Source organism: Niallia laureatilytica, assembly GCF_046613985.1.
Classification (GTDB): Bacteria; Bacillota; Bacilli; order Bacillales; family Cytobacillaceae; genus Niallia.
The window spans coordinates 1-57,671 of sequence record NZ_JBKKHP010000013.1 but is presented as its reverse complement, the minus strand read 5'-3'; the positions used below and the strand labels follow the sequence as shown (position 1 = coordinate 57,671).

The 57,671-nt window shown below is 39.5% G+C and carries 57 protein-coding genes, 7 tRNA genes, 1 riboswitch and 1 other annotated feature (1 of these 66 running past the window's edge); of the genes, 10 read left to right on the top strand and 54 right to left on the bottom strand.

Annotated elements, in window-relative coordinates:
• The 13 genes from tuaE to ACLIJJ_RS23030 all read right to left on the bottom strand — a co-directional run.
• On the bottom strand, positions 1–1,206 hold the 5' portion of the coding sequence (gene tuaE, locus ACLIJJ_RS23090) for a teichuronic acid biosynthesis protein TuaE (RefSeq protein WP_233316861.1). It extends 261 nt beyond the left edge of the window; 1,206 of the gene's 1,467 nt are visible here — the first part of the coding sequence; its start codon is at positions 1,204–1,206; its stop codon lies beyond the left edge, outside the window.
• A gap of 29 nt (positions 1,207–1,235) precedes the next feature.
• Positions 1,236–2,171: an NAD-dependent epimerase/dehydratase family protein gene (locus ACLIJJ_RS23085; RefSeq protein ID WP_237940560.1), complete on the bottom strand. Its 936-nt coding sequence runs from the start codon at positions 2,169–2,171 to the stop codon at positions 1,236–1,238.
• Positions 2,172–2,173: 2 nt separating this feature from the next.
• Positions 2,174–3,382: a teichuronic acid biosynthesis protein TuaC gene (gene tuaC, locus ACLIJJ_RS23080; protein ID WP_237940559.1), complete on the bottom strand. Its 1,209-nt coding sequence runs from the start codon at positions 3,380–3,382 to the stop codon at positions 2,174–2,176.
• A 256-nt stretch (positions 3,383–3,638) separates the two neighbouring features.
• Positions 3,639–4,295, bottom strand: a complete 657-nt coding sequence (locus ACLIJJ_RS23075; RefSeq protein WP_233316858.1) for a sugar transferase — start codon at positions 4,293–4,295, stop codon at positions 3,639–3,641.
• 292 nt (positions 4,296–4,587) lie between these two features.
• Positions 4,588–6,015, bottom strand: a complete 1,428-nt coding sequence (gene lmr(B), locus ACLIJJ_RS23070) for a lincomycin efflux MFS transporter Lmr(B) (protein ID WP_233316935.1) — start codon at positions 6,013–6,015, stop codon at positions 4,588–4,590.
• 58 nt (positions 6,016–6,073) lie between these two features.
• Positions 6,074–6,649 (bottom strand): TetR/AcrR family transcriptional regulator, encoded by a 576-nt coding sequence (locus ACLIJJ_RS23065; RefSeq protein WP_233316857.1) that lies wholly within the window; start codon positions 6,647–6,649, stop codon positions 6,074–6,076.
• 141 nt (positions 6,650–6,790) lie between these two features.
• Positions 6,791–7,591 carry a DUF4097 family beta strand repeat-containing protein gene (locus ACLIJJ_RS23060; RefSeq protein WP_411411761.1) on the bottom strand — a complete coding sequence of 267 codons (801 nt, stop codon included), beginning with the start codon at positions 7,589–7,591 and terminating at the stop codon, positions 6,791–6,793.
• Entirely contained in the window at positions 7,591–8,142 is a 552-nt protein-coding gene (locus ACLIJJ_RS23055; RefSeq protein WP_233316855.1) for an HAAS signaling domain-containing protein, read from the bottom strand. The genes ACLIJJ_RS23060 and ACLIJJ_RS23055 overlap by 1 nt, the downstream gene beginning before the upstream one ends.
• Entirely contained in the window at positions 8,135–8,458 is a 324-nt protein-coding gene (locus ACLIJJ_RS23050) for a PadR family transcriptional regulator (RefSeq protein WP_233316854.1), read from the bottom strand. The genes ACLIJJ_RS23055 and ACLIJJ_RS23050 overlap by 8 nt, the downstream gene beginning before the upstream one ends.
• A 155-nt stretch (positions 8,459–8,613) precedes the next feature.
• Positions 8,614–8,853: a helix-turn-helix domain-containing protein gene (locus tag ACLIJJ_RS23045; protein ID WP_233316853.1), complete on the bottom strand. Its 240-nt coding sequence runs from the start codon at positions 8,851–8,853 to the stop codon at positions 8,614–8,616.
• A complete protein-coding gene (locus ACLIJJ_RS23040) occupies positions 8,850–9,008 on the bottom strand; it encodes a YvrJ family protein (protein ID WP_233316852.1) in 159 nt (52 codons plus the stop codon). The genes ACLIJJ_RS23045 and ACLIJJ_RS23040 overlap by 4 nt, the downstream gene beginning before the upstream one ends.
• Complete coding sequence (locus ACLIJJ_RS23035; protein WP_411411760.1) at positions 9,005–9,613, bottom strand: sigma factor-like helix-turn-helix DNA-binding protein; 609 nt, start codon at positions 9,611–9,613, stop codon at positions 9,005–9,007. Before ACLIJJ_RS23035 ends, ACLIJJ_RS23040 begins: the two co-directional genes overlap by 4 nt.
• Positions 9,614–9,794: 181 nt before the next feature.
• Entirely contained in the window at positions 9,795–10,241 is a 447-nt protein-coding gene (locus ACLIJJ_RS23030) for a hypothetical protein (protein ID WP_237940557.1), read from the bottom strand.
• A gap of 409 nt (positions 10,242–10,650) precedes the next feature.
• Here ACLIJJ_RS23030 and ACLIJJ_RS23025 point away from each other — a divergent pair, with 409 nt between their 5' ends.
• Positions 10,651–11,343 (top strand): metal-dependent hydrolase, encoded by a 693-nt coding sequence (locus ACLIJJ_RS23025; protein WP_233316849.1) that lies wholly within the window; start codon positions 10,651–10,653, stop codon positions 11,341–11,343.
• 39 nt (positions 11,344–11,382) lie between these two features.
• Here ACLIJJ_RS23025 and trhO read toward each other — a convergent pair whose 3' ends face one another.
• Positions 11,383–12,363, bottom strand: a complete 981-nt coding sequence (trhO, locus tag ACLIJJ_RS23020; RefSeq protein WP_233316848.1) for an oxygen-dependent tRNA uridine(34) hydroxylase TrhO — start codon at positions 12,361–12,363, stop codon at positions 11,383–11,385.
• A 202-nt stretch (positions 12,364–12,565) separates the two neighbouring features.
• The gene (locus ACLIJJ_RS23015) at positions 12,566–13,504 is read right to left on the bottom strand and encodes a DMT family transporter (RefSeq protein WP_411411759.1); all 939 of its coding nucleotides are present in this window, start codon (positions 13,502–13,504) and stop codon (positions 12,566–12,568) included.
• Positions 13,505–13,702: 198 nt separating this feature from the next.
• Here ACLIJJ_RS23015 and ACLIJJ_RS23010 point away from each other — a divergent pair, with 198 nt between their 5' ends.
• Complete coding sequence (locus ACLIJJ_RS23010; protein ID WP_233316846.1) at positions 13,703–14,173, top strand: Lrp/AsnC family transcriptional regulator; 471 nt, start codon at positions 13,703–13,705, stop codon at positions 14,171–14,173.
• Between the two features lie 102 nt (positions 14,174–14,275).
• On the opposite strand, the gene ACLIJJ_RS23005 is transcribed toward ACLIJJ_RS23010, so the two are convergent.
• From ACLIJJ_RS23005 to ACLIJJ_RS22995, 3 genes are all read right to left on the bottom strand, one after another.
• Positions 14,276–14,557, bottom strand: coding sequence for a hypothetical protein (locus ACLIJJ_RS23005; protein ID WP_341074579.1), 282 nt, complete (start codon positions 14,555–14,557; stop codon positions 14,276–14,278).
• On the bottom strand, positions 14,526–15,866 hold the full coding sequence (locus ACLIJJ_RS23000) for a PTS sugar transporter subunit IIC (protein ID WP_233316844.1): 1,341 nt from the start codon (positions 15,864–15,866) through the stop codon (positions 14,526–14,528). Before ACLIJJ_RS23000 ends, ACLIJJ_RS23005 begins: the two co-directional genes overlap by 32 nt.
• Positions 15,867–15,996: 130 nt before the next feature.
• Positions 15,997–16,296, bottom strand: coding sequence for a PTS sugar transporter subunit IIB (locus ACLIJJ_RS22995; RefSeq protein WP_233316843.1), 300 nt, complete (start codon positions 16,294–16,296; stop codon positions 15,997–15,999).
• A 227-nt stretch (positions 16,297–16,523) separates the two neighbouring features.
• On the opposite strand from ACLIJJ_RS22995, the gene ACLIJJ_RS22990 reads away from it, so the two are divergent.
• Positions 16,524–17,261, top strand: coding sequence for a MurR/RpiR family transcriptional regulator (locus ACLIJJ_RS22990; RefSeq protein WP_237942198.1), 738 nt, complete (start codon positions 16,524–16,526; stop codon positions 17,259–17,261).
• Between the two features lie 45 nt (positions 17,262–17,306).
• On the opposite strand, the gene ACLIJJ_RS22985 is transcribed toward ACLIJJ_RS22990, so the two are convergent.
• The 3 genes from ACLIJJ_RS22985 to ACLIJJ_RS22975 form a co-directional block, all read right to left on the bottom strand.
• On the bottom strand, positions 17,307–18,332 hold the full coding sequence (locus tag ACLIJJ_RS22985) for a DUF3231 family protein (protein ID WP_233316842.1): 1,026 nt from the start codon (positions 18,330–18,332) through the stop codon (positions 17,307–17,309).
• Between the two features lie 111 nt (positions 18,333–18,443).
• On the bottom strand, positions 18,444–18,980 hold the full coding sequence (locus tag ACLIJJ_RS22980) for a GrpB family protein (protein WP_233316841.1): 537 nt from the start codon (positions 18,978–18,980) through the stop codon (positions 18,444–18,446).
• A gap of 22 nt (positions 18,981–19,002) precedes the next feature.
• Positions 19,003–19,542 carry a recombinase family protein gene (locus tag ACLIJJ_RS22975; RefSeq protein ID WP_411229954.1) on the bottom strand — a complete coding sequence of 180 codons (540 nt, stop codon included), beginning with the start codon at positions 19,540–19,542 and terminating at the stop codon, positions 19,003–19,005.
• Between the two features lie 152 nt (positions 19,543–19,694).
• Here ACLIJJ_RS22975 and ACLIJJ_RS22970 point away from each other — a divergent pair, with 152 nt between their 5' ends.
• Positions 19,695–21,158 (top strand): SulP family inorganic anion transporter, encoded by a 1,464-nt coding sequence (locus ACLIJJ_RS22970; protein WP_251646672.1) that lies wholly within the window; start codon positions 19,695–19,697, stop codon positions 21,156–21,158.
• Positions 21,159–21,192: 34 nt separating this feature from the next.
• Here ACLIJJ_RS22970 and ACLIJJ_RS22965 read toward each other — a convergent pair whose 3' ends face one another.
• Positions 21,193–22,074, bottom strand: a complete 882-nt coding sequence (locus ACLIJJ_RS22965; RefSeq protein ID WP_237940555.1) for an SMP-30/gluconolactonase/LRE family protein — start codon at positions 22,072–22,074, stop codon at positions 21,193–21,195.
• Positions 22,075–22,222: 148 nt separating this feature from the next.
• Between ACLIJJ_RS22965 and ACLIJJ_RS22960 the strand changes: the two genes are divergently transcribed.
• From ACLIJJ_RS22960 to ACLIJJ_RS22950, 3 genes are all read left to right on the top strand, one after another.
• On the top strand, positions 22,223–24,115 hold the full coding sequence (locus ACLIJJ_RS22960) for a terpene cyclase/mutase family protein (protein WP_396953817.1): 1,893 nt from the start codon (positions 22,223–22,225) through the stop codon (positions 24,113–24,115).
• Between the two features lie 86 nt (positions 24,116–24,201).
• Positions 24,202–24,447, top strand: a binding site (T-box leader).
• Positions 24,448–24,530: 83 nt separating this feature from the next.
• Positions 24,531–27,620, top strand: a complete 3,090-nt coding sequence (gene ileS, locus ACLIJJ_RS22955) for an isoleucine--tRNA ligase (RefSeq protein ID WP_411411783.1) — start codon at positions 24,531–24,533, stop codon at positions 27,618–27,620.
• A 123-nt stretch (positions 27,621–27,743) separates the two neighbouring features.
• Positions 27,744–28,925, top strand: a complete 1,182-nt coding sequence (locus ACLIJJ_RS22950) for a DHH family phosphoesterase (protein ID WP_233316835.1) — start codon at positions 27,744–27,746, stop codon at positions 28,923–28,925.
• 69 nt (positions 28,926–28,994) lie between these two features.
• On the opposite strand, the gene ACLIJJ_RS22945 is transcribed toward ACLIJJ_RS22950, so the two are convergent.
• The 11 genes from ACLIJJ_RS22945 to ACLIJJ_RS22895 all read right to left on the bottom strand — a co-directional run bounded on the left by ACLIJJ_RS22945 (position 28,995) and on the right by ACLIJJ_RS22895 (position 37,687).
• Positions 28,995–29,579 (bottom strand): NAD(P)-dependent oxidoreductase, encoded by a 585-nt coding sequence (locus ACLIJJ_RS22945; RefSeq protein ID WP_411411758.1) that lies wholly within the window; start codon positions 29,577–29,579, stop codon positions 28,995–28,997.
• Between the two features lies 1 nt (position 29,580).
• Positions 29,581–30,339 (bottom strand): sirohydrochlorin chelatase, encoded by a 759-nt coding sequence (locus ACLIJJ_RS22940; RefSeq protein WP_233316833.1) that lies wholly within the window; start codon positions 30,337–30,339, stop codon positions 29,581–29,583.
• Positions 30,339–31,112, bottom strand: coding sequence for a uroporphyrinogen-III C-methyltransferase (gene cobA, locus ACLIJJ_RS22935; protein ID WP_251646674.1), 774 nt, complete (start codon positions 31,110–31,112; stop codon positions 30,339–30,341). The genes ACLIJJ_RS22940 and cobA overlap by 1 nt, the downstream gene beginning before the upstream one ends.
• 111 nt (positions 31,113–31,223) lie before the next feature.
• Complete coding sequence (gene cysC, locus ACLIJJ_RS22930; RefSeq protein WP_233316831.1) at positions 31,224–31,835, bottom strand: adenylyl-sulfate kinase; 612 nt, start codon at positions 31,833–31,835, stop codon at positions 31,224–31,226.
• A gap of 17 nt (positions 31,836–31,852) precedes the next feature.
• Positions 31,853–33,001, bottom strand: a complete 1,149-nt coding sequence (gene sat / locus ACLIJJ_RS22925; protein WP_341074558.1) for a sulfate adenylyltransferase — start codon at positions 32,999–33,001, stop codon at positions 31,853–31,855.
• A gap of 78 nt (positions 33,002–33,079) precedes the next feature.
• The gene (cysP, locus tag ACLIJJ_RS22920) at positions 33,080–34,156 is read right to left on the bottom strand and encodes a sulfate permease (RefSeq protein ID WP_396953819.1); all 1,077 of its coding nucleotides are present in this window, start codon (positions 34,154–34,156) and stop codon (positions 33,080–33,082) included.
• 18 nt (positions 34,157–34,174) lie between these two features.
• The gene (locus tag ACLIJJ_RS22915) at positions 34,175–34,891 is read right to left on the bottom strand and encodes a phosphoadenylyl-sulfate reductase (protein WP_233316829.1); all 717 of its coding nucleotides are present in this window, start codon (positions 34,889–34,891) and stop codon (positions 34,175–34,177) included.
• A gap of 100 nt (positions 34,892–34,991) precedes the next feature.
• On the bottom strand, positions 34,992–35,141 hold the full coding sequence (locus ACLIJJ_RS22910; protein ID WP_233316828.1) for a YezD family protein: 150 nt from the start codon (positions 35,139–35,141) through the stop codon (positions 34,992–34,994).
• A 93-nt stretch (positions 35,142–35,234) separates the two neighbouring features.
• Positions 35,235–35,348, bottom strand: a riboswitch (SAM riboswitch).
• Positions 35,349–35,542: 194 nt separating this feature from the next.
• Positions 35,543–35,965 (bottom strand): CBS domain-containing protein, encoded by a 423-nt coding sequence (locus tag ACLIJJ_RS22905; protein WP_233316827.1) that lies wholly within the window; start codon positions 35,963–35,965, stop codon positions 35,543–35,545.
• A 91-nt stretch (positions 35,966–36,056) separates the two neighbouring features.
• Positions 36,057–36,644, bottom strand: coding sequence for an ECF transporter S component (locus tag ACLIJJ_RS22900; RefSeq protein ID WP_251646676.1), 588 nt, complete (start codon positions 36,642–36,644; stop codon positions 36,057–36,059).
• Between the two features lie 134 nt (positions 36,645–36,778).
• Positions 36,779–37,687: a LysR family transcriptional regulator gene (locus ACLIJJ_RS22895; RefSeq protein ID WP_233316825.1), complete on the bottom strand. Its 909-nt coding sequence runs from the start codon at positions 37,685–37,687 to the stop codon at positions 36,779–36,781.
• Between the two features lie 291 nt (positions 37,688–37,978).
• Between ACLIJJ_RS22895 and ACLIJJ_RS22890 the strand changes: the two genes are divergently transcribed.
• Both ACLIJJ_RS22890 and cysI read left to right on the top strand, forming a co-directional pair.
• Positions 37,979–39,781 (top strand): assimilatory sulfite reductase (NADPH) flavoprotein subunit, encoded by a 1,803-nt coding sequence (locus tag ACLIJJ_RS22890; RefSeq protein ID WP_411411757.1) that lies wholly within the window; start codon positions 37,979–37,981, stop codon positions 39,779–39,781.
• A 22-nt stretch (positions 39,782–39,803) separates the two neighbouring features.
• The gene (cysI, locus tag ACLIJJ_RS22885; protein WP_251646678.1) at positions 39,804–41,528 is read left to right on the top strand and encodes an assimilatory sulfite reductase (NADPH) hemoprotein subunit; all 1,725 of its coding nucleotides are present in this window, start codon (positions 39,804–39,806) and stop codon (positions 41,526–41,528) included.
• Between the two features lie 38 nt (positions 41,529–41,566).
• Here cysI and ACLIJJ_RS22880 read toward each other — a convergent pair whose 3' ends face one another.
• The 14 genes from ACLIJJ_RS22880 to sigW form a co-directional block, all read right to left on the bottom strand.
• Positions 41,567–42,214: an SDR family oxidoreductase gene (locus ACLIJJ_RS22880; protein ID WP_233316822.1), complete on the bottom strand. Its 648-nt coding sequence runs from the start codon at positions 42,212–42,214 to the stop codon at positions 41,567–41,569.
• 128 nt (positions 42,215–42,342) lie between these two features.
• The gene (locus tag ACLIJJ_RS22875; protein ID WP_411229961.1) at positions 42,343–43,041 is read right to left on the bottom strand and encodes a YjjG family noncanonical pyrimidine nucleotidase; all 699 of its coding nucleotides are present in this window, start codon (positions 43,039–43,041) and stop codon (positions 42,343–42,345) included.
• A 110-nt stretch (positions 43,042–43,151) separates the two neighbouring features.
• Positions 43,152–44,033, bottom strand: coding sequence for an aminoglycoside 6-adenylyltransferase (locus ACLIJJ_RS22870; RefSeq protein WP_233316932.1), 882 nt, complete (start codon positions 44,031–44,033; stop codon positions 43,152–43,154).
• A 12-nt stretch (positions 44,034–44,045) separates the two neighbouring features.
• Positions 44,046–44,729, bottom strand: a complete 684-nt coding sequence (locus ACLIJJ_RS22865; protein WP_411229962.1) for a DUF2278 family protein — start codon at positions 44,727–44,729, stop codon at positions 44,046–44,048.
• A gap of 171 nt (positions 44,730–44,900) precedes the next feature.
• Positions 44,901–45,704 carry an ABC transporter ATP-binding protein gene (locus ACLIJJ_RS22860; RefSeq protein ID WP_233316819.1) on the bottom strand — a complete coding sequence of 268 codons (804 nt, stop codon included), beginning with the start codon at positions 45,702–45,704 and terminating at the stop codon, positions 44,901–44,903.
• A complete protein-coding gene (locus ACLIJJ_RS22855; protein WP_233316818.1) occupies positions 45,704–46,741 on the bottom strand; it encodes a FecCD family ABC transporter permease in 1,038 nt (345 codons plus the stop codon). The genes ACLIJJ_RS22860 and ACLIJJ_RS22855 overlap by 1 nt, the downstream gene beginning before the upstream one ends.
• The gene (locus tag ACLIJJ_RS22850; protein ID WP_233316817.1) at positions 46,738–47,778 is read right to left on the bottom strand and encodes a FecCD family ABC transporter permease; all 1,041 of its coding nucleotides are present in this window, start codon (positions 47,776–47,778) and stop codon (positions 46,738–46,740) included. Before ACLIJJ_RS22850 ends, ACLIJJ_RS22855 begins: the two co-directional genes overlap by 4 nt.
• A complete protein-coding gene (locus ACLIJJ_RS22845; RefSeq protein WP_233316816.1) occupies positions 47,771–48,823 on the bottom strand; it encodes an iron-siderophore ABC transporter substrate-binding protein in 1,053 nt (350 codons plus the stop codon). Before ACLIJJ_RS22845 ends, ACLIJJ_RS22850 begins: the two co-directional genes overlap by 8 nt.
• A 242-nt stretch (positions 48,824–49,065) precedes the next feature.
• Positions 49,066–50,868, bottom strand: a complete 1,803-nt coding sequence (glmS, locus tag ACLIJJ_RS22840; RefSeq protein WP_233316815.1) for a glutamine--fructose-6-phosphate transaminase (isomerizing) — start codon at positions 50,866–50,868, stop codon at positions 49,066–49,068.
• Positions 50,869–51,328: 460 nt separating this feature from the next.
• A complete protein-coding gene (glmM, locus tag ACLIJJ_RS22835; RefSeq protein ID WP_233316814.1) occupies positions 51,329–52,681 on the bottom strand; it encodes a phosphoglucosamine mutase in 1,353 nt (450 codons plus the stop codon).
• Positions 52,682–52,723: 42 nt separating this feature from the next.
• A complete protein-coding gene (locus ACLIJJ_RS22830; protein ID WP_233316813.1) occupies positions 52,724–54,043 on the bottom strand; it encodes a CdaR family protein in 1,320 nt (439 codons plus the stop codon).
• Positions 54,040–54,861, bottom strand: a complete 822-nt coding sequence (gene cdaA / locus ACLIJJ_RS22825; RefSeq protein WP_192486549.1) for a diadenylate cyclase CdaA — start codon at positions 54,859–54,861, stop codon at positions 54,040–54,042. The genes ACLIJJ_RS22830 and cdaA overlap by 4 nt, the downstream gene beginning before the upstream one ends.
• 218 nt (positions 54,862–55,079) lie before the next feature.
• On the bottom strand, positions 55,080–55,724 hold the full coding sequence (locus tag ACLIJJ_RS22820) for an anti-sigma factor family protein (RefSeq protein WP_192486550.1): 645 nt from the start codon (positions 55,722–55,724) through the stop codon (positions 55,080–55,082).
• A gap of 17 nt (positions 55,725–55,741) precedes the next feature.
• Positions 55,742–56,305, bottom strand: a complete 564-nt coding sequence (gene sigW / locus ACLIJJ_RS22815; protein ID WP_192486551.1) for an RNA polymerase sigma factor SigW — start codon at positions 56,303–56,305, stop codon at positions 55,742–55,744.
• Between the two features lie 405 nt (positions 56,306–56,710).
• Here sigW and ACLIJJ_RS22810 point away from each other — a divergent pair, with 405 nt between their 5' ends.
• Positions 56,711–56,884 (top strand): aspartyl-phosphate phosphatase Spo0E family protein, encoded by a 174-nt coding sequence (locus ACLIJJ_RS22810; RefSeq protein WP_192486552.1) that lies wholly within the window; start codon positions 56,711–56,713, stop codon positions 56,882–56,884.
• Between the two features lie 115 nt (positions 56,885–56,999).
• Here ACLIJJ_RS22810 and ACLIJJ_RS22805 read toward each other — a convergent pair.
• The 7 genes from ACLIJJ_RS22805 to ACLIJJ_RS22775 form a co-directional block, all read right to left on the bottom strand.
• Positions 57,000–57,072: transfer RNA gene (locus ACLIJJ_RS22805), tRNA-Lys, on the bottom strand.
• 1 nt (position 57,073) lies between these two features.
• Positions 57,074–57,148: transfer RNA gene (locus tag ACLIJJ_RS22800), tRNA-Gln, on the bottom strand.
• Positions 57,149–57,184: 36 nt separating this feature from the next.
• Positions 57,185–57,268: transfer RNA gene (locus ACLIJJ_RS22795), tRNA-Tyr, on the bottom strand.
• Between the two features lie 28 nt (positions 57,269–57,296).
• Positions 57,297–57,372: transfer RNA gene (locus ACLIJJ_RS22790), tRNA-Thr, on the bottom strand.
• Between the two features lie 30 nt (positions 57,373–57,402).
• A tRNA-Val gene (locus ACLIJJ_RS22785) sits at positions 57,403–57,478 on the bottom strand.
• 3 nt (positions 57,479–57,481) lie between these two features.
• Positions 57,482–57,556 (bottom strand) — tRNA-Glu (locus ACLIJJ_RS22780).
• A gap of 14 nt (positions 57,557–57,570) precedes the next feature.
• A tRNA-Thr gene (locus ACLIJJ_RS22775) sits at positions 57,571–57,643 on the bottom strand.
• Positions 57,644–57,671 lie beyond the last annotated feature (28 nt).

Below are 57,671 nucleotides of genomic sequence, written 5' to 3'. Positions count from 1 at the left end.
AAGGATAAAAATCCCGAAGTTGCCTGCTATTTCAGCCAGCCAATTATGCGCCTGCTGCACACCTCCCGTAGAAAATACAGGATGGTTTTTTAAGTAATAAGGAATATTCCCTGCTCCTACACCAATACCAAATGTATCAATAATATACTGCTGTATATTTCGTAGCAGATTTATTCTTGCCAAATTGGAGGGCATCGTCTCATCTGCTCCATAAAGGTTTGCTTGTGTGAAAGCATGCTGGAATTTCCCTATTAATCTTCCTGAAAACAAGAGGACTGCAATCCCTGCGGCTGAAAAAGCACCGATTAAAAGCAGCTTTTTCAGCTTATCATTGACCAGCAGGAAAACATAAAAACACAGCCCGATTAATACGGAAAGGATACCTGCGCGAGATTGTGTCAAATAGATGACATAAAAGGATAAAACACTCAAAACAAGAGCAGGAATTCGGACCTTTATACTGCTGCCGTTTTTTGCTGCTGCTAAATAGAAAAAGAAAGAAATACTCAAAAATGCAGCAAAGTCATTTTGGTTAAAAAACACTGCTGTCGGATAGCCGATTCTGTATTCGCCAGCACCATAAAGGCTCGAGGTTGGCAGTTGAATATGCAGATAATGGTTCACCAATCCAATGGCCATTAAAAGAAGCGTCATTCCCATCCAAATGACATAAAAGATTATCAGACGGGATACTCTAGTAAATGTGACATTTGCTAAGTAGACGAACAACAAGCCCATCCACATAAGCGACATGTACTTGAATGTTTCGATAATCGATCTTGCCCAAAGCATGGATACTGTTCCATACACAAGCCATATTGCTAAAAACAGCCAGATACCTTTAACAGACAAACCATCAAAGTCTTTTTTTAAGCCCTTGTCTGAAATGGCATACATAAAATAAATAAATACTGCAGCAATAAGCAGAATTCTATACAAAAACAAGCTAAAAAAACCAATATTAATGTTGATAATAGACTGATTCAAAAACGTAGTGATGAGAAGGGCATAAACTGCCCCTCTCACCATATCCTCCAGCCCAATAGTCGATTTTAAGTATAAAAAAAGGAGCAGTCCCCCAAAGCCCCCGAGGAGAAGAAGCAGCAGCTTCATATCAAAATTTTGGATCGCATATAAAAGGGAGAGTAATGCCATGACAACAATTAGCGCTCCAATTGTCTGACGAACTAGTTGCTTGCTTTCCATTTACTGTTCAGACCCTTTCTTTCCATTAGTCATTTTGTTCCTTGGAGCATACTCCTTGTAAAAACTAGCGTTTCCTTTAACCCCGTTTCCAAGCTTGTTTGCGGGACCCAATTTAATACATCCAATGTTTTTTGATTGCAAAGAGTGCTGTGCAGAATATCCCCTGGCCTTGCAGCTTGATGCTCTGCTTTTAATTGGATGTCACCAGCCTTGACCATTGTCTCCCATAATTCATTGACCGTAATTTTGGTTTGAGTGGAGATATTTACACAAATATTCCCTTGCGCCTCCATCGCTTTAACATTAGCCTTTGCTACATCCTTTACATAAATGAAGTCCCTTGTTTGTTCGCCGTCTCCAAATATAACAGGTGCTTTTCCTTCAGCTATCTTGTCAGCAAATATAGAGACAACCCCGCCTTCTCCTTTCGCGTCTTGTCTTGGACCATAAACATTGCTGTACCGAAGGATGCTGTATGGCAACTGGTAAAACTTATAAGCCATTTGCAAGTAGCGCTCAACAGTCAGCTTTGTTAACCCATACGGAGACTCAGGCATTGTAGGGTGATCTGTCGTAACAGGCAGAAAATGCGGATTTCCATAAACAGCAGCCGATGAAGCGAATACTATTTTTTTTATGGATGCTTTAATGCCTGCTTTAATGACGTGCAGTGAACCCTTTACATTAACATTTTCATCGTGCAATATATCATGTACTGATTCAGCTACACTTACTTGGGCAGCCTGATGGATAATATATTCCGGATTTAATGATGATATAAAATCAATGCAGGAAGGATCGGTAATATCATAGTCATAGATTTTAATAGGAAGATGGCTAATATTTCGATAATGACCTGTAGTGAAATTATCAACTACAATCACTTCATAATTATTTGCTAATAATTCTTCGACAATATGGGAACCAATGAATCCTGCTCCACCTGTTACAACTGCTCTGCTCATCCTTAATCCCCCTTAATGCTTAATGAAGCTTTGCCTTCATTCCATGCCAGTTTCCGATAGCGTTTTTCCAAGACTTCAGCATTTCTGCCCACATGGAAGTTGTCTTGTACATATTGAAGCAATTGATCCTTAATAATAGGAAGGTCATATTTTTCTGAATGATAGTCCAATACTCTTTCAACAATGCTGTCAACGGACTTTGGCTTAATAAGCAAATGATTGAACTCGCCGAACAAGTCGGGTACCCCGCCTACTGCTGTACAAATAACTGGCACTTTCATAGATATTGCCTCTATGACAACAGTCGGCATCCCTTCCGAATAAGAAGGCAATGCGAATATATCACTTGCCTGCAAGTAATCCTTCACTTTATCATTGCTAATTTGGCCAGGAAGAAACAGCCTTTTTCCATATTGTTCATGCTTTTTTAAATCATCCATTGCAGGGCCATCTCCGACTAAGACAACTGCCATATTTTTTGGGAGTCGGTTAAGACTTTCAGCAAGTTCATACACGCCTTTCTCCTTTACAAGCCTTCCAATAAAGGTAATCAGCTGTTTGTCAGAAGGCAGCTTAAGCTCTTTTCTTACGTTCTCCTTCGGCAATGCTGCAGCCTGAAATCTAGAAAGGTTTATCCCAATAGGGAGAACAAAGCTATCCCTGCCTGTCTTTTCCTTTGCTGCTAGAGCAAGATGTCTTCCGATTGATATCACTTCATCGGCAGAGTGAACAGAGCGCTGAAATGCTTTGTTGGCACTTCTGCTAAAAGCAGGATAAATATGCACATCACTTCCATGCAGTGTTAAAAGCCATGGTTTCTGCAGCTCTTTTGAAATAATATGAGCAGCGCCTCCTGACGGCATCGCAAAATGTGCGTGGATCATATCAAATTGCAGACTTTTGTCTTGGATCGTCTTTAGAATTGCCTTAGCAATTCTCTTGTCCGGCTGTGCCCATCTGAGCTGCCCTGGAAGTGCTCTATAAATCGGCCTATAAACCTTCACTCCCTCTCGTACTTCATAAAACGGCAAAGTTTTGCGCTTATATGTTTTCTTTAGCGCTCTTAAAACGGCAGGGTTTTGCGGTGTTGGGCAGATTACCGTTATCTCTAACCCTCGTTTTTTCAAAGCTTGAACCTGTGTTTCATGGAATACCCCATTGCCAGGCTGTTCTTTACTCGGATAAACACTCGTAATCCACAGAATCTTCATGCTTCTCTTCCTTTTACATTTATTTAGCTAACTGGAAATAAAGCATATTAACGAGCATTAGACTCATAATCACTACACTTTCATCTGAATCCAGCTCAAAAAACCTGGTAGGCAAAAACTAGCATTAGAAACATACTAAAAAGCAGGAACAGCAGACACAATGCTTTAAGCTGGGACTGTTGGTCCAACTTCGCTTAAAACTATGGCAATGTTAAAATCTGCTCATTCCTATGCTTAACTCTTTAGATACGGTCAATTAGCGCGCGCCTTCACCTGTAACCAATACCTTTACTGTTTTCAGCATAATCTTCAGTTCAAGCTTAAACGTCAAGTTTGAAATGTACTCAAGATCATACTGAAGTTTTTCACGAGGAGTAATTTCATATCCTCCGCTTACCTGAGCAAGTCCAGTCAAACCAGGTCTTACTGCTAGCCTTTTCGCAAAACCAGGAATCTCACTGTCAAACTGTGCAGTAAAGACTGGTCTTTCCGGCCGCGGACCAACAATAGACATATCTCCTTTTAAAACAGATAACAGCTGAGGAAGCTCGTCTATTCTAGTTTTTCTCATGAAATGACCAACTTTCGTAACACGCGGGTCATTTGCTTCGGCCCATTTAGCGCCTTCCTTTTCGGCATCATTGTGCATAGAGCGAAGCTTTATTAAATTAAAGTAATTTCCGTTTTTTCCAACGCGCTGCTGTATATAAAATGGGGAGCCTGGGCTCTCTAACACAACTAGAATTGCGAAGACAGCAATAATCGGTATTGCTAAAATTAGCCCAACGCTTGCCAGCAGCAGATCCAAACACCTTTTTGTATACAAGTAGTATTCTGCTTCCTTTGGTACAGAGAACTTTTCCCCCTCGACAATGGTGTAATCGTGGTAGATATTAAAGCTCTTTTCACGCATATATTGTCACCTCGTAGACTGTTTATGTGTATTTTGAACCTTTGTGTCAAGTATAGAATGAGATTGTATGGTAATCGTTTAGGGAAAATTAAATATTGGTAAATCTTTGTAAAGACAGTTTTAATATTTAGGAGAAAAAATGCTCTTGCTTTGATGCTGCTTAGCAAAATAGCAGCTTTAGAGGATTTGTTGACGGATGCTAGCGCGGTATTTCGCCAAAGTTCTTCAATATTCTCGAAATTCTAAGCACAAAAAAACAGCCTGCATTTTTCATACAGACTGTTTTTTATGATTAATGTTTTGGATTTACTCTTTTTATTACGAGACTGCAAATAAATCCGATTATTGCTACAATCAGTGCAAAAGTAAAGGCACTTTGTACACCTGAAGTTAATGCAGCAGGAATATTAGCAGGGTCCATAGGGTTGCTTACCCCTGCCAGGAAGTTCTTCTGACCAGAAGCCAATATAGATACACCGACTGCTGTACCAATCGCTCCTGCAACTTGCTGTAATGTGTTCATAATCGCTGTACCATCAGGATATAATTGAGGTGGCAGCTGGTTTAAACCATTTGTTTGTGCTGGCATCATAATCATGGATACACCAATCATTAAACAGCTGTGCAGCACGATAATCAGCGCAACTGTTGATGTTGTTGTAATTCCTGTAAAGAACCATAGAACAACTGAACATAGGGCAAGACCTGGAATGACGAGCCATTTTGGTCCATATTTATCAAACAATCTTCCCATCACTGGTGAAAGGAATCCGTTAATTAAACCTCCAGGCAACAACAGTAGTCCTGCTGTAAAGCTTGTTAAACCTAAACCGCCTTGCAGATACATTGGAAGAAGAAGCATCGTAGACAGAATAAGCATCATAGACATGAAGACTAAGATAAGTCCTAAGACGAACATCGGGTATTTAAATGCTCGAAGATTAATCATTGGCTGTTCCATTTTAAACTGACGAATGGAGAAAAGAATAAGTGAAACTACACCTACGATTAGAGAGACAATTACAACTGGGCTTTCCCAGCCGCCTGAATGGTCTCCGCCTTCTCCAGCACTGCTGAAGCCAAATACAATTCCGCCGAAGCCTAATGTAGACAAGATAATCGATACTATATCAATTTTCGGTTTTGTTACAGTTGAGACATTTTCCATATAACGAATACCGAACAATAAAGCAAATACTAGAAACGGCAAGGAAATCCAGAAAATCCAATGCCATGTCAGATTTTCAATAATCAAACCAGAAATTGTTGGCCCAGTAGCTGGAGCAAACATAATAACAAGCCCGATCATTCCCATTGCTCCTCCCCTTTTCTCAGGAGGGAAAATTAGCAAAATCGTGTTAAACATTAGCGGCAGCAGCAACGCTGTTCCGACAGCCTGCACAATTCTTGCCACTAATAAAAATTCAAAGGTTGGTGCAAGTGCAGCAATTAGTGTTCCTAATATAGAGAAACTTAATGATGCAAAGAAAAGCTGTCTAGTTTTAAACCATTGCAGCAATAATCCTGAAATCGGGACTAAAATACCCAATGTAAGCAAAAAGCCTGTTGTCAGCCATTGAACTGTTGTCGGCTCAATATTAAAAATAACAATTAAATCATTCAATGCCATATTTAAGGCAGTTTCACTGAACATACCTATAAAACCGGCAATCAAGAAAGAAGTTACGATAGGCAATGTCTTAAATTGCCTTCCTTCCATTCCCTTCCCCTTTACCGCGTCCATATTCATTTCCATAAAAAATCCCCTTTCATCTTTCTTAACATTCTTGTGACAGCAGCTTTGGAAGCTTATCTGCAACAATTCTCATCGGCTTTCCTGATTGCTTTGTTAAGCACAGGACGATGGCTCCTTCTATCATAGAATTGATAAGTATACTTAAATCTGCAGCCTCTTCAGCAGAAAATCCGCTTTCCTTAAGCTTTTCTGCATATACAGCTTGCCATTTCTCGAAAGTCACTAAGCAAGTCTTTCTAATTGGCTCACATGTCGACGCTGTTTCTGACGCTATAAGTCCGATTGGCATTCCGTGTATGCTTTCCTTCTTGTCAAAATCAGCAGCGATTTCATTGATATGCAATTGAAATGCTGTTATTGCGTCGTTGACGGAAAACAGAATATCCTTTGTCTTCTGCAACAGCACATTTTCTGTATATTTTATTGCCTCTATTGCTAATTCCTCTTTACCACTAGGGAAATAGTAATAAAGTGATCCCTTTGGTGTATTGCTCTCTGCAATAATCTGATTCAAGCCAGTTCCATAATAGCCTTGAATCTGGAATAAGCGAGAGGCAGTCTCTAGGATCAACTCACGAGTGTTCCCCTTTTCACCCAAGCTCATATCCTCCTTAGGAAAAATTATAACGATTGGTCTATATAAAGGTAATTCTGTAAACGGTTACTTGTCAACTGCTTTTTTAAATAAAAAATCACATAAAAAAATAAGCCCTTTTTTCCTGAAAAAAGGGCTACTCTTTTAATTTACCTCTATATCTCCATTATTTGTTTTTAATCTTATCTTATACTCACCATCACCGAAGATTACATTAGAATTGGCTTGCTTAAAAATTTCAATATCCCCATTATCTGTTTCTGCACTTATGTTAGCATTTTCTGGTTCCTTCTCTGCTGTTACGGAGATTTCGCCGTTGTTTGTTTGTAATTGTATATCCTGATTTAATGCGCTTGCGTTCAATTCAATTCTTCCATTGATTGTTTTTCCATCGATTTCCCCTGAGACATTATCCAACTGAATTCTTCCATTAGAAGAGTCTGCCTTAACTGTTTCTGCAGTTATATTTGCCAATTCCAGACGGCCGTTTGCTGTATGGAGCACAACTTCTCTTGAAGACAAATCTGTCATTTTTATCCTGCCGTTTTTAATATCTGCTATCATGCTGGCATATTGTTTCTCCGGCAAGTACAAATCTAAGCTAAGCTCACTGTCCCCAAATAAGCTCATTGGAATAAGCTGATGTCCTTTTTCCTTTAATATCACTTTAAGTTTATTGCTTTCAACTTCTGCTGAATAATTCAATTCTCTATTTCCTCTTTTTGTTCCCGATAGCTGAACATAAGCTGAAGACTCTTGTATTGGATGAATTTCAATTGCAGCGTTATCCGCTGAAATTTCCACATGCTCAAAGTTATTGCTTTCTATTACTTTTCTTTCATTCAAATCAAATTTTTCTGCACTTTGTTTATAGGTGGCTAGACTGCCAATCAGTCCAATCACAAGCAAAACTGCTCCAGCCCACAGTAACTTTCGTTTGTTCATTACTTGATGCCTCCTTTAACTAATGCTGTATTGAATGAAATATAACGGACAAAGCCGTGCATAAACCATTTTGTTATCCATTGCATCCCTACAAATAGCAATAAACCAGCTCCACAGTAGACAAAGGATAAAAACCATTCAAAAAGATCAAAGGAACTTCCAAAAAGATTGTTAAGAAGAACGAGAAGCGGAGTACTGATGCCGGCAATGCTAACAGCCCAGCCAGCTAATATAACACCAACAAGCGCAATAAACGGACCTAACACAATGATGATATTAAAGAAGCTCAACCCAATCACCGCCCATACTGCCCGCATAACATTTCCAGCTGTTTGAGCACCCTTAGCATTTTCAAGGTGGTAATTGGCAAGTATTTCTTTTGCCAGCAATTTTGGTGATCCTAAAGAAGCAGCAATCTCGTTCTCTGCTTTGCCTTCTTCGATTCCAAATTGGAAATGCTCCTCGTAATCATGCAATATCTCTTGTTTTTCCTTACCATTTAAATCCTTCAGTAACACAGACAGTTCCTTTATAAATTGATCTTTATTCATCACTAGCACCTTCTTTAATTAAAGTATCAACACCGTCTCTGAATTGTTGCCATTCACTAAGTAATGTTTGGAGATATTCCCTGCCTTTTTCAGTAAGCTTGTAATATTTTCTTGGAGGGCCTTCTGTAGATTCTTGGAGGTAGGTTGAAAAGTATTCTTCTTTCGTCAACCTTCTTAACAGCGGGTAAACAGAGCCTTCTGATATTTCGATCTGATCAGAAATTTTTTGAACAAGCTCATATCCGTACCTGTCTTGTTTATCAAGCAGAACAAGAACACAAAGCTCAAGGACTCCCTTTTTAAATTGGACGTTCAATTACAGATCTCCTTTCTTTTAGTACTATACAATGAACAGTACTGGTCTTTGATTAATAATATAACACCATCTACTGTTCAATGCAAGGTACTGATTAATACTTTTTTTAAAAAAAGTGCTCCTTTGCCATCTGGCGAAAGGAGCCTTGTATCTTATTATTTGATTTTATTGATTTTGTCTCTAAATTCCCAGAAGCCTGGGATATTATCTAAATCATATAGCTGAATGCATTTCATTAACAGCATTTTCAATTCTTGTGAGAGATCATCTTGTTCATTAGGGGAAGTATATTGGACTGCTTTGTTCAACTTTGGTTCAAACATCTCTATCACTTCTTCTAATGCATCCTTGTTAATCTTCGACTCTTTTACTAATGAATATAATGTGGCCATCATCCATTTTCCTTTCCTTCTTCCGTCCTTTTTGTCAGCTCTTTTCCCAACCGTTCAAGCTTTTTATCAATTCTTAATAACAGATATATAGAAACACTCACCGGAAATGCGTAATTGCTTACAATTGTCATCCATTGCGTCAAGTCTCCAATACTCATCGTCTATAATCCTCCTTTTTTTGGGCCATATTGCTGTATATCCTTTGCAAAGCTTTTTGATGGCACTTCGACACATATTGCTGGCTTTTTTGGATCACCTCCGCTATCTCTGTATCTTTGAGCTTCTTAATATAAGCAAAATAGAGAACGGTCTTTTGGGAGTCAGACAGTGATTGTATTGCATCATAAAGTAAAGGATCAGCTATATATTCAGAAATGCTTTCCCGAATTCCCTCCCTTTCTGCATATGCTTCCAAATTAGCATTCCTATCTTCCATTCTGTCTTTATGCGTCCTACCATCTTCTGTTTCAGCGTCCAATAACAAAGGATATCTGTTTGCATAGAGCCTTTGCTTCCTATGAAAATTTAATGTGCTAAAATGTATGGAAGAGGAGATATAGGACGTGAACCGAATCGTAAAATAATACTTTTTAAACGCTTCATCTAAATTTTCTTTGTTTTCTTTAGAAGGATAACAAACAGCGTCGGCAAACAGCTTAAAATGACCCTTTTCCCGTAAAAAACCTTGTACAATTGTATTTCCCATAAATTCTTTGTTCTCTTCTATAAACCTTTTCAATCCATTAACAGATTCCTCACACATGATTAGCACCTCCTGAAAGGAACGTATGTTCTGTTTTTAGTGTAAAAAAAGGGACTAACTCGCATTAGCCACTTTCTTATTATAACATATCCTTCCATGAACGAATTTCATCAACCTTTCCTCCTCTATATAATAAAGAAAGATTTCTTGAAAAAATAACAACCTATTTATAAAAATTTTATTAGAGGACTGGTTTAAATTGTAATTCAATTGTAAATTGTACATTATTCTTATCCTCTTCTACATTAGTGATAATCCAGTTTTTTGCTATATTTTTCGATAAAGCCTGGTAGTCTTCACGTGATAGCATAAATACTCCAAGCACTTCTCCCTTATCCTTAAAATCTTTGCCCTCAGCCAAACCAAATTTAAACAGCAAGTATCTTTTTAATGTCCCTTTTGTTAAAAATGCAATCTCATAATTGCCTCTAAGCAGCTGTTCCACTTTTTCCTTTTTATCATGAAAATAAGAGAAAAGCGTTTCCCAATCTGGAAGTCCCTTGCCAAACTCTCGAAAGAAATCAATATTCCCCTTATTTAGAGCCTCAAGTATTTCCTCATTGCTGTATCCTCTGCTTTTGACCTGTTCAATCATTAATGCGTAATTTAAAGCCACCTTCTCTGCCATTTCCTGAATCCCCCTTATTCTGAAAAATAGTTATATTCTAATTTTTCTACTACACTAATTATAAAATAATCTTGTCAGGAGTTGAAATGATAGTGTTTAAACACTTTATTTCTTTTAGCCTTGCATTGAATACCCGATTGGTCAGCCAACAAGAAGCTACCCATTATGTAGAAAAAAATTTGTTCACATACAAATCTGCCAAGAACATGATTTTCTTAAGAAACAGATACGTTAATTATTTAGTGCATCAATTTCCTCAGATTAACGGCTCATTATAATATATTCCTGACAAAAGAAAAACAGTCTAGCTGCTAACAAGCATATTGCTTGGCAAAATCGGCTAAACTATTCTAATCTAAGTAGTGAAAATCAAAGCGTCATTATTGGAAAGAAAAAAAAGGGAGATGGTATGATGAAGATTACCTATCACGGACAATCAACTATTGTAATTGAAGCAAATGGAAAATCACTTATTATTGATCCTTTCATCAGTGGAAACCCAGCAGCTAAAGTGAAAGTGGATGATATTAAGGTTGATGCTGTGCTATTAACACATGCTCATGGAGATCATATTCTAGATGCAGCACCAATCTCCAAAGCAAATAATGCACCAATTGTTGCTATACCTGAATTGGCTGCATACATGTCCTGGCAAGGCGCCGAGACAATCGGAATGAATATTGGCGGCACATTAGATTTACAGTTTGCCAAAGCGAAGATGACACATGCATTTCACAGCTCTGGTATCATTGATGAAGAAAACAAAAATATTCTTTATGGCGGCATGCCTGCTGGATTCGTCATTGAGGCAGAAGGAAAAACGATTCTTCATGCTGGTGACACAGGCCTTTTTGGAGACATGAAGATTATTGGCGACAGACATGATATCGATATCGCATTCCTCCCAATTGGCGATCACTATACAATGGGACCTGAAGATGCTGTGCTGGCTGCAGAATGGTATAAGGCGGATTTAATCATACCTATCCATTACAATACTTTCCCAGCTATCGAACAAGATGGAGATGCCTTCGTAAAGGCGCTAAAAGACCGCGGTATTAAAGGCAAAGTCCTTCAGATTGGTGAAAGCATCGAATTGTAAAATACAAAAAGAGGATGTCCTTAAGACATCCTCTTTTCATTAAGCTAAATTGCCAGCATGGTTTGCTTCCCACTCAGCAATTTCTTTCACTCTTGCTTCCACTTGTTCTGGTGTAAGGTCATGTGCTTTTACATAAAGGTTTCTTGAATGTGTACGGCACTCATGACTGCAGCTCTTCATGAACTTCTCTTCATTTTCAGGTGAGCAAAGAATTTTTCTGTTGCATTCTGGGTTTGCACAGTTCACATAACGCTCACATGGTTCACCAGTAAAGTAGTCTTTACCTACTACTACATTCTCGACTCTGTTAACTGGAACACTAATTCGTTGGTCGAATACATAGCATTGGCCATCCCAAAGCTTACCTTGCACCTCTGGATCTTTACCGTATGTTACGATACCACCGTCAAGCTGTGATACATCATCAAAGCCTTCGCGCTTAAGCCAGCCTGAGAATTTCTCACAACGCACGCCGCCTGTGCAATAAGTCAGGATTTTCTTTCCTTCTAGCATTTCACGGTTGTCTTGAATCCATTGAGGTAATTCCCGGAATGTTTCAATTTCAGGTTTAATTGCTCCTCTGAAATGACCTAAGTCAAACTCATAGTCATTGCGGGCATCAATAATTACGGCATTAGGATCCTGCATTTGTTCCAGCCACTCAGCTGGTTTTAGATGGTTTCCAGTTAACTCCAACGGATTAACATCATCTTCAAGACTTAAGTTTACCAATTCTTTTTTATGACGCACATGCATTTTCTTGAAAGCATGTCCCTCTTCTTCGTCTATTTTAAAGACAGTGTCTGCAAAACGAGGGTCTTTTCTCATTGCCTCGATATACTTATCAGTCTGTTCAACTGTACCAGATACCGTACCATTAATTCCTTCTGATGATACAAGAATACGTCCCAACAAACCTAGCTCCTTACAAAAAGCTAAATGTTCGCTAGTGAATTCTTCTGGGTTCTCAATAGTTGCATATTTATAGTAAAGAAGTACTCTATATGGTTTTTCGCTCATTATTTCAACATCCTGTTCTATACAAATTTATTAACATATATTTAACTATACAATAAAAGTGAAAACAGTAAAAACTCATTGCTCACTTGCTAAATCCACTATGAAGAATTTTAGAACAAACAAAAGGAGACTTCAATTATGAAATCCCCTCTTGCTTATGTGTACTTATTATTATAGTAAATTTCAACTAAAATAGAAAGGGCTACTTTTTTCCATGGACGAAATTTGTCGATTTCTCTTCATTAATTACTATCGCACTCTTTTTTAAAGGAAGCTGTGGAGGCTTTTTAAGCTTCGTAAAAAGAATACAGCCCAGGATAACGACAAGGCTTCCTATAACCTGCATCCAGCTCCATTTTTCATGCAAAAATACAGACGCCAGCACAGCCGTAAAGATTGGGTTGAAATTAAGGAACAGCCCTGCTTCTGTAGCACCGAGTTTTTGTACGCCGATATTCCAAAGCACCATACAAATGACTGTTGAAACAACACCGGTATAAAGGATGGATACCATGAAGGAAACATTGAATTCTGTGATTGAAAAATCAGCTGCATTAAATGGCAAGAGCAGAACAACACCGATTGCTCCAGAAAAAAAGGTGGCCATCAGCGGTGATGATTTTTGCATTGCCCACCTGCTGCACACAGAGTAAAGCCCCCAAATGCATACCGCTCCCATCATATATAAATCTCCTTTGTTAAAGCGTAAATCTAATAACTGACTTAAAGAACCCTCTGTTAGTACAACAAGAACTCCAGAGAAGGACAAAAGCATGGCAGCCATTTGCCAGCTATTGATTTTTTCCTTCAATAAAAGAAAGGAAAACAGCGCAATGGATATTGTATTTAATGTTGAGATTAAACCTACATTGCTGGCTGAAGTATATTCTAATGCTTGAAATTGCAATAGATTAAAAGCAGCTACTCCTGTCAGACCCATAAGGAATAAAGGCAGCAATGCAGCTTTTGGCGGAATCAATCTTTGTTCTCGTTTCCAAATAATCGGCAACAGACAGATAACAGCAAGCGCCCACCTTAAGCTTGTCAGTGTTGCAGGCGAAGCATGCCCAACAAGAAATTTGCCTAAAACAAAATTCCCTCCAAATAAAAAGCTTGTGATCAACAGAAACACATACGGCATACAAACAACTCCTTCAAGCACAAAGTTAGAAATTTCTTGTTAATATCGTATCACCGTACCTTTTAAAACGATATAAAATTCTGTATAATGCAATAAATACAAAACTTTCATATTTATTTTGCGATTTTACCGAATTTTATAAAGAAGTGTACTGATTTTTACAGCAGAATCAGAATAAAAGAAAGGCAGGTTACATTTATGGAATCCATTGTTCATAAAGTGCTCGATTCGGTTGATATTACTTTATTAGATTTATTGCAAAAAAACGCCGCTATTTCCAACGCCGAGCTTGCTAAACTCGTTAATTTATCTCCTCCAGCCACACATGCCCGCATTAAGCGCCTTGAAAAGGAGGGATTTATCGAGAGGCATGTGGCAATCTTGAATCATAAAAAATTAGGGTTTGATTTGTTATGCTATATTTTCATTTCGACTAATATCCACCAAGAGGAAGCTATTGCAGAGCTTGAAGGTGTGTTAAGCAGTATGGAGGAAATATTGGAATGTCATTGTTTAACAGGAGAGTACGACTATTTGTTGAAGGTTGCCAATAAAGATACAGGTGGATTAGAGAGCTTTATCAAGAAGCTGAATAAACTTGGCATCTCCAAAATAAATACCAGCCTTGCCCTAAGAGAAATAAAATCCTCTACGGTCCTGCCGATTTGATAAAGCTTCAGAGACACTCTGTGCCTTTAGTTGTTTAATGAAGCAAATATTGTTATAAAAAAAGAAACCTCTATTATAAATAGAGGTTTCTTTGCTTATTTATTAAAAGGGTTCATCTATTGCCTTAACTGTAAAATGGAGGGCGCATCCATATTTGGACTGCTTAAAAACATTCTCTAAATGCTTCTTTGTTTCATGGATTGGCAGCAATGTATGCACCTTGACGTCAGCCTTTATTCTGCTTGATTGCTCCACATATGTGGACACCCTGCTGTCTTGGTAGCCCTCAAAAAAATCCTTTATAAATTTAATCTGCCCACAGTAGAACTCAATTGTATATTCGTTCATTTTCTTACGCGGACTTCTCCGAATCGCTAGAGACATTGTTATCAGCAGCTGCTTTGTTTGCTGCCATTACAAATGGAATATAAATAAGTGTTGAGACAGCCAGGCAAACAAAGCCGATAACTAATGCAAGCCAGTTTCCTCCTGTGCCTAAGAATGCGATCAGCGGACCTGGAGTCGTCCATGGCACAGAGTACGCAATTGGCGGAATTAAGCCAGTCACAATAGCAGCATAGCCTATGATAATGTTCACGGCAGGAACCAATATGAATGGCAAAATCAAAATCGGGTTTAACACGACCGGTAAACCGAAAATGACAGGTTCATTAATATTGAATAATCCTGGAGCAATCGATAGCTTGCCGATATCTCGGTAATCCTTCCGTTTAGCGACGATAAATATCGCAATCAATAAACCTAATGTCATCCCTGAACCACCATAGTTAGCAAAGGCATCATTTATTGCCCAAGTAACAGGATATGGTGCTCCCCATGCCGAACCATGTTCTGCCACATAGTTCAAGTTCTCTAGACCTGCTTCTGCAAACATAGCCTCACGAATAGCAGCAATCGTGTTTGGACCATGAATCCCAAATACCCATAAAAGGTTAGAGACAATTGCCAAAATAACAAGTGAGAAAATATTAGTGCCCAAATGCTTTAGCGGTGTTTGAATTACTGCATAAATGAACTCATGCAGGCCTTTCGGATAAAATGCATTGATAATAGCGTTCCCAACTGCGAACACTACAGTAATAATAATGATCGGGAACAGCACCTTAAAGGACCTGGCAACAGCAGGCGGGACAGATGCTGGCATATTAATCTGCAATTTCTTTGACTTGGAAAGCACACTGAAAAACTCACCGACAATCAAACCAACTATAATGGCAACGAAAAGACCTTGGGCCCCTACCCACTGTGTAGTCAGGAAGTTAGTTCCTTCAACAGCCGTATATGGCGGATAAATAATAAAGAATGTAGATAATGCCGTCAAGCCGCTCAGCAGTTCATCTGCTTTAAGCGAAATTGCCATATTCCTTGCCACTAGAAAGACGATAAACATAGAAAGAATATTCGTCGATCCATTTAGGACAGGGGAAAAGACTGCTTGTAAATCTGCTAAGCCAGGGAACAGCTTGTGAAGAAACAGTATTTTTGCAATAAACCCATCTGGCGCCAATACAGCGAAATTGAGCAAAACGATAAGTGAACCAGCTAACGTAATCGGAAATGATAAAATGAATGCATCGCGAATTGCTACAATATGTCGCTGTGAGTTCAGTTTAGAGGCAACTGGCACCAAAGCCTTCTCAGCAAATTTTTCAAAATTAGCCATAAAACCCATAAGTTACTCCCCCTATTAATATATAATTCTTCCACCCTTTAGATGAAGAATTTGTTTGATTAGGCAATGGGTGTAAATTCATGCTGTACAGGAGGTCTTGCCTGATCTTTTTCTCTTTGTAAGCTGCTGATTACAGCAGCTCAAGTGCTCTTTCTAAAACGGCTTTCCCATTCATCGTTCCATATGCTCGCATGTCAATTACCTCGACGGGAACTCTGCCTGCGATAATGGATTCCACCTGCGGTTTCTGGTATCTTACCTGCGGGCCAAGCAGCACCACATCAACCTGATCTGCTACGCTTTGGCATTCTGAAACAGGCAATGCAAATATCTCGATACTTACCCCTTTTTCCTCTGCTGCATCCTTCATTTTATTGACTAAGAGACTTGTAGACATCCCTGCTGCACAAACTAATAACAGTTTTTTCATTATGAACCCCTCCAGATATTTTTTCTTTAACCTATCTAGGTTTTGTTAACTCCTCCTTAAATTGTATTGTATACGCTTTCATTTATTAATCAATATAATTTAGATACTTAGATTTTTGTTTCAATTTGTGGAAATTGTTTCAATTATGGCACATGTTGTTTTATATTTATATTGTGGATTGAAATCATTGCTGGAATAAAAACAGATCCTATTAGGAGGAGATTAACCTGTTTACAAAAGAAATGGTCCAAACATTCAATGAATTGGAAATGATTCTTTATAACTTCATTACGAAAAACAGCGATAAAGTCATTTATATGCGGATTAGAGAGCTGTCCGATCAAACCCATGTATCCACTTCCAGCATCTTGCGTTTCTGCAGGAAGCTTAACTGTGATGGCTTCTCAGAATTTAAAGTAAAGCTCAAGCTATATTTGGACAGAAATGAACAAGAAAATCTGAAATCTACTCAATACTATCTCTCCGAGTTTTTAGAACGAACGCTAAAAGGAAATCTTGAGTCCGATATTCAAAAAATGGCAGAACTCGTGTTGCGGACTGATAAGATTATTTTTGTAGGTACAGGAAGTTCAGGCATTTTAGCCGAATATGGTGCAAGGTATTTTTCCAGTCTTGGAAAATTCTCCTCCTTTATTAAAGATCCATTTTATCCAATAAACAGCAAGGATTTAAAAAACAGTACATCCATTATTCTTTCCGTTTCTGGGGAAACTGACTTCACTCTTAACTTGGCAAATCAACTGAAAGTAGAAGGTTCCAATATTGTCAGTATTACTAATAGTAAAAACTGCCAGCTTGCCAGGATATCAGATATAAATATTGCCTATTATGTGACAGAAGTATTTCTCGGGGATTCGAATATTACATCCCAGATGCCGGTTATGTACATATTGGAAGAAAGCGCTCACATTATTCAAAAAAATTTAAAGAAACCTGCGCCTTAATATGATAAAAGACAGAGCTTTTTGTATAGCTCTGTCTTCTATCCTTCATCTCTGTTCTGATTTTTTGTTTTTAATGAGGTTTTCACGATCAGCTGTTGCTGGAGGCTGCTCCAGCCAAGCGTTTTTAATCATGATATTAGCTCCTGCTTTTGCATACTGTGCTATTTCAAAGGAAAGCCGCTCATAATTAACGGCAAGATCGCTCCTTTGGCTGGCGCCAGCTGCTGCTGCATAGTTACCGATTCCAGAAGCACTTAGTAGAGACATATGAAACATCATTAACTTATCAGAAAATGTCTTGTTTGTTGACTCCGTAATCCCAATATCGGAAGACATTGGACTCTGTATATTCCCCTCAATTAACGTATCAGCAAAGATTTTCACATGTTTTTGCGAGATATCCTTTCCTCGCATCATATAATCCTGAACATCTTTGTCATTAGATGTTTGTCCGAATGCAAGGCTGATTTTATAACCGATATTATTCGTTTGGGTATTCAGAAACAAATGTGAAATCTCAATGGCATTCAAAGGGCGTTTTTTATGAAAAAGATTCAAACCGCTTAAGTAGCTGTTACTGTCAATATAATCATTTTCTGAAGGCGGGATTATGTAAGGTGAGCGAACCAGCATCCCTTTTTCCTTTAATGCATTATTCGTTTGGTTATAAAGCTTGGCAGTTTCGCTTAAGGTTGTTGTAAAGTGCTGGATGATATCTTCCCGAAAACTCATTGCAGTGAATCCGCTGTATGCAAGCATACCTGCTTTTGCCATATGATTAATATATTGAAGGGAGAAAGTGTCCGTAAACAAAGCAGGAGCTGCTAAATTCACATCTTTGTCTGTAAACCCATACGGCTGTGCAAAATTTTCTTCCTGAAAGATTTGTTCAAGCTTCTCTACCTCCTTGACAGAGATAACAAGTGCTTTGTCTATCGCATCTGCAATCGTTTGATCGGTTATGGAGTTACTCATATGGCTAAGCACACACTTGGACATGGTGTTATTCATATAAGAAGTCCATAACGAAGCAATCTCTGTTGAAGTAAGCTCAATATTCTGTTCTGGCATGATGATCCTCCCACGAATGTTGATATTCCTTATATTCTCCTTTTTATTTGTTTTTATCAGCAATTGTCAGATAAATACTTGTGAGGAATTTGTGCCTAACGAATAAAATTGTTACTGGAAATGGAGGTTTGATTTTCTGAGGTTTGCCCATTTTAAAGCCTTTTGTTCCAAAGATGCTGCAGCATCATGTTTGCCGTTTATATATGCCTGTATATCAGCAGGATATTTTTGGGAGAGTTTTTCTTTTAAATCACCGTACTTCTCGGCTTCCTCCTTGTTAGCACGCAAAAAATCCCTAAATGCTAGATGACGGAAAATCTCTGGACTGCCAGCTTCATAAATATGAACATGATGTGTCCTTTCATCGCCGCCTTTTTGAAAATATCGCCTGCCAGAAATTCCGTTTTCTCCCTTTGCTTCATAGCCGATTTCAATCATTTTCCCATTATAGCTGTCAATATTATGTATATTTATTACAATGGGCATAATGTCAATGATTGGTTTAGCCTTCATACCTCGTATGCTTGTGCTCCCTATATGGTGGATTTCCAGCAACTCTGCTTCAAATATATGCTGAAGAAGTTTTTTCTCTGTTTCAAATAAAACACGCCACTCATTGCTGTATGGGCACACTTCCACTTTCCTCATACATCAAGCTCCCTTCTTCGCACTAATTTTCTAGATAGCGGTATAGAGTTGATTTACTTATGCCTGTAGATTCTTTTATTTCCTTTAGACTATATTTTTTGCTTTGATACATTTTGATGGCCTTTTTTACATTTTCATCTGCTTTTCTTGGCCGTCCTGTGGAGATGCCTTTTTGTTTTGCATATTCCATTCCTTTTTTTGTCCGTTCACTGATAATTTCATTTTGAAATTCCACTAAATAGCCGACCATTTTCCTTAGGGAGTATTCCTTCTTTTCTTCTGTGTCAATTTCCTCATATATTGCTTGCAGGTAGACACCTTTTTGTTCTAGTATTTCCAGCAGCTCAAATAGATGCCTGCTAGAATCAGCTAGCGTAAATAATCTGGATACAACAATCTTGTCCCCTTCATTTATTTGCTCCAGCATCTGAGTAAGCACCGCTCTTTTTTTAGCAGATGAATGCTCCTCCCGGACTATACTACCGCAGATGTCCTTAAGCATTTGCTCCTGCTGCTGACAATCTTCATCTTCCTGAGATGGCCTCATATAACCTATTATCATCTTTTTCGCTCCCTTGTCATTTCTGCTACTAACCATTATAGATAGGAAAATGAGTTTTGTAAAAAACTTCCCAATATATATTCCCTTTTGGGAATAATTCTGTTACACTTCTCCTTATTGAACAACTGCGATAAAAAATTGAGGTGAACATTTTGATAGAAAAAATAAAACGAGAGTGGTTCTTCAATGTACGAGCTGATATTCTTTCAGGCATCGTCGTTGCGTTGGCCCTTATTCCTGAGGCAATCGCTTTCTCGATTATTGCAGGAGTCGACCCGATGGTAGGGTTGTATGCTTCCTTCTGTATTGCAATCATCATCTCCTTTGCAGGCGGTAGACCTGCGATGATTTCCGCAGCAACAGGGGCAATGGCATTGCTGATGGGACCGCTAGTAAGGGATTACGGTCTGCAGTACCTCTTTGCAGCAACTATTTTGACAGGAGTATTTCAGGTGCTTTTTGGAGTATTTAAAATTGCTAAGCTGATGAAATTCATTCCGAGAGCGGTTATGATTGGATTTGTTAATTCCCTTGCCATCCTAATTTTTATGGCACAAGTTCCTCATTTTATTGGGATCTCTAATATGACTTATCTTTTTGTCGGCATAACATTATTAATCGTTTATATATTGCCTCGATATGTCAAGGCAGTGCCGGCACCGTTAATTGCAATCATCGTTTTGACAGCAGTAGCAATTTTTGGTCATATTCATGTTGAAACAGTTGGCGATTTAGGAAATATTACGCAAACCTTGCCGTCCTTCTTGATTCCGGATGTACCATTTTCATTTGAAACTTTAGCTATTATTTTTCCATTCAGTATCGCTATGGCGATTGTAGGTTTACTAGAATCACTTCTTACTGCAAGCATTCTAGATGATGCAACAGATACAGACAGCGATAAGAACAGAGAAGCTAGAGGACAAGGAATTGCCAATTTTATCACTGGCTTTTTTGGCGGTATGGCTGGCTGCGCTATGATTGGACAGTCTGGAATCAACGTAAGATCAGGAGGCAGGGGCAGACTTTCGACCTTTGTTGCTGGTGCATTTTTAATGTTCTTGATTATTGTGCTGGGAGATCTAGTTGTCCAAATACCAATGCCTGTACTTGTTGGCATTATGATTATGGTCTGCATCGGTACATTTGACTGGTCTTCCTTTAAATATGTAGTAAGAGCTCCTCGAACAGACGCAATTGTTATGGTTGTTACAGTAGTTATAGTCGTTGCAACACATGACTTGTCAAAAGGAGTAATTGCAGGTGTTATCTTGAGCGCGGTGTTCTTTGCTGCAAAAATATCTCATCTGAAAATAAACAAAGAGCAAACAGAAAATGAGTATAAATATTTTGTGCAAGGACAATTATTTTTTGCTTCTGTTGACAGCTTTATTGCAGCATTCGATACATCTGAGCAGAACAAGCAAATTTCCATTGATTTCTCTTCAGCTCGTGTTTGGGATGATTCTGCTGTAGGAGCAATTGATAAAGTAGTCCTTAAATTTAAAGAAAATAATAATACAGTCAGCATTAGCGGCCTTGATTCGGCCAGTAAGAAACTCGTCGATAAGCTGGCCATTTTCCAAAACCCTGATGCTAATCCTTCAGGTCATTAAAAAGATTCATGGCAATTGCCATGAATCTTTTTCATTATCCGCCGTAATAATTACCAGGCAGACCTTTTATGTCCATTTTGCATGTGAAAAGTGCCCCTGACAGCGGGTATTTTTCCAACTCCTCTGAAGTCATTCCTTCTTGCGCTGTTGTAATATAAAGCTCATTTAATTCTTCTCCTCCAAATACACAGGAGGTAACGTTTTGGGCTGGCACTTTAATTTCATCTATTTTTTCGCCACTATGAGGATTCCACCTTGATACACGCGCGCCACCCCAATGAGCAATCCACAGCATCCCCTCTTCATCTATTGTCATACCATCAGGAAACCCTTCTTCATTTGAAAAATCAATAATAGCCACGCTATTGTCAATATTGCCTGAATGAACTTCATAATCGAATCGGTATACCTTTTGCACAGGGGTATCAATCAAGTATAGGTACTTGTTATCCAATGACCAAGCCAATCCATTAGATGTGCTTAACTTATCAAGCTTTTTTGTAATCGTGCCATCCTTATCCAAACAATATAACGCGCCTTGCTCCATCTCGTCCTTTGTGCTCATCGTACCTGCCCAAAATCGACCTTGTGCGTCACATTTTCCATCATTAAACCTGTTATTAGACAAATGCTCTTCTGGATCAAAAATCGGTTGAATCTCACCGTTTGTAAGATCGACATAATGAAAGCCATTTTCCAAAGCAGCTATTGCTCCCTTTCCGCTGTTCACCGGAATGACAGCACTGACCTTCTCAGGAAGCTCTAATTCCTTATTTTCATTGTCAGCTGGATTATACATGCAGATTTTTTTGTTATTAATATCAACCCAATAAAGCACATTTTCCTTGTGATCCCAAAACGGTCCCTCTCCTAAGGCAGCATTTGCATCTACTGCAAGCTTTAAATGATGTACCATACAATTCCCTACTTTCTAACTTCGTATTTTCTTTTCCTATACCTCGATTCCTTTGTCTAGAAACTGCTTTCATCTATTCTTTTTGCCTTTGTATTCACGATACTGGGGATGAGATGCATACCTTATGTATAGATAATCAAGATTTGAGGTGATTAACTTGAAAATAGCAGATATTGAAAACGAAAAAAAACACAGAATTGATGAGTTTGTAAAGCTACAGCATAGCGACGGGTCTTTCCGCTTTCGCTTTCAAGGCAGTTTAATGACAGATGCTTTCTTTATCATTACATGCAGAGCGTTGGAAATTAGTACGGAGGAAGATAATATTAAGCTTCTTGCCACATCCTTAAAAAATTCCCAGCATAAAGAAGGCTATTGGAAAGCATACATAGATGCACCGAATGGGCATTTATCTGCGACAATCATTGCGTATACGGCCCTTTTATACTCTGGTTACGCTAAGCAGACAGACGACAATATGATAAAGGCAAAGTCCTTTATTGTTCAAAACGGAGGGATTTCCAAAGCCCATTTTATGATTAGATGGATGCTCTCTGCCAACGGACTGTATCCATGGTCCCGAATGGTTTATGTTCCAATGACCTTTTTACTTTTGCCTTCCTACCAGCCTGTTAATTTCTTTCAGTTCAGTGCCTATGCTCGCATTCATTTCATCCCTATGCTGCTTGCATCCAATAAAAAATTTGCCGTCCACACTAAAAACAAGCCTGATTTAAGCGACCTGTACGGAAGAAGCGAGGAAATGTTCAACCCGATTGCTCATTTGGAGGCTGAAAGATCACCACTGTCATTTGTTTGGAAAGAAATAAAACAAATTGGAAGATGGCCTGCTTACCTCCATCAGCTCGGATATTATTATGCGGAAAAATATATACTTGATCGGCTTGAAGAGGATGGTACACTTTACAGCTATGCAAGTGCAACTTTTTTTATGATTTACGGCCTGCTTTCCATTGGCTATCGCAAGGATTCGCCGGTTATTAAAAAGGCAATATCAGGATTATCCTCCCTGATTGACAAAAAAGGAGAAAACGCCCACTTGGAAAACTCAACAAGCACCGTCTGGGACACAGCATTAACAAGCTACAGTCTCCAAGAAGCAGGCTGCTTGCCTGACAGTCCTGTTATTAGGAAGTCTATTAACTATCTCCTTAAAAAACAGCATACAGCAGCGGGAGACTGGAAAGTCCATAATCCAGATACAACGCCTGGAGGCTGGGGCTTTTCAGATATTAATACAAACAATCCAGACAATGACGATACATCGGCCGCTTTGCGAGCTTTAACTAGAACAGCTCTTCTAAATACGAACGTTCATAGCTCTTGGCAGCGCGGAACTAACTATCTCCTTTCCATGCAAAACAGCGATGGAGGCTGGGGTGCATTTGAAAAAAACACTGATTGGGAGATTCTTCAGCATGTTCCTATTGAGAATGCAAAGGACGCTGCTGTTGACCCGTCTACACCAGATTTGACGGGCAGAGTACTTGAATATTTAGGTCGTTTTGCCAAACTTCAACAGAAACACCCTCATATTAAGTCAGCTGCGCGATGGCTAATAGACAATCAAGAAAAAGATGGTTCTTGGTATGGCCGCTGGGGTGTCTGTTATATATATGGAACATGGGCTGCTATCACTGGTTTAAGGGCAACCGGAACAGCAGCAAGCGACCAGAGCATAAAGAAAGGCATCAAATGGCTGAAAACTATTCAAAGAGAGGATGGAGGTTGGGGTGAATCTTGTCATAGCTGCGAAAAGCGCCATTATATCCCTCTTCCCTTTAGTACAGATTCCCAGACAGCATGGGCACTTGACGCGTTAATTGCTGCAGGAGAGTGGAAAAGCAAGGCTGTAACAAAAGGGATAGAATTTCTCTTAAAGGGCATGAAGGATGAACGCAGCCTCACCTACCCTACAGGTATAGGTTTGCCTGGGCAATTCTATATTGATTATTATAGCTACAGCAAAATCTTCCCCCTGCTAGCCATTTCTCATTACTTGCAAGCAACTAAATCCTAAACCGCTCATATACTAAAATATCAAGAATCAATTACCTTGAATTAAGGTATAATAAGTGATATTATATACAAAACATTCCAGAAACTTATAAATCGATGAAGAGAACAAGTACGTCATGCATGAACTTATAAGCGAGCCGGAACTGGTGGAAGCCGGCAAGGGATTCTGACGGAAAAATCATCTCTGAGATGCAAGGCTGAATATTTAAAGTAAGCCTTGACGGGATTTCCCCCGTTAAAAAGGAACGCGTATGATAGTACGTTGACTAAGCGCTGACTGCTTTTTGCAGCAGAATTTGGGTGGTAACGCGGGTATATACACTCGTCCCTATTTATAGGGACGAGTGTTTTTTGTTTACTCCGACTCTGTCATGTTCCGGTATTTTCTGGTAACTATTAAATCCAAGGAGGATTTTATCATGAAAAATAGCCAGCAAGAAACACAAGCAGAAAGAGAAAAAAGAATCCTTGCTCTTTGGGAGCACAATCATATTTTTGAAAAATCAGTTGAGGCAAGAAAAAATCAGGAATCCTTTGTTTTCTACGAGGGACCGCCTACTGCAAATGGCTTACCCCATGTTGGCCATGCTCTTGGGCGCACAATCAAAGACATCATAGCACGTTACCAGACAATGGCAGGCAAGCAGGTAATCCGAAAGGCTGGCTGGGACACGCACGGTCTGCCTGTAGAGCTTGGTGTGGAAAAAGAGCTTGGCATATCCGGAAAGCAGGCCATTGAAGAATATGGAGTAGAGGCATTTATTCAAAAATGCAAGGCGAGCGTCTTCTCCTATGAAAAGCAATGGAGAGACTTTACAAAGGAACTAGGATACTGGGTCGACATGGAGAACCCTTATATGACAATGAGCAATGAGTATATTGAATCGGTATGGCACATACTCGGAACCATCCATGAAAAAGGCCTGCTTTATAAAGGTCACAGAGTTTCCCCTTACTGCCCGAGCTGTCAGACCTCATTAAGCTCTCATGAGGTCGCGCAAGGCTATAAAGATGTAAAGGACTTGAGCGCAACTGTAAGGTTTAAACTAAAGAATAAGGACAATGAGTTTATCCTCGGCTGGACGACAACACCTTGGACACTGCCTGCAAACGTTGCTCTTGCAGTGAATGAAAAGTTAGACTACGTTCGAATACAGACTGGAGACGAAGTATATATCGTAGCAAAGGATTTGGCTCCTACATTAATGTCTCCTGACAGCGTCCTCTTAGAGACAGTGAAGGGGTCTGCATTGCTCGGTCTCAGTTACGAACCGCCATTCTCCTTTATCAAAGTCGCAAAAGGCCATTATGTTGTTCATGGCGACTTTGTGACTGCAGACAGCGGAACTGGCATTGTTCATATTGCTCCAGCATATGGGGAGGACGATTATCGTCTTGTACAAGAAAATAACCTTTCCTTTGTTCAAGTCGTGGATGAACAGGGCAAATATACAGAAGCGGTCACACCTTTGACAGGCAGATTCGTTAAGGATTGTGATGTCGACATCATCAAGCTCCTTCATGAGAAAGGGCTATTGTTCCATAAAGAAAGATACGAACATTCTTACCCGCACTGCTGGCGTTGTGATTCTCCCCTGCTTTATTATGCACTAGAGAGCTGGTTCATCCGAACAACAGCTGTCAAGGAGGCAATGCTACTTAATAACCAGCAGGTAAACTGGCATCCAGACACTATCAAGGACGGGCGTTTCGGGAAATTTCTTGAGGGAATGGTAGATTGGAATATAAGCCGGAGCCGCTATTGGGGTACACCTTTAAATGTATGGGAATGTCCTTCCTGTAACCATCAGGAGGCTCCCAAATCAATAGCAGAATTAGCAGCATTAACCGGCAGCAATCTTGCTGAGCTTGAGCTTCATAAACCATATGTCGATGAGGTGACATTCCCTTGTCCTTCCTGCAGCACAATGATGGTGCGCACACCTGAAGTAATCGATGTCTGGTTCGATAGCGGGTCTATGCCATTCGCCCAATATCATACCCCTTTTGAGAATGAGGAGTTATGGCAAAGGCAATTCCCAGCCGATGTGATAGTTGAGGGAATTGACCAGACAAGAGGCTGGTTCTACTCCTTATTGGCTGTCTCCACTCTTTATAAAGGCGAGCTGCCGTATAAGAATGTACTGGCGACTGGCCACGTTCTTGATGAGGCAGGACAAAAAATGTCAAAAAGCAAAGGCAACGCCCTTGACCCAGTAGAGCTGATCCACAAGTTTGGCGCCGATTCGCTAAGATGGGCATTGATAGAGGACAGCGCACCTTGGAACCAGAAGCGATTTTCTGTCAAAAATGTACAGGAAGCTAAGTCAAAGCTAGTCGATACTCTAACAAGTCTTCATCATTTCTACAAAATGTATGCTGATATCGATGGATTTGATCCGAATTCAACGCCAGCTAGTCTTTCCTTAACCTTGATGGATAAATGGGCTCTTTCCCGGCTTGCTTCAACTGTCTCGCAAGTCCGCAAAGAAATGGAAAGCTTCCAGCTGACAAATGCAGCAAGACATATTGGCACTCTTTTAGAAGACGTAAGTAATTGGTATATCAGAAGAAACAGAGAACGGTTTTGGAGTGAAGGCATGTCTGAGGATAAAGCTTGTGCTTACCATACTCTTTACAGCCTGCTTGTTCATATCTCTAAGCTGCTCGCACCGTTCACACCTTTTACTGCTGAAGATATTCATTATAAGCTGACTGGAAAAAGCGTTCATTTAGAAGATTTCCCAGCTGGTGAAGAAGCGAACATCGACATAGAGCTTGAAAGGAAAATGAGCGGTGTAAGAGAAATTGTGGAACTGGGAAGAAACATACGGCATCAAAGCCAAATCAAGACGAAACAGCCGCTTGCCATGATGGCTATAGTCTCAAATGACACTCCGCCTTCGGCATTGCAATCTTTCAGCCAAATCATTAAAAGTGAGCTGAATGTAAAAACGATAGACTGGACTGAGTCAAGTAAAGGCTATGTACAATACAGCCTCAAGCTCGACTTCAAAAATGCCGGCAAGCGTCTCGGTAAAAAGGCAAATCCCGTTCATAAAGCTCTCGGCCATCTCAAAAAAGAAGAGATAGAACAGTTTCTTTACGATGGAAAGTTAACCATCACAGCAGACGAACAGCAGGTTGAACTCTTTAAAGAGGATCTGCTTGTCCAGAAAACTGCATCTATGTCAGGCTACAGCGAGGCGTCAAACAGGAACTTTACTGTTATAATAGATACTAGCATCACAGACGAATTAGCAAAAGAAGGATTAGTAAGGGATTTTATCCGCTCTGTTCAAGACTTGAGAAAACAAAAGAATTTGCCTGTCGAGCAGCGGATTACTTTGAAGCTTGGCGGATCAAAAGAATTTATTTCCTTGGCACAGGAGTATGAGAATCTTATTAATAAAGGTGTCCTTTTAAATAGCATTCGTTACACAGTGTCAGAAAGCATGACTGAATTGCGTATAGGCAGCTACCAGGTTTTTGTTGCTTTTGAATAAGTCCATAAGAGTCAGACCTAAGTACATATTACCTTAGGTCTTTCTCGTTTATATGTCCTTTTCAAAAGAAACATGTTCTATTTTTTCCATATTAGATTATACTATTGGGCAGGGGTGAAAAAAATGTATAAATTATTGTCGCATAATGACCTTGATGGGGTCGGCTGTGGAATCATCGCAAAGCTTGCCTTTGGAGAAGATGTGGAAATCCGCTATAATTCTGTTTCCAGCCTGAATCTTGAGGTAGAAAGATTCCTTGACCAAAAGCCTGAGGATACATTCCTTATCGTTACAGACCTTTCTGTAAGTGAAGAGAATGCTATCAGGCTGGATGATTACTATAAGAAGGGAGGCAAGGTCCAACTGATAGATCATCATAAAACAGCCTTACATTTAAATGATTTTGAATGGGGACATGTAGTAGTAGAAGATGAAGAAGGAATTTCCACCTGTGCTACTTCATTATTATATGAGTACCTTGTTAAAAACGGGCATCTCACTCCCTCTGACAGTGTGCTTGAGTTTGTAGAGCTTGTCAGACAGTACGATACATGGGATTGGGAAAAGAATGAAAACTTTGATGCCCAAAAGCTGAATGCACTTTTCTATTTAATATCATTTGACGAATTTGTAGAAAAAATGGTTGCGCGTCTTGAGAATAACAACCACTTCTTCTTTGATGAAGTAGAGCAGCAAATTCTTGATTTGGAAGAGAAAAAAATTGAACGATATATTCGCCGCAAACGGCGGGAGCTTGTTCAAACACAAATCGACGGTCTTTATGCAGGTGTTGTTTATGCCGAATCATACCACTCAGAACTAGGCAATGAGCTAGGCAAAGAATACCCGCATCTCGATTATATAGCAATCCTTAATATTGGCGGCAAGAGGGTCGGTTTCCGAACCATTCATGACCACGTCGATGTCTCCAAAGTTGCCGGTACATATGGTGGAGGCGGACATGTGAAAGCGTCTGGCTGCACAATGACGAGTGAAGCATATAAAAACTTCGTAACAGATACATTCCCGCTTGAAGCATTAAGGGAAGATCCTAAAAAGAATGAATATAATAAGAAGAATTCTCCATTAGGCACACTTTATGAGAATAAACATGATGATATATTTTATCTATATCCGACTGGCAAGCAGCAATGGGTTATCAACAAAAAGAAAACAAAGCTGCCTGAAACTTTTTCTTCCTTCCAAGAAGGAGAAAACTTTTTAAAGAGAAATCACGGAGCCTGGATGTGTAAGGACGACAAGTACGTTCGGTATGTGATGGAATATGTAAAAACAAAAAATTAAAACGAATGCCTGCTGTCTGGAAAGATCAGCAGGCATTTTTTCTCACAAAAAAACCTCTAACATTCCTCGTTAGAAGTTTTGGAGCAGCTTATAAAAATCATCTCTCAATTGTGGAGATTGCTTGTATTTATTGTCCGTTATCTCCTCTAACAAGCCCTTCTTATCAACAGAATTTAGATTAGCTCTTTTAATCATTTCCCGGGCATTAAATAAAAAATCGAAATAATCCTCCAAACCATCAGGGTATTCCTTTGCCCATTCATCCTTGATTTTTCTTGCGAGGATTGGGCTTGCACCCATTGTCGACACACTTAAGATAAGCCTGCCTCTTTGCAAACTTGCCGGTATATGACAGTTTCCATTATCAGCAGAGCTAGCATTATTAACTAGCATACGGTGCTTCAGCCTGTTCGCTAATCTTTGGTTTGCTTTATCGTCATTCGTTGCTGTAACTACAAAAAAAGCATCCTTACAATCACTTTCTGCTGCTTTTTTTCTAACTGCAGCGATTGCTCCCGCTTGCTCGAGCTCCTCAAGCTCAGGACATAGTACAGGACTAATAACTGTAATGTTTGCACCTTCTGCAATTAGTGCTTTTACTTTCCTTAAGGCAACCTTGCCTCCACCTGCAACGATACATTTCTTATTCTGCATATTAACCATTAATGGGAACATACAGTTTAGCCCCAGCTGCTTCATCAATTCGATCCTTCAGAATACTAGCAATAGCAGGCTGGTATCCTAAGTAGTTGCAAAGCTCATAGTTTTTATTTGAATTTGATAATCCGTTGATTGTCTTGCGCATCGTGTTCATCAGTATACCTGTAAACAGCAAATATGGAATGACGATGATATTTTCGTACTGAGAGTTGCTTGCAGCCTGAAGGGCAGCTTCAAAGCTAGGAGATGCTGCTGTCAAATAACAGTCCTCCACTTTAACACCGTCCAGCGACCGCTCTACCAAGTCACTAATTTCCCGTAAATCCCGCTTTACATCCGGATCACTGCTGCCCCTGCCAACAAGCAGAACAAGTGACTTGTTTTTAACATACAATTCAGACTGTTTAATTTTAGCTATGACAATCTCTGCCATCTTCTCATGTACACCAATCGGGCGTCCATAATGTAATGCTACGTCTGGATATGCTTTAACGAGTTCGTCGAGGACTTCAGGAATATCAATCTTTGCATGAGCTGCTGTCAGCAACAAGACAGGAACAGCTATTATCGTTGTTGCGCCTTTTGCTACACATGTCTTAAAGCCTTCCTCAATGCTTGGCTCTGAGAGCTCTAAAAAGCAATACTCCTGAATGGGGTAATCATTCTCTTTCATGCATTCCTTTACAAAGGATATTGCCTGGTCACTCGCTTCCTTTACCCTGCTGCCATGGCATATATACAAAACTGCTTTCATTATAAAACCACTTCTTTCGCCAATGAATCTTCAAATGAGTTTTCAAACCATTTAATTTTTTCACGCATGCGGACAACCTCACCGATAATAATCATGCACGGATTTTCAATCTGCCCGTTTTGCGCATCCTCTACAGCTTTATCTAATGTTGTTACAATCGTTCGCTGGCTGCTCGTAGTTCCCCAATTAATCAAGGCAACAGGAGTATCCCCGCTTTTTTGATAGGAAAGCAGCTTCTCCCTGATATTCGGTAAGTTTTTAACTCCCATATAGATGGCAAGTGTATCTATATGGCATAATGCCTCCCACTTGATGCTGTCTTCTTCCCCATTCTTCATATGTCCTGTTACAAAAGCAAAGGATGAACCATAATCTCTGTGTGTAACGGGGATTCCTGCATAGCTCGGTGCAGCAATACCGGCAGTGATGCCTGGCACAATTTCAAACGGAATCTGATTTTTAGCCAATTCTTCTGCTTCTTCTCCGCCCCTGCCAAATACAAAAGGGTCTCCCCCTTTTAATCTTGTCACTATCTTTCCTCTTTTAGCATGCTTGACGAGCGTCTGATTAATCAATTCCTGTTTCATTACATGATGATGCGGCAGCTTTCCGCAATATACCAATTCTGCCTTCGGCTTTGCGTAATGCAGCAGCTCTTTGTTAACAAGTCGGTCATATACGATAACATCAGCATTTTTAATGCAATTCAGCCCTTTAACAGTAATTAAATCAGGATCTCCAGGCCCTGCTCCTACCAAATAAACTTTCCCCACATCTTTCACCTTCCTCTGTTGCTGCATAATCCTAAGCTTTGGCATATTAACAGAAAGGAATTATAGGATTCTCTCAAAACTAGAGACACTATAATTCCTTTCTTTCTATATTTATATATTTCTATAATAGCCTTTTTCTTTCAAAAATTGAACAATTTGCTCCACACATTCTTCAATGGAATTTTTTTCCGAGTCAATCACAATCTCCGGATTAACCGGCTCTTCATAAGGAGAGCTGATTCCTGTGAAGTCCTTGATGATTCCTTGCCTTGCCTTCTCATAAAGACCTTTAGGATCTCTAGCTTCACAAGCTTCCAATGAACATTTCACATATACTTCAACAAACTCATTGCCCTCCAGCAATTCTCTGACTCCTTCTCGATCATTGCGGAACGGAGAGATAAAGGCAGTCAGCACCACTTGCCCACTGTCTACAAACAGCTTGCTGACTTCGCCAATTCTGCGAATGTTTTCCTTCCTGTCTTCTTCAGAGAAGCCAAGATCTTTATTGATTCCGAAACGGATATTATCACCATCCAGCACATATGTGAGCGTATCATCTTGGAACAGCCTCTCTGCAACTGCGTTAGCTACAGATGATTTTCCTGAACCGGAAAGACCAGTAAACCACAATACATAGCTGTGATGTTTATTTTTCTCTCTTCTGCGTTCTTTTGAAACAGTTTGTTCATGCCATGTGATATTTGTACTTTTGCCGCTCATTTACTTTTCCCCCTGTATTATGAATGGATCTCTTGGTTTTTCAAGCCTTTTATCAGCACTTCCACTACTTCTTTGCGGCTGAACGTGCTTGGCGGAATTTCACCATTTCTTAGAAGCTCGCGCACCTTTGTTCCAGATAAGATTTCATGATATTCCTTGTCATGAGGGCAAGTTTTTGTAGACGCCATGTTTTCACACTTTTTGCAATAGAAGCTGTGTTCAAAGAACAACAGATTAATACCAAGTTCTTCTGATTCAAATTGATCAAAAATCCTTTGCGCATCATATGTGCCATAATAATTGCCCACACCTGCATGATCTCGTCCCACAATAAAGTGTGTGCAGCCGTAGTTTTTCCTTACAAGTGCATGGAATACTGCTTCTCTCGGTCCAGCATAACGCATTGCAGCAGGGAAAACAGCAAGATATACACGGTCTTCTGGGTAATAGTTTTTCAATAGTACTTGGTAGCTTTCCATTCGTACATCTGCAGGAATGTCATCTGATTTTGTTTCACCAACAAGCGGGTTCAAGAATAATCCATCCACTGTTTCTAAAGCCGTCTTCTGAATATATTCATGAGCACGGTGTACAGGGTTTCTAGTTTGGAAACCGACAACAGTCTTCCAGCCCTTCTCTTGGAACACTTCTCTCGTATCTTTAGGATCTAGGTAGAAGCTTTCAAATTTAGTTCTTTTTAATTTTTTCAGCAGTTTAATAGAACCACCAATATACACATTTCCTCTTTCAAAAACCTTCTTTACTCCAGGATGAGCCAAATCTGCAGTGCGGTAAACAGCTTCTGCTTCTTTTTCTTTATTTGGTATAAATTTATCTTCAACAGTAAGCACACCATACACATCACCGTCATGTACAAGCTTCACTATGTCATTCACTTCTAATTTGTCTGCTTGCTCTTGTGATACAGGAAGTGTAATTGGAATACTCCAAATTTGCCCTGAAGCAAGCCTCATGTTCTCTACAACAGATTCATAGTCTTTCTGTGTCAAAAACCCAGTTAGTGGGCTGAAAGCTCCATTTCCGATTAATTCTAAATCACTTAGCGCAACGCCATCAATTTCAAGCTCTTGTGTAATGCCGCTCACATCATAATTTGGTTCCCATAAATTAATTAGTGTTCCTCCATGAGGTTTGCTTAATGCCATAATCTTTGCACCTATCCTTCCTAATTTAACATCTAGTTATATTATTATTTATATTTAATAGAAACGGATTTGCATATATCAAATGCCGCCTCCGTCCTCATATATAGAGCGATTATCTTCTTTAATTGATTTCACAAGGCTTAAGATGCCTAATGTGGCGATACATACACTCGACAGCACAATGACATTGTAGAAATCATTTTTAACAAATAGTTGTACAAGACAGTAGGAAATAACAAGAGACAAGACTGGTGAAACAATCCATACCTTTATAATTCGATGAATCATCTGCTTTTTGAAAAGTCCTACACCATTCTTCGCAACACCGATGCCAATAATCGCTGTGCTTGTTACTTGAGTCAACGGCACAGGAAGTCCGAAAATGGAAGCAATTGTAACTAAGGTTGCTCCGATACCAGAAATAATTCCGCCTTCCAGCTTGCTGAATTGGACGATTTTCTTCCCATTTGTCTGCAATACCCTTCCACCCAGCAAAATAGCTCCAATACTGATAGCCAAACCGCCTATTAATATTCCGCTGCTCATCGAGATGAGATTGGCTCCAACCATCGGACCAACAGCATTAGCTACATTATTCATTCCTGCCGAAAAGGCTTCAAAAAAACCAACAACAATTACGAAAACGGATAAGTAACGCTGTGATTTGCTCGCTTTCAGCCAAGTGTACTTCCTCTCAGCTCGCATGATTAGCTTCCCTGCTGCCAAAGCAATTCCAAAGGAAACGAAGGGAATAAAAATCCAAAAGAATACAATCCATAAAATATGTCCAATAAAAAGGCTTTTATATGCTACGCCAACACCAACAACGCTGCCAACAGTGATTTCGCTAGTTGATAACGGAATCCCCATTAAATTTGCGATAAACAGGGAAATGGCGGCAGATGACAGAATAATTAACACGATTTTTGCATTAAGCAAGCTGCTTGGAATTAGATCTTCCCCTATCGTTTTAACTACTTCACTGCCTCCTAAAAAGGCCCCTAAAAAAATCGCAACACCGCATAAAAGGAGGGCATGCCTTTTGCTTGGAATCGCACCTGAACCATAGGCAACGCCAAGGCTTGCCGCAGCACCACTTGCGCCTATGTTCATGGCAAAGAATAAAGACATTATGCCTGCAAGAATTATCATCATCATTTAGTTTCCTTTAAGTTATTGTAAATGTAGCCCGCATTCTGTTTTTCCTTTGCCAGACCATCTTCCAGAGCGCATATCTTCCATTGTGAAAGCAGGCTGTGTGCATGTTCTGCAGCCAATGCTCGGATAGCCGTTATCATGAAGGACATTATAGTCAAGCTGATTCTTGTGTGCGTATCTCCAAACATCCTTCCAAGTCCAGTGAATAAGCGGGCATACTTTAATACTTTTGAATTTATTGTCTAGATTGATATATTCCGTATTCGCCCTTGCTCCGCCCTGTTCTCTTCTTAATCCAGATATCCAAGCAGTTGAACCTGAAAGAACAGAATTTAATGGAATAACTTTTCTAATTTCACAGCACTTATTTGGATTAGATGTCCATAGCTCATCCCCATACTGTTCTGCTTGCTCTGCCAATGTTAATTCTGGTTTTTTCATTTCAATTTGCAGTAGCGGATATTTTTTTTTCACTTTTTCTATCAATTCATATGTTTCTTTAAAATGCACATCTGTATCTAAAAAGACGATTTTGGCGTCTTCCTTCACTTTTGAAATTAAGTCGATAAGTACAATTCCTTCTATACCAAAGCTGCAGGCATATACAATTTCCTCTTCATATGTCTCATATGCCCATTCCAGTACTTCCAAAGCTCCTTTTGTTTCTGTGTCGCTCGGGAATGCTGGCAATGTATAACGATCAAGATTTTCATAAGTTAATAGTTCACTCAAGTTGCCTACTCCTCTCCAGATAAATTGCTTTACATGCAAAAAAGACAGCTTTAACACAATTCCTGTGTTAAAACTGCCTCTAGTTTCTCTAGTCAGCAATTTATTTTCCAAGTCTAATCTTTTCGCTTTTTTCGATTTGAATGACTTTTCCATCCTGAACAATTAATGTAATGGAGCCAAATTTCATATTTTTCAACATTTCTTCCAACTGATCTTTTATTTTGTCCAGTTGATTTGTTTTTTCCCCCATTAACAAATCCCTCCTACAAACAAAAAACTGTTACCGATGATCATAGCAATAAAAAAATCTTCCCAATTCGGAAAGACACAAGGTAATATAACTACCTTATCTTTCAAAATGGAGACCATTTTGTTGGATTTAGCACCTTGCTCTTGGTTACAAATGCAGGTTGCTGGACATCATAGGGCCAATTCCCTCTGTCGCTCTGGATAAGCAATGTTTTTTCTAAATTTTATCACAATTGATTATATTGTCAACAAGTTTTTCTAGTTGTTTAGTCGGAATTAAATCATCTAACATTTACAATTTTTTGATAACCTTATTTTAACATATGCATATATAAAAAATAAGCAGCAAGTCCATGCCAAAAAAACCCACTTTTTAAAAAGCGGGTTTTTTTGCTTACAGAATTAATGAAGTGGTTCAGATATATCGCTCAAAGCTTGCCCTGCTTCATCCATATGAATATTGATTCTTGCAAGGTCACCAATTGCGCATATTCCGACAAGTTCGCCGTTCTCAACTACAGGCAGGCGGCGAATCTGATTCTCTGACATGATGTTTGCACATTCATGAACATCTGTATCTGGCGTACATGTAGTTACATCCGCTGTCATCACATCATGGCAGTGAACCGTATTTCCGTCTTTGCCATCAGCGATTGCATTGATAACAATATCACGGTCAGTAATCATGCCAATAACCTTTTTTCCTTCACATACAGGAACAATCCCAACGTTAACATCACGCATTATTTTTGCCGCTTCCACAAGAGAATCATGGGGCTGACATACCTTTACATCCGTTGTCATTATATCTTTAACAGTTGTCAAAAAACTCACCTCCAAAATTAATCTCTTATATTGTGCCGTTTTAAAAGATTATTATGTCAGCAAACGGCGTAAAAAAAAGCAGCCTAAGCTGCTATTTTTTTCTAATTCTTAATAATGGTTTTGAAATAATCGGGGCTAATATACCTGAAAGAATTGCTTCGGTAACCCCATTAGTAGCTATTATGGTCAATAGCGCAGGCAAAAGCTGATCCATATTCATTTCTAGAAAATTCGCATACGGTTCCCGGTAAAATAAATAAATCAATCCCAGCACTAAAACAGTATTTGTTAAAGATCCAAGCACACCAGCTACACTCATTCTAACTGTTTCATTAAGCTTGTCTTTGAGCAGCTTATGAAATACATATGCTGCTACAACACCTATTAATATTCGGGGCAGAACAGAGACAAGGGGATTCGTAAATACAATCGGGGCAATTGGACTTGTCGGTGCAACAAATGCCCTGATAAAGGTAATGATTCCCCATATACCGCCGACTATTGCTCCTTCCCTCGGGCCAAGAACAATCGCTGCAATAATGACTGTTACTTGAATAATCGTCAAGCTAAGCGGTCCAATCGGGATATATCCTAAAAACGGGATTGTCGTTTGAATAATGATGATAGCAGAAAGCATCCCTAATAGGACAATCCGAAATGTCTTATTGTTTTTGTTCATAACAATACTCCTTTTAACGAAAAAAATCTCCTTCGTTATCATACTACAAAATCCAAAAGAGGCAATAGGCGAACGACTATAAAAGCTTCCTTTCTAGGTAGTTGCGGTTTATTATTTCTTTATGCATGTTTATCTTAATTTCTATGTTCCTCTTCCTGGTATGGATACTTGCTGTTTAATGCCTGAATAAATGTTTTTACATTCTGCTTTTCCTTCATAACAGGCGAGTATACATAGGAGAGTGTCCTTTTAAATACTTCTTTATCAAGGGAGATGGTCGAAAGATTTCCTGCCTGCAGGTCCCTTTCTATTACACATTTAGACAAAAGGGTTAACCCTAGGCCGCTTATGACCGTTTCTTTAATCGCCTGGTTGCTGCTGATTGTCAGAAGTGTGTTCATCTTCAATCCGTTTGAACGGATGACATGATCCAAGTATTCCCTCGTCCCTGATCCGATTTCCCGGGTAATCCACGCTTGGTTTTGCAATTCCTTTATAGGAACCATTTCCTTACTAGCAAGCGGGTGTTTAGCAGATGCAACAACAAACAGTTCGTCTTCCATAAATGGATGGACAGAAATTTCCTTATCATTAGTTTGTCCTTCAATTAAACCGATATCCACTTGATAACGTCTGACTGACTCGACTACCTCTTCTGTGTTACCAATTGTTACTTGGAGTGCCAAATCGGGATGGGTTTTCTGAAGTTCCAGCAATAATGGGGGCAGTATATATTCTCCTATCGTGAAGCTTGCGCCTATTTTTAAATCTCCTTTGATGGAATGATGGTGGTCTAATATATTTTGCCTTGTCTGTTCATATATAGTAATCATTTGTACTGCACAATCATAGAGAATTTCCCCTGTAGGAGTTACTTTTAAATATTTTGGAGAACGTTCAAACAGCTTCGTTTGAAATTCCTTTTCTAAGTTTTTAATATGGAGGCTTACACTTGGCTGAGACATCAGCAGAATTTCAGCTGTTTTAGTGAAATTTTTCACTTCTACAAGGGTGACAAATGTTTTTAACGCATCATACTGCAACAAAAACACTCCTTTCGACTTTTTGAATCTTACATGTAAATTCCAAACAGCTATTTGTTTAATTATTAAGATTATTAATAGCTCCAATAAGTTAAATGTATTTTACTAATTCTTTGACTTCCAGTAAAGTACAATTATATATGCATGAAACAATTTGAAAAAAGAATCTGTCTAAAATCCGATTTGTCTTATTGGATTAATTAGTTAGAATCAACTTCTTAAAAACGTTTTGTTAATTAATGAACTTTGACATTTGAAAAAGCAACGGATTTTTATGTGAGGTGAATACTTTTGCAATTACTAGTAACGAACAGTCCTTTTAACCAGGAACAGACAGAGCTTTTAAACCGGCTTTTGCCGACTTTATCAGAAACACAAAAGGTATGGCTTAACGGCTATCTTTCTGCAACAGCAGCAACAACGGTAAGTCCCGCTGGACTGGCAGCAGAAGTCCCGTCTTCTGCTCCTGCACCTGCCGAACCAGTCTCTAAAGATGTCACAATCCTATTTGGATCTCAAACAGGCAATGCACAAAACCTTGCCAAAAAGAGTGCAAAAACTCTGACAGATAAAGGCTTCCATGTTACAACATTATCAATGAGCGACTTTAAGCCAAATAATATTAAGAAAGTTAAAAACTTGCTTATTATTGTCAGCACACATGGGGAAGGAGATCCACCTGATACTGCCTTAACATTCCATGAGTTTCTTCATGGTAAAAGAGCGCCTAAATTGGATGATTTGAGCTTCTCTGTATTGGCACTTGGTGACAGCTCCTATGAATTCTTCTGCCAGACTGGTAAAGAATTTGATGAACGCTTAGAAGAAATTGGCGGTAAGCGCCTATTTCCACGCGTTGACTGTGACTTAGATTTTGAAGAGCCGGCAAATGAATGGCTCGAAGGTGTGCTTGCAGAGCTTGGTAATACAAGCGCAGCAGCTGCTCAAAGCACAGCAACAACGGCAGAAACAGAATATTCTAGATCAAACCCTTTCCTCGCTGAAGTACTGGACATCCAAAACTTAAACGGCCGAGGCTCCAATAAAGAGACGCTTCATATTGAGCTATCTCTTGAGGAATCTGGATTGACATATAAACCTGGAGACAGCCTTGGAATTTATCCGAAGAATGACCCAGAGCTTGTTGAACTGCTGCTTAATAAACTGTCCTTTAATCCAGAAGAAACAGTCTCTATTAATAAAAAAGGTGAGATTCGTTCCATTAAGGAAGCACTTCTTTCCGAATTTGAAATAACCGTTTTAACAAAACCTTTATTAGAAAAGTTAGCAGCGTATTCGACAAACGAAGCGCTTCAAAATCTTCTCAAGAATCAAGAACAATTGAAAGCCTATATAGACGGAAGGGACTTGCTTGATTTAGTTAGTGAATTTGGTCCTTGGAATTTTACAGCTCAAAACTTTATCTCGCAATTACGTAAATTGCCTGCGCGCCTTTACTCTATTGCAAGCAGCTATACAGCAAATCCTGAGGAAGTTCATTTGACAATTGGAGCAGTCCGCTATAATGCCCATGACCGTGAACGCAAAGGTGTTTGCTCGATACTATGTGCGGAGCGTCTTAATCCAGGTGATAAAATTCCAGTATTTATCCAGCAGAATGAAAACTTTAAGCTGCCTGAAAATCCTGATACCCCTGTCATTATGATTGGGCCAGGCACAGGTATTGCACCATTCCGTTCCTTTATCCAAGAACGTGAAGAAATCGGTGCTGAAGGTAAATCATGGCTGTTCTTTGGTGATCAGCATTTTGTAACAGACTTCCTTTATCAAACAGAATGGCAAAATTACCTCAAAAGCGGGGTATTAACAAAAATGAACGTCGCATTCTCCCGCGACACTGCCGAGAAAGTTTATGTACAGCATCGTATGCTTGAGCACAGCAAAGAATTATTCGAATGGCTGCAGGAAGGTGCCGCTGTTTATGTTTGCGGCGATGAAAAGCATATGGCCCATGATGTACACGAAACATTAATCAGCATCATTGAAAAAGAAGGCAATCTAAACCGTGAAGATGCCGAAAAATATCTTGCAGCAATGCAGCAGGACAAACGCTACCAGCGTGATGTCTATTAAGTAATTGAAAGGAGTTTTTCTAATGGCTAGACCAGTATTAACAGCACCAGAAGGACCACCCTCTCCAAATGAGCAACTAAAAATAGACAGTAACTATTTGCGCGGAAGCTTAGCAGACACGATGCAGGAACCTCTGACATCAGGGATTCCACATGATGATAACGTGCTAATGAAATTCCATGGAAGTTATCTGCAGGATGATCGCGACCTTCGGAATGAACGTCAAAAGCAAAAATTAGAGCCTGCTTATCAATTCATGCTTCGCGTTCGAACTCCTGGAGGTGTCGCAACACCTGAGCAATGGCTGAAAATGGATGACCTTGCCCAGCGTTATGGTAACCAAACATTGAAGCTTACAACGCGTCAGGCATTTCAAATGCATGGTATTCTGAAGTGGAATATGAAGAGCACTATCCAGGAAATTCACCAATCGATGCTTGATACAATAGCAGCTTGCGGTGACGTTAACCGTAACGTTATGTGTAATCCAAATCCCTATCAGTCGGAAGTTCACGAAGAGGTATTCAGCTGGTCACAGAGATTGAGCGATTACCTTCTTCCTCGGACTCGTGCCTATCATGAAATCTGGCTTGATGAAGAAAAAGTCGCTTCTTCTCCAACAGTGGATGAAGAAATAGAGCCAATGTACGGTCCTGTTTACTTGCCAAGAAAGTTTAAAATCGGGGTAGCTGTCCCTCCTTCTAATGATGTGGATGTATACTCACAAGATCTTGGCTTTATCGCGATTGTTGAAGAAGGGAAATTGGTTGGTTTCAATATTTCCATCGGCGGCGGCATGGGTATGACACATGGAGATACAGAAACGTATCCACAGCTCGGGAAGGTTATTGGCTTCTGTGAGCCTGAGCAAGTTTTAGAAGTTGCAGAAAAAGTAATTACCATCCAGCGTGACTACGGAAACCGCTCTGTGCGTAAAAATGCCCGTTTTAAATATACTGTCGATCGCCTCGGCTTAGAAAATGTTAAAGCAGAATTAGAGTATCGCCTCGGCTGGGATTTACAGGAAACAAGGGAATTCCATTTTGATCATAATGGCGACAGATATGGCTGGGAAAAAGGTGTTAAAGGGAAATGGCATTTCACCCTGTTTGTAGAAGGCGGACGTATTAAAGACTTTGATGACTACAAGCTGATGACAGGCTTGCGTGAAATTGCGAAAATCCATACAGGTGATTTCCGTCTTACAGCTAACCAAAACTTAATCATTGCTAATATATCAACGAAAAATAAGAAAAAAATTACAGAACTAATCGAACAGTATGGTCTATTAGATGGCAAGCATTTCTCTGCATTGCGCAGAAACTCTCTTGCTTGTGTTTCTTTGCCGACATGCGGTCTTGCAATGGCAGAGGCTGAGCGCTACTTGCCGCGCCTAATCGATAAGATTGAAGAAATCGTCGATGCGAATGGCTTACATGATAAAGAAATTACTATTCGCATGACAGGCTGCCCTAATGGATGTGCTCGACACACAATCGCTGAAATCGCATTTATCGGAAGAGGTCCTGGCAAATATAACATGTATCTTGGCGCAGCCTTTAACGGAAGCAGATTGAGCAAGCTTTATCGTGAAAATGTCGGAGAAGAAGATATTTTAAGCGAGCTTGGTGTTCTTCTGCCGCGCTACGCAAAAGAAAGATTAGAAGGCGAACACTTTGGTGACTTCGTCATTCGTGCTGGTGTTGTTAAAGCAGTGACAGACGGAACAAACTTCCATGCAGTATAAGCAAAAACCGAGATAGGTTGTTCCTATCTCGGTTTTTTTCATGCTAGTTGATTAAAGGCTTCCGGCAATTGCTCTTCACCTGAAACTAAATCAAAGGAACGCTTATATGTTCTTGAATCATCAAGAGACGCGGCGATAACTTTTGCGACATCTCCCCTTGGAATAAAGCCTCTAGTTAAATTTTCCCCAAGCTGTATCCTTCCTGTTGCAGTCTCATCCGTAAGTCCTCCAGGCCGAATGATTGTGTAATTGAGATTGCTGGCGAGCAGCATGCGGTCTGCATAATGCTTTGCAACGTAATAAGGTAAAATATGCTCATTCCAATTTTCTCTCTTATGAGCCTGTAAGGCACTAACCATGATAAAGCGGTCAATTCCCACCTTTTCGGCTGCTTCCACAGTTTTCACTGCACCATCTAAATCGATTAACAATGTTTTATCCGCCCCAGTGCTTCCACCTGAACCAGCTGTAAACACGATGGCATCACAGCCTTTCATAGCTTCGGCCAGCTCATCCACGCTTCCCTCAAGATTAGCTAAAACTGTTTCAATGCCTTTGTTGGCATATGCTTCACTTTGCTCCTCAGAACGGACCATAGCCCGCACAGCATGTTTGTTCTCATTCTGCAACAAGTCTACAAGCTGTTTGCCTATTTTTCCATTTGCTCCTACAACTAACACTTTCACTATTTTAGCTCCTCCTTTTTTATACCTTATATAGATTGTCTCATTCTCCTTATCATAACTTCAAATAGTTTGATTATAGAAAAGAAGTCATCTGCACTTTAGATGACTTCCCAAATTTTGTACTGATTTTATTTTCTGTTAACCTCAAGTATGTTATACAGCTCAGAAAGACTCTTAATCTCATAAGTAGGCTTCCACTCCGTAGTATTTGCAATCCCCTTCGGATTAACCCAACATGTATCAATACCAGCTAAAATGCCGCCCTTAATATCTGCACTTAAAGAATCACCGATAATCAACGTTTCATTTAATGTCAAATTTGGTATGCGCTCAAATACGAAATCAAAAAACTCCTTCATCGGCTTCTGATATCCTGTATCCTCAGATACAAATACAGCTTTAAAGGATGAGAACAAGCCTGACAGCTTTAAACGTCTATCCTGTGTTTTGGAAATACCGTTTGTAACAATATACAAGTCAAATTCATTCTGCAGCTCCTGAATAAGCTCCAGTGCACCAGCAATAAGCTGATGTCCCTCACTAAGACCTCTGCGGTAATGCTCTTCCAGCTGCATGCCATCCACCACTTTCCCCAGCTCTTTAAACAGCAGGCTGAATCGTGTACTGAATAATTCCTCTCGCGAAATCTTGCCGTCCTCAAAGGCTGCCCATAAGCGGCGGTTAATTTGTGAATATTTGTTATGGTTATCTGTACTATATTGAATACCTTGGCTTTCCAGCAACATGCGCAATGATTCTTGCTCTGCCGCTGCAAAATCCAATAATGTGTCATCAATATCAAACAGCAATGTCCTGTATTTTCTCATGATAGTATTCCCCCCTACAACACAGAAGCTAGCCTTTTTATACCTGTGCGCACCTCTTTTTATACTTAACTATATAGAAATGGAAATCAAAAAGGAAGTCCAATCAACAGCTAAAATATATGCTTAGCATCTGCTGCCATGCTTCTGATGCGCTCCAAGTATTTTGTCATCGCTTGATCTTCTTCAAGAGGATAACGATAATGTAAGTGTGTGGCCACAGCTGCTCCAAGATGCCTGAATAAATCACTCATCATAAACAAGGCTTGCCACAAGCTCTCATCATTACTGTCTGTATAAGTTTGTTTATACATACGCCAATATTCCTCTGGCAAATATTCTCCAAAATATTTCCCCATCTTTCCTGTCGACACTCTGAAATCATGGTGAATACCAATCCACCAGGAAATCATTTCATCAAGCATTGGTCTCACAATTGTTTCTGCCATGTTTTTTGCATATGGCAGCTCCTTCCGCCATATTCCCTTTGCAACATTCTGTTGGCACCACCAAAATTCATTGCATACATGCTGATATTGAATATCTGACGGTGCCTTTACATGATAGCTCCTGTCAGAAGCAGAATTAATTTTCGGAAGGATGCCGTCCTTATCCAATAAGGGCACAGTGAGAGAATCAGACCCGTAATGTTTTTGCATCGACTCTTTTGTTTCAAGATGAAGATCAATCCGATTGCCGTCGGTAAACAACATTAAATATCCGTATGATTGGCTGACGTCAGCCTTACGTCCAGCAGCCAAATCCATTTTATCAGGCTCCTGAAGCATAATAAGATTGCCAAACACCTGTATCCAGCACTCATCCGAAAGAAAGGAGCCTGTTTCTGTGACAACATAAACGAAATCATAATCCTGCAGGATATCCTTTTTCACATTTGGATTTGTTCTGGAGCCGTTCATATACACTGCTCTAATTCTATCATCCCTTTTAGCATATCCAAGGATAAGCTCAAGCATTTCCTGTTCTGTTCTGATTTGTGCCGCCCCCTATTTTACCGATAAATAACTGCATTCCTCCACAGGCTTAAGCGCATGTCCGTTATCATCTGTACACCATGACTGTGATTGAAAGGCAAGGAAGATAGCTGCCCAACGATTTTCTTTTTCAAAATGGATAAGGATGCCACCGTCCTGCCATGCTCCATTATCCTTTTTCCATCTTCCAACATTACCTTGATTCATATGAATATCATGAATGCCGTTTCCCGGCTTAAATTTAAAGTACTGATCTGCTTTATTCTCCTCTGGGCCCCATCTTTCCCCAAAAGCATAAATGACAGCCTCCTTCTCCAGCGCCTCTTTCACATAACGCTGCATCTTCTCATTGAGGTCATTATCTTCCCCATCAAGATCTGCTGGAAGGGGAACCATTTTTTTAGGATCAAATAGATTGCCTCTAACATAATCAAGCGCAAGATCAGGTTCATTATTTTTTATAAGTGTAAAACCAGTCTTAAGCGCAGGCAGCTTGGAGATATCGTCAGAATTAAAGTCCTCTCCCACATAAAAAAGTACTTCTGAAGGATACGCTTGTGACTTAATATTAACAGCAATCCGGTAATCAACACCTTCATCATCCTTTATATGAATCTGATAATGAGGAGAATCACCGCTTCCCAACATCGTGTTTATAACCTTCCCCTTTAGCACACCGTATTTGTTTAAAGACATTCCTATTCCTCCTCTTTTAAAGATGTTTTCCTATCAACATTTTCGCTACGCAATGCGAATATCCTCTTAAAATATTTCTTTACGATTAAAATAAGCAGCAAGCCCTAAGAGCATTAACTGCTGAAAAAAGCCCTCAAGTTTTATTATAAACTTGAGGGCTTTTTAAAATTATTATTCCTTAACATGGTATCTGCCTTTAGGCACAACTAAAGGAGTAGCGGAAACTGGATCACTAATTACTGTACAATTGAGTCCAAATATATCTTTCACTAATGTACTAGTAATTATCTCGGAAGGCTTGCCTTCTCCTACCAGCTTTCCTTTTTCAAGGGCAAAAATATAATCTGCATAACGAGCTGACAGGTTTATATCATGAAGAACCATTACAATTGTCGTCCCGTACTTACGATTAAGGTCTGTTAACAAATCTAAGATTTCTACTTGATACGTAATATCTAAAAAAGTGGTCGGCTCATCAAGAAATAATATATCCGTTTGCTGTGCCAGCGCCATCGCAATCCAAACTCGCTGCCTTTGACCGCCTGAAAGTTCATCAATATCATGATTTGCAAATTCTGTTATATTCATAATTTCCATTGCTTCTGCAACTGCTTCATAGTCCTTCTTCGACCAGCCGCTTAGCAAGGATTGGTGCGGAAACCGTCCACGACCGATTAAATCTGCTACTGTAATACCTTCTGGGACTACAGGAGATTGCGGTAAGATACCTAAAACTCTCGCTAATTGCTTTGGTGGAATTTTGCTGATTGCTTTCCCATCAAGCGTAATTTGACCAGATGAAGGTTTTATCAACTTGGCAAGAGTTTTTAGAAGAGTCGATTTTCCGCAGCCGTTAGCTCCGATTATAACGCTGATTTTGTTGCTCGGAATCTTCAGCTCTATCTCGTTTAAAATCATTTTATTTTCATAGCCTGCTATTAACTTTTCCGCACGAAAATCATGTATTGTTTCCATTACAATTCTCCCTTTCGATTCATTCGGATTAACAGCAAGATTAAATACGGCGCTCCTAGCAATCCAGTTATTACCCCTACCGGGAACCGATACTCAAAAGCAAATTGGCCAATTAAATCTGCCGCTAACACTAAGCTGGCTCCTACAAGACCTGCTGGTAAAATATTAGAGAAACTTGCGCCTACTAATCTATTAGCAATCGGACCTGCAAGAAAGGAGACAAATGCAATCGGACCTGTCGTTGATGTCGCAATAGCAATCATAAAAACAGAACTTACAATAAGTAAAACCCTTGTCTTACCAGCAGCAACACCAAGGGAAGTTGCCATTTGCTCACCAAGTTCTAAAATATTCAAGTGTCTGCCTAACAATAGAACAATTGGCGTAAATAGAATGACCGTAATTATCAGCGGCGGCAGCTCTTCCATCCGAGAGCCATTCAAACTTCCATTAAGCCACCTAAGTGCTGCTGGAATATCCTGCTGCGAACTGATTAACAAAAGATAAGATATTACGGCATCAAGTATAGCCTGTATTCCTATTCCAATAAGAATTAAGCGTCCAATAGAGAAAGATTTCCCTCGGGATAATACGTACATAAAAATAACAGTTACAAGACCTGCAATAACAGAAGCAATAGACACAACTGCATTGCTCGTATGAAACATAGTGATACACAGAACAGCTGCAGCACTTGAGCCAGATGTTATTCCTAGAACATTTGGGTTTGCAAGTGGATTGCGCAGCATTGTTTGAAATATATAGCCAGCAACACCAAAGGCAAAGCCTGCAAAAAGACCTGCAACCATTCTTGGTAAACGTATCGTATTGACTGCAAAAGAAACACCTGCAATTTTTTCCCCTGAAAGTGTTCGAATAACTTCTTGGATGGGATAGATTGTGTTACCCAATAAAAGCATTGCGCAGCAAAGAATACAAGTCAGCAGAAGCAGTAAGCTAGTAACTTGTATCCATCGACGCCGTCTTTTGCGGATGCCTGTCATAATAAAGTTAACTTCACTAGATTGATTTTTCATAATGACCGCACTTTCGATTTCTTCGCTAATATGATGAGTATTGGTGCCCCTATAAATGCAGTGACAACACCAACTTCTAGTTCTCCAGGACTGGCAACAAGACGTCCAATTACATCAGAGAACGTTAATATAATTGCCCCTGCAATTGCGGACATCGGAATGGTAAATCGTACATCTGGACCAAGTATTAGCCGCATAACATGTGTAGATAAAAGTCCAATAAAGCCAATTGGACCTGCTAACGCAGTAGCTGCTCCACATAATATCACACCGCCAACAGCCGCCCCAAGACGTAAAAGTCCTGGTCTGACGCCAAGTCCTGATGCAACATCGTCTCCTAGTGCAAGAGCATTCAATGCTGGTGCCGAAATAAAGGCGATGATTAGACCAATTGCCAGAAAAGGAAGAAATGTTGTAATAGAATCCCAAGTTCCTGAACCAACACTGCCTACTTGCCAGAATCTGAATTGATCCATAGCATAAGAATTAGGTATCAAAATAGCCGTTACAAGGGAAGAGAGAGCTGCAGTTGTTGCAGCTCCCGCCAATACAAGCTTTATTGGTGTTGCTCCCCCTCGTCCCATTGAACCAATTCCAAAAACAAATGCTGCTGTTAATGCTGCTCCTATTAAAGCAAACCATATATATTGATTTGCTGTACTAATATTAAAGAATGCCAGTCCACAAACAACAAATAATGCTGCTCCAGTATTTACTCCAAGTATGCTAGGATCTGCAAGCGGATTGCGCGTAATAGCTTGCATTAGCGCTCCAGATACTCCTAATGCAGCTCCGCATAATAAACTAAAAATCGTTCTGGACAGACGCTTACGCACAATATTTGCCGCAAAGGAATCTTTATTCTGACTAAACAATCCGTCCATTATGTCTTGAAAGCTGACCACACGAGCCCCAAAGGAGAGAGAAGCAATAATACTGGCGATTAATAATATAATGGACAAAACAATAACTAGCTTAAAGTTTCTGGGAACATGCAGGTCCATCTGTTTAACTTTTGAAGCGGAGAAACTATTCATTGATCTTATCGATAGCTCCGCCAATTAGCTCTAAATACTCATCAATAGTGTATTCGATTGAAAGCGGAGTTGGTGTTCCCGCTGCAACCAATGGTGTATCACTTGCAATAAATGCTACTGAACCTCTTTTTACAGCAGGGATGTTTCCAAGTAATGGGTCAGCCTTAATTGCGTTATATAAATCGTCGTTACCGTAACCTACAATTACATCAGCATCATTAAGTGCTTCTACATTTTCCGCACTTAACTCTAGAGAATAACTGTTAGGGTCTGTAATTAAATCTTTAACACTGTCTGGATAATCAAGTCCAAGTTCTTTCAAGAAAGCAACACGGGAGTCAACCGGTGTATATAAATGAAGCTTAGATAAGTCATCAGCTGAGAAGTTTACCCAAACTACTTTTTTACCTTCAATTTGAGGGTATTTAGTCAATTTCTCTTTAATCATATCCTCAACATCTGTAATAAGCTGTTCGCCTTCTTCTTTCATTCCCATACCTGTTGCATTCAGTTCCACTTGTTCACGCCATGTTGTAGCCCAAGCTGCTTTTGGGTATGCAACAACGGGAGCGATTTCAGAAAGGGTATCATAATCTTCTTGCGTAATACCAGAGTAAGCAGCAAGAATAACGTCTGGTTTTGCATCTGAAATAGCCTCAAAATCAAGACCGTCAGTATCTTGGAAAACATTAGGGTTTTCTGCATTAAGCTCTTCTAGCTTCTCTGCAGTCCATGGAAGCAGACCACTGTCATCCTGTACCCCAAAGTTTGCTGCTGAGAATCCTGCAGGCACTACACCAAGAGCTAAAGCAACATCTTGATTTCCCCATTGAATAGTAACAACACGTTCTGGTTTTTTTTCAATAACTGCTTCACCTAAAGCATGTTTTATTGTAATCGGATATTGGGAATCTGAATCGGAAGAAGCAGATTCCTCATTATCAGAATCATTTGATGATGAATTAGAACAACCTGCTAATACTAAGATTGCAATAATTGAAAATAATAGTAACTGAAGAAATGACTTATTGCGTTTTATATGCATATCTAGGTCCCCTCTTATTATGTATTATGAAAGTTTAATAGAGCAAAAAGTGATCAAGAATTATTGAAAAAGTCATATTCATCACATTTTACAATGATTATCATTCTCAATAATAATAATTCTTTTTTATTTTTCTGTCAATTGTTTCTTTTTGAACCAAATTCAAGCAAGCCCTTTTACTAGATTTTTAAAATAAATAAACCCTATAGACAAATTAGTCTATAGGGTTTACTTTTATCTATTTATTCAACTGTAACAGATTTAGCCAAGTTACGCGGCTTATCAACATCACAGTCTCTATGAAGTGCTGCATAATAAGAAATAAGCTGCAGCGGTAATACAGAGATAAGGGGTGTCAATAACTCATGCACAGCCGGAACGATAAAACGGTCGCCGTCCATCTCCAAGCCTTTCATGGAGATGATGCACGGATTAGCACCGCGTGCTACCACTTCTTTAACATTTCCGCGTATGCTCAAGTTAACACTTTCCTGTGTTGCTAAAGCAATGATTGGCGTTCCTTCTTCAATTAAAGCAATCGTACCATGCTTTAATTCCCCGCCTGCAAAGCCTTCTGCCTGGATGTAAGAGATTTCTTTAAGCTTAAGCGCACCTTCTAGACCAACATAATAATCAATTCCGCGGCCAATAAAGAATGCATTTCTTGTTGTAGATAGATATTCTCTAGCAATCGTTTCAAGTTCGTCTTTTTGCTCAAAGACAACTTCCATTGCATTTGCAATGATGCCTAGCTCATGCACTAAGTCAAAGCTGCTGTCATAGCCCTTGCTTCTGCCTGTTACTTCAGCAAGTATAGACAATACTGCCATCTGCGCAGTATATGCCTTTGTGGAAGCAACCGCGATTTCAGGACCTGCATGCAGCAGCAATGTGTGGTCTGCTTCACGAGACAGTGTAGAACCAGGAACATTTGTGATAGTGATTGCTGGATAACCAAGCTCCTTCACTTGCACAAGCACAGCTCTGCTATCAGCTGTTTCACCACTTTGCGTAATGAAAATGAACAATGGTTTTTCAGAAAGCAATGGCATATTGTATCCGAATTCACTAGCTACATGAACCTCTACCGGAATCTTAGCTAAGCTTTCAATAAATTGTTTGCCTAGCAGACCTGCATGATAAGAAGTTCCTGCTGCAATGATATATAGGCGATCTGCTGCTTTTACTGCATCTATTATAGCAGGATCAATTGTAAGCTTCCCATCTTCATCTCTGTATTGTTGAATGATTTTACGAATAGCAAGCGGCTGCTCGTCAATTTCCTTCAACATGTAATGAGGATAAGTTCCTTTTTCAATGTCACTTGCGTCCAATTCAGCTGTATAAGCTTCCCGGGAAATAACTTCTCCGTTTAAAGTCTCAATTACTACTCTGTCCTTTGAAACTAGAACAATTTCTTTATCCATTAGTTCAACATATTGGTCTGTCACTTGCAGCATTGCCATTGCATCGCTCGCTACTACGTTGAAGTCTTCTCCCAATCCGACTAAAAGGGGACTTTTGTTTTTAGCAACATAAATTACATCTTTGTTTTGCTCATCCAATAGAGCAAAAGCATAAGAACCTTTTAGCATCTTCAACGTTTGCACAAATGCTGCTTTAACATCTTTGCCGCTCTCAACAATTTGTTCAATTAATTGAATAACTACTTCTGTATCTGTATCACTTTTCATTTCAACTTCTGGCAAGTATTCCTTTTTTAACAGATCGTAGTTCTCAATTACTCCATTATGAACAATGGTAAAACGACCAGACGCACTTTTATGCGGATGTGCATTCAATCTGCTTGGCACACCATGTGTTGCCCAGCGTGTATGGCCGATTCCTGTATCAGCAAACACTGTTTCATCCACAATGCTGCGCAAATCTGCAATTCTGCCTTTTTCTTTAAATACCTGTACTCCGTCCGCATTGCTTAAGGCAATACCTGCAGAATCATATCCTCTATATTCAAGCTTTTCAAGCCCTTTTAATAAAATCTCTTTTGCATCCTGGTTTCCAATAATACCAACTATTCCACACATACTTCTTTTCCTCCGTTCTAGGGGAGCAAGAAGTCTTCTTAGGGGACAAACTTGCTCCCCTATCTCTGTAATGTTTATAATTAATCTTTATGTTAGCATGCCCTATTCTTTGTCCATTAAGTTACCTTAATGTTTTAAAATAAAGCTCACGATTTGCTATAACCGGGAGGCATCCGCCGAAATATCGATAAACCTCCTCCTCGTCAACTAGCATAAGTTTCGTCCACTGCTAGTTCAGGCGCTTTATGAAATTTTACTTTCTTTTTCTCCCTCCCTTTTCTTATATTGCTTTTTTTCACAAAAGCAAGTTAATCATACCTTACTTTCAAATAATCCGTCAAATACTAATAGTTAAGGTATTTTACTTTTATGAAAAAAGAGGATAAAGAAAGATTCAACCAGTGAATTTTCTTTACCCTCTATCCTATTCAGTATTTAAAAAAATGTGACAATACCTTGCTTACTGCTCTTTCAAGCCCATTTCCTTCTCTACTACTTCAGCAATGATATTAACATATGCATCACATAATTCGCTTGTTGGAGCCTCTGCCATTACGCGGACAAGCGGTTCCGTTCCAGAAGGACGAACTAAAATTCTGCCGTTGCCATTCATGTCCTCTTCCACTTTACTGATGACTTCCTTCACCTGCTCATTATCTGTCACATGGTACTTGTCAGTCACCCTAATGTTCACTAACTTTTGCGGGAACTTCTTCATTTCTCCTGCCAACTCTGATAACGGCTTTTTCGTTGCCTTCATAATGTTTACAAGTTGAAGACCTGTCAACAGACCATCACCAGTTGTATTAAAATCAAGGAAAATAATATGGCCTGACTGTTCTCCGCCAAGATTATAACCATTTTTACGCATTTCCTCCACTACATAGCGGTCACCGACAGCTGTAGGTATGCTATTAATTCCATGCTGCTCCAGCGCCTTATAAAAGCCTAAATTGCTCATTACAGTCGATACGACTGTATCTTGTTTAAGGCGGCCAGTTTCTTTCAGATATTTAGCACAAATATACATGATTTGATCGCCATCAACGATCTCACCTTTTTCATCAACAGCTATTAGGCGATCGCCATCCCCATCAAAAGCTAAACCAACATCCGCTTGTTTTTCCTTCACAAATTCCGCCAAAGTTTCTGGATGAGTAGAGCCTACCCCGTCATTTATATTTAATCCATTTGGAGATGCTCCCATTGTTGAAATGTCAGCATCCAAATCAGCAAAAAGATGCATAGCAAGAGCAGATGTTGCTCCGTGTGCACAGTCAAGCGCAACATGAATGCCGTCAAACTCTTCATCAACAGTTTGCTTCAGGAACTGCAGGTATTTTTGCCCACCTTCAAAATAATCATTAACTTGTCCAAGATCTGCTCCAGTTGGTCTTGGCAATGAGTCAACACCTTGATCAATCAATGCTTCTATTTCTAATTCTTGTTCATCTGAAAGTTTAAAGCCATCTGGACCGAAAAACTTAATGCCATTATCGGCAACAGGGTTATGGGAAGCGGATATCATTACACCGGCCTGTGCTCCCAGAACTTTTGTCAAATAGGATACCCCAGGTGTAGAAATAACACCTAAGCGCATTACTTCCGCACCGATGGAAAGCAATCCTGCTACTAGGGCTCCTTCCAGCATATGGCCTGAAATACGAGTATCACGGCCAATCAGTACTTTAGGCCGATCTTGATCTTTTGTCAGGACGAAACCACCGAATCTCCCAAGCTTAAATGCTATTTCAGGTGTCAGTTCGCTATTTGCTACTCCTCGTACTCCGTCCGTACCGAAATATTTACCCATTCCTAAATCGCTCCTTCTAACTAATATAAATCTTTATCCATGTTAAGCGTCTTTTTCCGTTATTGATACACTTGCTGTCTCTTTTGCCAGCTCCCAGCTGATCTCATCAGGACCTTCAACCGTTATCTGTACTTCATGTTCACCAGCAGACATCCCGGTCAGATCTAGATACAGAGAAAAATCTGATGCTGCTAAGCCTTTAACAATCTCATCTGCTCCAGTTACATCGAGACTTGCGCTTTTATCAGCAGGGTCTGTTATTTCTGCCACAAGCTCATCACCCAGACCTTGTATGTTAATAGGTATACCGCTGATTGTTTTTGTGCTCGGTTCTTCTGCAGATGCTGTTTCATCTGAATCATCTTCGCTTGAGGAGGAAGATTGCTCTGAATCTGCACTATCCTTCCCAACTGTCACTTTAACAGTGGCCGTTACAAGCTCCGGTTCTACAGCCGTCACGCCATTTGAAATAATTACAGGAAGTTCAATATTTGAATCCTTATCTATATCACTTAAGTCCACTTCAACTCTTGTACTGTCCACTTCTTTTAGTATATCTTCTGGACCGGAAATTGTCGCTTCCGTTTTGTTTAAAGTAATAGAGTCAATGGTAATATTGGATGGCGGATCACCTTTTTCTACAATATTGATTGGAACTGTTTTACTTGTTCTTGTTACAGGGATATTCACATCCACCGTTTCTGGTTCCACTTCGACATCCAATTTATTTAAACTGCTATCTAAAACAGATACTTTGGCCTTTTGGCTTATATCCTTACTAGTTCCTTCTTCCAGCTCTACATTTGCTTTGACATAGGCTATCTTCTCAATTTCATCCTTAGCTCCTGTAACCTTTACAGTCGAAGGACTGACAGTTGCCGAGCCAGTTGAATACCCCTTAGCAATCAAGCTGCTGTTATACTCAGCTTCTACGCTTACTTCTTTTGTTACTTTCTCTTTTAAAGTTACCTCAATAGTGTCAGGATCAATATCGGCTTTCAGTTTATCAGAAAGATCTTTGACCTGAAGGGTAACCTTTTTCGTGCCAATTTCTGCATCAGTCAAATCAACATACACTTCAAAATTCTTTTGCAGTCTTGCCGATTGTAAATGGACTGTGGGTCCTGTCAGCGTAACATCCACTGTTTCCGGCACTCCGGATACGATAAGATTCTCTGTATCATAGTAGACCTTTACAGGCATATCCTTTACTACTCCAGTATCCTCTGTTCCTGGGACATTCACATCATTAGAGTTATCATTTCCATCATATACATATAAAAACAATAGCAACGCAAGAGCGAAGGCAATTACCTTCATAAACCAATTGCTTTCTCCGATTCTGTCAAATAACTTATTCATTTATTCTTCCCCTTCCAGCTCCACTTAACAGAGGAAGCATGTTTGGCAGAAGGTGCAATTAATGCACTGGACAATAGTTCTTTAAATGCTTCCAATTTAAGATCTCGATGGAGGTCGCCATTTTTGGTAATAGAAATAGCTCCAGTTTCTTCAGAAACAACAATAGTAATGCTGTCCGTTACCTCACTGATGCCAAGTGCAGCTCTATGCCTTGTGCCCAGCTCCTTTGATATGAAAGGACTCTCAGACAAAGGAAGATAACAGGCAGCTGCAGCTATATTATTTTTTTGCAAAATAACGGCACCGTCGTGCAGAGGAGTGTTTGGGATAAAGATGTTAATCAAAAGCTCAGAAGATATTTTGGAATCTAATGAAATCCCCGTTTCAATATAGTCATTCATGCCTGTCTCTCTTTCAATGGAGATAAGCGCACCAATTCTCCGTTTTGCCATATAATCAACAGCTTTTACAATGGATTCGACCACATGTTGCTGTGCTTGGTCTTCCGGTATTCCGCTTCGCGAAAAGAACTTTCCTCTACCAAGCTGTTCGAGTGCCCTTCTCAGTTCTCCTTGGAAAATGATGATGAGCCCTAGTGCTCCCCACTGAATCACTTGCTCCATCATTGTTCCCATTGTCTGCAAGTTGAAATAATCACTCAGCAGCTTCACGATTAGGATAACAAAGATTCCTTTTAATAATTGGACAGCTTTTGTACCCTTTACTATCATAAGGATTTTATAGATGACATACCACACAAGGAGAATGTCTACGGTATTCGCTAAATATTTTAAAAAAGGGAAATCTGCAAACGACATTTTCCTTCCTCCAAAGCATATATATTTCATAAGCAATCGCTGCTTGTTTTATTTACCTACAATTATCATATTATATCACATTTGTGTTTAATACCAATCAGGACATACTAATTTTAAAAAACAGGAGGATGTTTCTATAAACCATTGGAAAATTCTTGGTTTTATTATATGATGCTTCTTCCGTTTTTATCAGTGTTAGGAATGAAAAATCCCTGCAATTAATATGCAGGGAGGCTATTCTTTGCTTCTTCACCTTTAAATATGTCCGTGATATCATCGAATGTTGACTTGATGTAGTACCAAAGCCAATCAAAGACTTCATTAACTTCCTCAATCTCACCTGTAACCTGGTTCGCAGAAGCCATATACTTCTCTCCATTTATAACGGTGACATCGCCTTTCACTTGTCCTTCTATCTTAATATTTCCATTTCGGACTACGATATCTCCCTCAACTACCTCTCCTTTAGGAACAATAACCGTATCATTTTCAACAACCAAATTAGGCTGTTTTGAAACAGAAAATTCATGGTTTTCATTCCAAGCGGAAAGGAGACTTGAAATCATTAATACAATAAATAAAGATGCTGCAGCAAACATGGGATGATTACGCACCCATCTTTTAAAGACAGCCTGCTTCTTTTCCTTCGGCAGCAGTGCCAGCACATTCTCCGTAAAATTAACTGGAGCCTGTATATGAGATGTGCTTTGTACAAGTGCAATTGTCTTTTTCAATTCATGAAAATGAATTGCACAATCTTCACATTCATCCAAGTGTTTTTTTAACTGATGCTTATCTTGTTCTGATATTTCCTCATCAAGATATTCATGCATATATTCTATAACCTTTGATGAACAAGTCATATTATTTCACCTTCTTATTAGACATGCCGTAATTGCTTTCTTAAAGCCTCTCTACCCCTATGGATGCGAGTTTTTACCGTTCCCAGAGGAAGTTCTAGAATTTCGCTAATCTCATTCAGAGACAGTTCTTCAATGTATTTTAGCACAATTACAGAACGATACTTCTCTGGCAGTTTTGATATTTCACGTTGTATTGAAGCTTGCAATTCAAGACTTTCAACATCTTCTTCTGGCAATCTCGAATCTGAAGAGATTTGCGAGTACATGTTCAAACCATCTGTACCAGGTACCTCAGCATCCAAATAATAATCTGGCTTTTTCTTTCTGATCCTGTCAATACACAAATTAGTTGCAATGCGATAAAGCCATGTGGAAAACTTCAAGTCCATGTTAAATCTGTTTATATTAACATATGCTCGAAGAAAGGCTTCTTGTGAAATATCCTCCGCTTCATGTCTATTCCCCAGCATCCGATAACATATTTGGAACACCTTATCTTTGTAGATGTCAATTATGTCACCGAAGGCATTTTGATCCCCTTTTATTACTTGCTTAATTCTCTTTTTAACTAATGCTTCCATCTATTTACCTCCGCTCTAAATGCGGCTAATCGATTAATACGTATCGATAGCGAATAAGGTTTCATTTTTTTAAAAAATTCCTCCTAAATCTGCTTAAAATAAATCTGTGCTCATATTTGTGTACAAAAAAAAAGAGTTTAGTGACTTCTACTTATAATTATAGTCAAGTTGTCTATCTAAAGGCTTAACCGTCCAACTATCAGGAGATTTATTTTTCACATTTTTTTATAATATGTATATTTACTACTTTTGAATGACTTTACTACTATTTTAACAAATTATGACAAGTTATGTTTAAAATTTTTGTTATTTGGTTATAAAAATTAGGTATATTATGTTAAAATCATGACAATATTATTCTTTTCAGATAAAATGAAGACTAACTAATGAATGAGGGTGAAGCCAATGTGTGAGCAAAAGTTGTTAAAAGATATTGAGGAACATCGTGAACAGATGATTAATTTAGCAACTCGCACTTCTTTTTCGCACCCTAAAGTGATTGATTTAAGCGCTAAATTAGACGTGTTGTTAAACAAGTACGACAGCTTTATGAAAGCAAGTTGGAAAGAAAATTATTAATGAAATTTAATCATTATACAGCATATTACAGTTACTCATAATTGATGTCTTACATATTTTTTTGAAATAAGAAAACATAAAAAAAACCAAGCAATTTATGCTTGGTTTTTACAGATGAGCCATGCAGGATTCGAACCTGCGACCCTCTGATTAAAAGTCAGATGCTCTACCAACTGAGCTAATGGCTCTTGGCTGGGCTAGCTGGATTCGAACCAACGAGTGACGGAGTCAAAGTCCGTTGCCTTACCGCTTGGCTATAGCCCAAAAATAAATAAAAGGACTTAATGTCCAATTGTAAAATGGTGGAGGGGGACGGATTCGAACCGCCGAACCCGAAGGAGCGGATTTACAGTCCGCCGCGTTTAGCCACTTCGCTACCCCTCCGTAATATTGGAAAGAATTGTTTCATAAATGGTGCCGACGAGAGGACTTGAACCCCCAACCTACTGATTACAAGTCAGTTGCTCTACCAATTGAGCTACATCGGCACATATCTTAATCTTGTATTATATTATAAATGGTGGAGGATGACGGGATCGAACCGCCGACCCTCTGCTTGTAAGGCAGATGCTCTCCCAGCTGAGCTAATCCTCCATTTGGTGACCCATACGGGATTCGAACCCGTGTTACCGCCGTGAAAGGGCGGTGTCTTAACCGCTTGACCAATGGGCCTTTATTGTTTTTTAAGCTTCCAACCGGGCTCGAACCGGTGACCTCTTCCTTACCATGGAAGTGCTCTACCTGCTGAGCTATGGAAGCAAATTGCTAACATATAACTCAAAATCAT

Bases quoted from the DNA above. Each gene is read 5' to 3' on its own strand.
- cysP (WP_396953819.1), bottom strand. From the start codon at position 34,156: ATGATGATAATTCTTGCAGGCATAATGTCTTTATTCTTTGCCATGAAC.
- trhO (WP_233316848.1), bottom strand. From the start codon at position 12,363: ATGAGCGAAAAACCATATAGAGTACTTCTTTACTATAAATATGCAACT.
- ACLIJJ_RS22810 (WP_192486552.1), top strand. From the start codon at position 56,711: ATGTGTGAGCAAAAGTTGTTAAAAGATATTGAGGAACATCGTGAACAG.
- ACLIJJ_RS22940 (WP_233316833.1), bottom strand. From the start codon at position 30,339: ATGAAAGCAGTTTTGTATATATGCCATGGCAGCAGGGTAAAGGAAGCG.
- ACLIJJ_RS23030 (WP_237940557.1), bottom strand. From the start codon at position 10,241: ATGGCAGAGAAGGTGGCTTTAAATTACGCATTAATGATTGAACAGGTC.
- sigW (WP_192486551.1), bottom strand. From the start codon at position 56,305: ATGGAAGCATTAGTTAAAAAGAGAATTAAGCAAGTAATAAAAGGGGAT.
- ACLIJJ_RS22985 (WP_233316842.1), bottom strand. From the start codon at position 18,332: ATGCCAGAACAGAATATTGAGCTTACTTCAACAGAGATTGCTTCGTTA.
- ACLIJJ_RS23075 (WP_233316858.1), bottom strand. From the start codon at position 4,295: ATGCGTGAAAAGAGCTTTAATATCTACCACGATTACACCATTGTCGAG.
- ACLIJJ_RS23005 (WP_341074579.1), bottom strand. From the start codon at position 14,557: ATGTCTCTAGCGATTCGGAGAAGTCCGCGTAAGAAAATGAACGAATAT.
- cdaA (WP_192486549.1), bottom strand. From the start codon at position 54,861: ATGTCGTTTGCAGATTTCCCTTTTTTAAAATATTTAGCGAATACCGTA.
- ACLIJJ_RS23000 (WP_233316844.1), bottom strand. From the start codon at position 15,866: ATGGGTTTTATGGCTAATTTTGAAAAATTTGCTGAGAAGGCTTTGGTG.
- ACLIJJ_RS22875 (WP_411229961.1), bottom strand. From the start codon at position 43,041: ATGAGAAAATACAGGACATTGCTGTTTGATATTGATGACACATTATTG.
- ACLIJJ_RS22845 (WP_233316816.1), bottom strand. From the start codon at position 48,823: ATGCATATAAAACGCAATAAGTCATTTCTTCAGTTACTATTATTTTCA.
- ACLIJJ_RS22995 (WP_233316843.1), bottom strand. From the start codon at position 16,296: ATGAAAAAACTGTTATTAGTTTGTGCAGCAGGGATGTCTACAAGTCTC.
- ACLIJJ_RS22965 (WP_237940555.1), bottom strand. From the start codon at position 22,074: ATGGTACATCATTTAAAGCTTGCAGTAGATGCAAATGCTGCCTTAGGA.
- ACLIJJ_RS23015 (WP_411411759.1), bottom strand. From the start codon at position 13,504: ATGCCGTATGTGTTTCTGTTGATCACAAGCTTTTTATTTGGAGGGAAT.
- ACLIJJ_RS22975 (WP_411229954.1), bottom strand. From the start codon at position 19,542: ATGATAATAGGTTATATGAGGCCATCTCAGGAAGATGAAGATTGTCAG.
- glmM (WP_233316814.1), bottom strand. From the start codon at position 52,681: ATGGGTAAATATTTCGGTACGGACGGAGTACGAGGAGTAGCAAATAGC.
- ACLIJJ_RS22950 (WP_233316835.1), top strand. From the start codon at position 27,744: ATGTATAAATTATTGTCGCATAATGACCTTGATGGGGTCGGCTGTGGA.
- ACLIJJ_RS22980 (WP_233316841.1), bottom strand. From the start codon at position 18,980: ATGAGGAAAGTGGAAGTGTGCCCATACAGCAATGAGTGGCGTGTTTTA.
- ACLIJJ_RS22850 (WP_233316817.1), bottom strand. From the start codon at position 47,778: ATGAATAGTTTCTCCGCTTCAAAAGTTAAACAGATGGACCTGCATGTT.
- ACLIJJ_RS23085 (WP_237940560.1), bottom strand. From the start codon at position 2,171: ATGAGCAGAGCAGTTGTAACAGGTGGAGCAGGATTCATTGGTTCCCAT.
- ACLIJJ_RS22855 (WP_233316818.1), bottom strand. From the start codon at position 46,741: ATGAAAAATCAATCTAGTGAAGTTAACTTTATTATGACAGGCATCCGC.
- glmS (WP_233316815.1), bottom strand. From the start codon at position 50,868: ATGTGTGGAATAGTTGGTATTATTGGAAACCAGGATGCAAAAGAGATT.
- ACLIJJ_RS22910 (WP_233316828.1), bottom strand. From the start codon at position 35,141: ATGGGGGAAAAAACAAATCAACTGGACAAAATAAAAGATCAGTTGGAA.
- cysC (WP_233316831.1), bottom strand. From the start codon at position 31,835: ATGAGCGGCAAAAGTACAAATATCACATGGCATGAACAAACTGTTTCA.
- sat (WP_341074558.1), bottom strand. From the start codon at position 33,001: ATGGCATTAAGCAAACCTCATGGAGGAACACTAATTAATTTATGGGAA.
- ACLIJJ_RS23025 (WP_233316849.1), top strand. From the start codon at position 10,651: ATGATGAAGATTACCTATCACGGACAATCAACTATTGTAATTGAAGCA.
- ACLIJJ_RS22830 (WP_233316813.1), bottom strand. From the start codon at position 54,043: ATGAATAAGTTATTTGACAGAATCGGAGAAAGCAATTGGTTTATGAAG.
- ACLIJJ_RS23010 (WP_233316846.1), top strand. From the start codon at position 13,703: ATGGAATCCATTGTTCATAAAGTGCTCGATTCGGTTGATATTACTTTA.
- ACLIJJ_RS22860 (WP_233316819.1), bottom strand. From the start codon at position 45,704: ATGGAAACAATACATGATTTTCGTGCGGAAAAGTTAATAGCAGGCTAT.
- ACLIJJ_RS23060 (WP_411411761.1), bottom strand. From the start codon at position 7,591: ATGAACAAACGAAAGTTACTGTGGGCTGGAGCAGTTTTGCTTGTGATT.
- ACLIJJ_RS22900 (WP_251646676.1), bottom strand. From the start codon at position 36,644: ATGAACAAAAACAATAAGACATTTCGGATTGTCCTATTAGGGATGCTT.
- ACLIJJ_RS23040 (WP_233316852.1), bottom strand. From the start codon at position 9,008: ATGAGTATTGGAGACTTGACGCAATGGATGACAATTGTAAGCAATTAC.
- ACLIJJ_RS23055 (WP_233316855.1), bottom strand. From the start codon at position 8,142: ATGAATAAAGATCAATTTATAAAGGAACTGTCTGTGTTACTGAAGGAT.
- ACLIJJ_RS22820 (WP_192486550.1), bottom strand. From the start codon at position 55,724: ATGACTTGTTCATCAAAGGTTATAGAATATATGCATGAATATCTTGAT.
- ACLIJJ_RS22865 (WP_411229962.1), bottom strand. From the start codon at position 44,729: ATGTCTTTAAACAAATACGGTGTGCTAAAGGGGAAGGTTATAAACACG.
- ACLIJJ_RS23035 (WP_411411760.1), bottom strand. From the start codon at position 9,613: ATGTGTGAGGAATCTGTTAATGGATTGAAAAGGTTTATAGAAGAGAAC.
- ACLIJJ_RS22945 (WP_411411758.1), bottom strand. From the start codon at position 29,579: ATGCAGAATAAGAAATGTATCGTTGCAGGTGGAGGCAAGGTTGCCTTA.
- tuaC (WP_237940559.1), bottom strand. From the start codon at position 3,382: ATGAAGATTCTGTGGATTACGAGTGTTTATCCGAGTAAAGAACAGCCT.
- ACLIJJ_RS23045 (WP_233316853.1), bottom strand. From the start codon at position 8,853: ATGATGGCCACATTATATTCATTAGTAAAAGAGTCGAAGATTAACAAG.
- cysI (WP_251646678.1), top strand. From the start codon at position 39,804: ATGGCTAGACCAGTATTAACAGCACCAGAAGGACCACCCTCTCCAAAT.